The organism is Noviherbaspirillum album, assembly GCF_035916955.1.
Lineage (GTDB): Bacteria > Pseudomonadota > Gammaproteobacteria > Burkholderiales > Burkholderiaceae_D > Noviherbaspirillum > Noviherbaspirillum album.
The window spans coordinates 1-57,671 of sequence record NZ_JAWIIV010000024.1 but is presented as its reverse complement, the minus strand read 5'-3'; the positions used below and the strand labels follow the sequence as shown (position 1 = coordinate 57,671).

At 58.3% G+C, this 57,671-nt stretch carries 51 protein-coding genes and 1 pseudogene (1 of these 52 running past the window's edge); 23 read left to right on the top strand and 29 right to left on the bottom strand.

What is annotated here, in order from left to right:
• From RY831_RS22800 to RY831_RS22740, 13 genes are all read right to left on the bottom strand, one after another.
• A protein-coding gene (locus RY831_RS22800) for a DegQ family serine endoprotease (RefSeq protein WP_326508679.1) crosses the window boundary here: on the bottom strand, positions 1-210 show its beginning. The gene continues 1,284 nt to the left of window position 1, outside the view; the window shows 210 of its 1,494 coding nt (coding positions 1-210); it begins with the start codon at positions 208-210; the stop codon falls past the left edge of the window.
• Between the two features lie 18 nt (positions 211-228).
• On the bottom strand, positions 229-1,233 hold the full coding sequence (locus tag RY831_RS22795; protein ID WP_326508678.1) for a MucB/RseB C-terminal domain-containing protein: 1,005 nt from the start codon (positions 1,231-1,233) through the stop codon (positions 229-231).
• Positions 1,234-1,238: 5 nt separating this feature from the next.
• Positions 1,239-1,892 (bottom strand): sigma-E factor negative regulatory protein, encoded by a 654-nt coding sequence (locus RY831_RS22790; RefSeq protein ID WP_326508677.1) that lies wholly within the window; start codon positions 1,890-1,892, stop codon positions 1,239-1,241.
• A 65-nt stretch (positions 1,893-1,957) separates the two neighbouring features.
• Complete coding sequence (rpoE, locus tag RY831_RS22785; RefSeq protein ID WP_057293164.1) at positions 1,958-2,560, bottom strand: RNA polymerase sigma factor RpoE; 603 nt, start codon at positions 2,558-2,560, stop codon at positions 1,958-1,960.
• A gap of 106 nt (positions 2,561-2,666) precedes the next feature.
• Positions 2,667-3,203, bottom strand: a complete 537-nt coding sequence (locus RY831_RS22780) for a protein YgfX (protein WP_326508676.1) — start codon at positions 3,201-3,203, stop codon at positions 2,667-2,669.
• A 33-nt stretch (positions 3,204-3,236) separates the two neighbouring features.
• Entirely contained in the window at positions 3,237-4,484 is a 1,248-nt protein-coding gene (fabF, locus tag RY831_RS22775) for a beta-ketoacyl-ACP synthase II (RefSeq protein ID WP_326508675.1), read from the bottom strand.
• A 30-nt stretch (positions 4,485-4,514) separates the two neighbouring features.
• Positions 4,515-4,754: an acyl carrier protein gene (gene acpP, locus RY831_RS22770; RefSeq protein ID WP_040041346.1), complete on the bottom strand. Its 240-nt coding sequence runs from the start codon at positions 4,752-4,754 to the stop codon at positions 4,515-4,517.
• A 123-nt stretch (positions 4,755-4,877) separates the two neighbouring features.
• A complete protein-coding gene (fabG, locus tag RY831_RS22765) occupies positions 4,878-5,624 on the bottom strand; it encodes a 3-oxoacyl-ACP reductase FabG (RefSeq protein ID WP_326508674.1) in 747 nt (248 codons plus the stop codon).
• A complete protein-coding gene (fabD, locus tag RY831_RS22760) occupies positions 5,621-6,553 on the bottom strand; it encodes an ACP S-malonyltransferase (protein ID WP_326508673.1) in 933 nt (310 codons plus the stop codon). Before fabD ends, fabG begins: the two co-directional genes overlap by 4 nt.
• Before the next feature lie 18 nt (positions 6,554-6,571).
• Positions 6,572-7,558: a beta-ketoacyl-ACP synthase III gene (locus tag RY831_RS22755; RefSeq protein ID WP_326508672.1), complete on the bottom strand. Its 987-nt coding sequence runs from the start codon at positions 7,556-7,558 to the stop codon at positions 6,572-6,574.
• A 16-nt stretch (positions 7,559-7,574) separates the two neighbouring features.
• Positions 7,575-8,651 carry a phosphate acyltransferase PlsX gene (gene plsX / locus RY831_RS22750; protein WP_326508671.1) on the bottom strand — a complete coding sequence of 359 codons (1,077 nt, stop codon included), beginning with the start codon at positions 8,649-8,651 and terminating at the stop codon, positions 7,575-7,577.
• A 146-nt stretch (positions 8,652-8,797) separates the two neighbouring features.
• Positions 8,798-8,980, bottom strand: a complete 183-nt coding sequence (rpmF, locus tag RY831_RS22745; protein ID WP_057293158.1) for a 50S ribosomal protein L32 — start codon at positions 8,978-8,980, stop codon at positions 8,798-8,800.
• A gap of 118 nt (positions 8,981-9,098) precedes the next feature.
• Entirely contained in the window at positions 9,099-9,596 is a 498-nt protein-coding gene (locus tag RY831_RS22740; protein WP_326508670.1) for a YceD family protein, read from the bottom strand.
• 105 nt (positions 9,597-9,701) lie between these two features.
• Here RY831_RS22740 and RY831_RS22735 point away from each other — a divergent pair, with 105 nt between their 5' ends.
• Together RY831_RS22735 and RY831_RS22730 are read left to right on the top strand one after the other, a co-directional pair.
• Entirely contained in the window at positions 9,702-10,322 is a 621-nt protein-coding gene (locus RY831_RS22735; RefSeq protein WP_326508669.1) for a Maf-like protein, read from the top strand.
• Entirely contained in the window at positions 10,319-11,071 is a 753-nt protein-coding gene (locus RY831_RS22730; RefSeq protein WP_326508668.1) for an SAM-dependent methyltransferase, read from the top strand. The genes RY831_RS22735 and RY831_RS22730 overlap by 4 nt, the downstream gene beginning before the upstream one ends.
• Before the next feature lie 317 nt (positions 11,072-11,388).
• On the opposite strand, the gene RY831_RS22725 is transcribed toward RY831_RS22730, so the two are convergent.
• From RY831_RS22725 to rluC, 4 genes are all read right to left on the bottom strand, one after another.
• The gene (locus RY831_RS22725; protein WP_326508667.1) at positions 11,389-12,393 is read right to left on the bottom strand and encodes a S49 family peptidase; all 1,005 of its coding nucleotides are present in this window, start codon (positions 12,391-12,393) and stop codon (positions 11,389-11,391) included.
• Between the two features lie 29 nt (positions 12,394-12,422).
• Entirely contained in the window at positions 12,423-12,794 is a 372-nt protein-coding gene (locus RY831_RS22720) for a Rieske (2Fe-2S) protein (RefSeq protein WP_326508666.1), read from the bottom strand.
• 7 nt (positions 12,795-12,801) lie between these two features.
• Entirely contained in the window at positions 12,802-13,461 is a 660-nt protein-coding gene (locus tag RY831_RS22715) for an HAD-IIIA family hydrolase (protein WP_326508665.1), read from the bottom strand.
• A gap of 61 nt (positions 13,462-13,522) precedes the next feature.
• Positions 13,523-14,530 (bottom strand): 23S rRNA pseudouridine(955/2504/2580) synthase RluC, encoded by a 1,008-nt coding sequence (rluC, locus tag RY831_RS22710; RefSeq protein ID WP_326508664.1) that lies wholly within the window; start codon positions 14,528-14,530, stop codon positions 13,523-13,525.
• A 577-nt stretch (positions 14,531-15,107) separates the two neighbouring features.
• On the opposite strand from rluC, the gene RY831_RS22705 reads away from it, so the two are divergent.
• The 3 genes from RY831_RS22705 to moaA all read left to right on the top strand — a co-directional run bounded on the left by RY831_RS22705 (position 15,108) and on the right by moaA (position 20,846).
• On the top strand, positions 15,108-18,161 hold the full coding sequence (locus RY831_RS22705) for an Rne/Rng family ribonuclease (protein ID WP_326508663.1): 3,054 nt from the start codon (positions 15,108-15,110) through the stop codon (positions 18,159-18,161).
• Between the two features lie 176 nt (positions 18,162-18,337).
• Positions 18,338-19,681: a chromate efflux transporter gene (chrA, locus tag RY831_RS22700; protein ID WP_326508662.1), complete on the top strand. Its 1,344-nt coding sequence runs from the start codon at positions 18,338-18,340 to the stop codon at positions 19,679-19,681.
• A 49-nt stretch (positions 19,682-19,730) separates the two neighbouring features.
• Complete coding sequence (gene moaA / locus RY831_RS22695; RefSeq protein WP_326508661.1) at positions 19,731-20,846, top strand: GTP 3',8-cyclase MoaA; 1,116 nt, start codon at positions 19,731-19,733, stop codon at positions 20,844-20,846.
• Positions 20,847-20,917: 71 nt separating this feature from the next.
• On the opposite strand, the gene RY831_RS22690 is transcribed toward moaA, so the two are convergent.
• The 4 genes from RY831_RS22690 to RY831_RS22675 form a co-directional block, all read right to left on the bottom strand.
• Entirely contained in the window at positions 20,918-22,927 is a 2,010-nt protein-coding gene (locus RY831_RS22690; RefSeq protein ID WP_326508660.1) for an acyl CoA:acetate/3-ketoacid CoA transferase, read from the bottom strand.
• Between the two features lie 178 nt (positions 22,928-23,105).
• Complete coding sequence (locus tag RY831_RS22685; protein ID WP_326508659.1) at positions 23,106-24,428, bottom strand: hemolysin family protein; 1,323 nt, start codon at positions 24,426-24,428, stop codon at positions 23,106-23,108.
• Between the two features lie 302 nt (positions 24,429-24,730).
• Positions 24,731-26,194 carry a DNA recombination protein RmuC gene (locus RY831_RS22680; protein ID WP_326508658.1) on the bottom strand — a complete coding sequence of 488 codons (1,464 nt, stop codon included), beginning with the start codon at positions 26,192-26,194 and terminating at the stop codon, positions 24,731-24,733.
• Between the two features lie 58 nt (positions 26,195-26,252).
• Positions 26,253-26,657, bottom strand: a complete 405-nt coding sequence (locus RY831_RS22675; protein WP_326508657.1) for a group II truncated hemoglobin — start codon at positions 26,655-26,657, stop codon at positions 26,253-26,255.
• Between the two features lie 459 nt (positions 26,658-27,116).
• Here RY831_RS22675 and RY831_RS22670 point away from each other — a divergent pair, with 459 nt between their 5' ends.
• The 16 genes from RY831_RS22670 to RY831_RS22595 all read left to right on the top strand — a co-directional run bounded on the left by RY831_RS22670 (position 27,117) and on the right by RY831_RS22595 (position 45,372).
• Positions 27,117-28,478 (top strand): undecaprenyl-phosphate glucose phosphotransferase, encoded by a 1,362-nt coding sequence (locus tag RY831_RS22670; RefSeq protein ID WP_326508656.1) that lies wholly within the window; start codon positions 27,117-27,119, stop codon positions 28,476-28,478.
• A 125-nt stretch (positions 28,479-28,603) separates the two neighbouring features.
• The gene (locus tag RY831_RS22665) at positions 28,604-29,104 is read left to right on the top strand and encodes a VanZ family protein (RefSeq protein ID WP_326508655.1); all 501 of its coding nucleotides are present in this window, start codon (positions 28,604-28,606) and stop codon (positions 29,102-29,104) included.
• A gap of 28 nt (positions 29,105-29,132) precedes the next feature.
• Complete coding sequence (locus tag RY831_RS22660; RefSeq protein WP_326508654.1) at positions 29,133-30,002, top strand: UTP--glucose-1-phosphate uridylyltransferase; 870 nt, start codon at positions 29,133-29,135, stop codon at positions 30,000-30,002.
• Between the two features lie 26 nt (positions 30,003-30,028).
• The gene (gene gmd, locus RY831_RS22655; protein WP_326508653.1) at positions 30,029-31,192 is read left to right on the top strand and encodes a GDP-mannose 4,6-dehydratase; all 1,164 of its coding nucleotides are present in this window, start codon (positions 30,029-30,031) and stop codon (positions 31,190-31,192) included.
• A gap of 75 nt (positions 31,193-31,267) precedes the next feature.
• Positions 31,268-32,233: a GDP-L-fucose synthase gene (gene fcl, locus RY831_RS22650; RefSeq protein ID WP_326508652.1), complete on the top strand. Its 966-nt coding sequence runs from the start codon at positions 31,268-31,270 to the stop codon at positions 32,231-32,233.
• 254 nt (positions 32,234-32,487) lie between these two features.
• On the top strand, positions 32,488-33,930 hold the full coding sequence (locus tag RY831_RS22645; protein ID WP_326508651.1) for an O-antigen ligase family protein: 1,443 nt from the start codon (positions 32,488-32,490) through the stop codon (positions 33,928-33,930).
• Positions 33,917-35,410, top strand: coding sequence for an oligosaccharide flippase family protein (locus RY831_RS22640; protein ID WP_326508650.1), 1,494 nt, complete (start codon positions 33,917-33,919; stop codon positions 35,408-35,410). The genes RY831_RS22645 and RY831_RS22640 overlap by 14 nt, the downstream gene beginning before the upstream one ends.
• Positions 35,411-35,421: 11 nt before the next feature.
• Entirely contained in the window at positions 35,422-36,645 is a 1,224-nt protein-coding gene (locus tag RY831_RS22635) for a glycosyltransferase family 4 protein (RefSeq protein ID WP_326508649.1), read from the top strand.
• A gap of 25 nt (positions 36,646-36,670) precedes the next feature.
• Complete coding sequence (locus RY831_RS22630) at positions 36,671-37,432, top strand: glycosyltransferase family 2 protein (RefSeq protein ID WP_326508648.1); 762 nt, start codon at positions 36,671-36,673, stop codon at positions 37,430-37,432.
• Between the two features lie 5 nt (positions 37,433-37,437).
• On the top strand, positions 37,438-38,283 hold the full coding sequence (locus tag RY831_RS22625) for a glycosyltransferase family 2 protein (RefSeq protein ID WP_326508647.1): 846 nt from the start codon (positions 37,438-37,440) through the stop codon (positions 38,281-38,283).
• Positions 38,284-38,770: 487 nt separating this feature from the next.
• Entirely contained in the window at positions 38,771-39,997 is a 1,227-nt protein-coding gene (locus RY831_RS22620) for a glycosyltransferase (RefSeq protein ID WP_326508646.1), read from the top strand.
• Positions 39,998-40,069: 72 nt separating this feature from the next.
• The gene (locus RY831_RS22615; protein WP_326508645.1) at positions 40,070-41,239 is read left to right on the top strand and encodes a glycosyltransferase family 4 protein; all 1,170 of its coding nucleotides are present in this window, start codon (positions 40,070-40,072) and stop codon (positions 41,237-41,239) included.
• Positions 41,229-41,996 carry a WecB/TagA/CpsF family glycosyltransferase gene (locus RY831_RS22610; RefSeq protein WP_326508644.1) on the top strand — a complete coding sequence of 256 codons (768 nt, stop codon included), beginning with the start codon at positions 41,229-41,231 and terminating at the stop codon, positions 41,994-41,996. Before RY831_RS22615 ends, RY831_RS22610 begins: the two co-directional genes overlap by 11 nt.
• A 382-nt stretch (positions 41,997-42,378) precedes the next feature.
• Positions 42,379-44,382: an acyltransferase family protein gene (locus tag RY831_RS22605; RefSeq protein WP_326508643.1), complete on the top strand. Its 2,004-nt coding sequence runs from the start codon at positions 42,379-42,381 to the stop codon at positions 44,380-44,382.
• Positions 44,383-44,602: 220 nt separating this feature from the next.
• Positions 44,603-44,827, top strand: coding sequence for a helix-turn-helix domain-containing protein (locus RY831_RS22600; RefSeq protein ID WP_326508642.1), 225 nt, complete (start codon positions 44,603-44,605; stop codon positions 44,825-44,827).
• Between the two features lie 8 nt (positions 44,828-44,835).
• A complete protein-coding gene (locus RY831_RS22595; RefSeq protein ID WP_326508641.1) occupies positions 44,836-45,372 on the top strand; it encodes a Clp protease N-terminal domain-containing protein in 537 nt (178 codons plus the stop codon).
• Between the two features lie 250 nt (positions 45,373-45,622).
• Here the strand turns inward: RY831_RS22595 and RY831_RS22590 are convergent, their stop codons facing one another.
• The 4 genes from RY831_RS22590 to RY831_RS22575 all read right to left on the bottom strand — a co-directional run bounded on the left by RY831_RS22590 (position 45,623) and on the right by RY831_RS22575 (position 51,017).
• A complete protein-coding gene (locus RY831_RS22590; protein WP_326508640.1) occupies positions 45,623-46,381 on the bottom strand; it encodes a polysaccharide deacetylase family protein in 759 nt (252 codons plus the stop codon).
• Positions 46,382-46,559: 178 nt separating this feature from the next.
• Positions 46,560-47,690 carry a glycosyltransferase family 4 protein gene (locus tag RY831_RS22585; protein ID WP_326508639.1) on the bottom strand — a complete coding sequence of 377 codons (1,131 nt, stop codon included), beginning with the start codon at positions 47,688-47,690 and terminating at the stop codon, positions 46,560-46,562.
• Positions 47,691-48,018: 328 nt separating this feature from the next.
• A complete protein-coding gene (locus tag RY831_RS22580) occupies positions 48,019-49,050 on the bottom strand; it encodes a GNAT family N-acetyltransferase (protein ID WP_326508638.1) in 1,032 nt (343 codons plus the stop codon).
• Positions 49,051-49,889: 839 nt separating this feature from the next.
• Positions 49,890-51,017 carry a family 16 glycosylhydrolase gene (locus tag RY831_RS22575; RefSeq protein ID WP_326508637.1) on the bottom strand — a complete coding sequence of 376 codons (1,128 nt, stop codon included), beginning with the start codon at positions 51,015-51,017 and terminating at the stop codon, positions 49,890-49,892.
• Here RY831_RS22575 and RY831_RS22570 point away from each other — a divergent pair.
• Together RY831_RS22570 and RY831_RS22565 are read left to right on the top strand one after the other, a co-directional pair.
• Entirely contained in the window at positions 51,012-51,404 is a 393-nt protein-coding gene (locus RY831_RS22570; protein WP_326508636.1) for a hypothetical protein, read from the top strand. The genes RY831_RS22575 and RY831_RS22570 overlap by 6 nt on opposite strands.
• A gap of 833 nt (positions 51,405-52,237) precedes the next feature.
• A complete protein-coding gene (locus tag RY831_RS22565; protein WP_326508635.1) occupies positions 52,238-52,480 on the top strand; it encodes a hypothetical protein in 243 nt (80 codons plus the stop codon).
• Between the two features lie 837 nt (positions 52,481-53,317).
• On the opposite strand, the gene RY831_RS22560 is transcribed toward RY831_RS22565, so the two are convergent.
• The 4 genes and pseudogenes from RY831_RS22560 to RY831_RS22545 form a co-directional block, all read right to left on the bottom strand.
• The gene (locus RY831_RS22560) at positions 53,318-54,190 is read right to left on the bottom strand and encodes a glycoside hydrolase family 16 protein (protein WP_326508634.1); all 873 of its coding nucleotides are present in this window, start codon (positions 54,188-54,190) and stop codon (positions 53,318-53,320) included.
• Between the two features lie 52 nt (positions 54,191-54,242).
• The gene (gene galE, locus RY831_RS22555; RefSeq protein WP_326508633.1) at positions 54,243-55,289 is read right to left on the bottom strand and encodes a UDP-glucose 4-epimerase GalE; all 1,047 of its coding nucleotides are present in this window, start codon (positions 55,287-55,289) and stop codon (positions 54,243-54,245) included.
• Between the two features lie 167 nt (positions 55,290-55,456).
• Complete coding sequence (locus RY831_RS22550; RefSeq protein ID WP_326508632.1) at positions 55,457-57,103, bottom strand: FAD-dependent oxidoreductase; 1,647 nt, start codon at positions 57,101-57,103, stop codon at positions 55,457-55,459.
• 224 nt (positions 57,104-57,327) lie between these two features.
• A pseudogene (locus RY831_RS22545) lies at positions 57,328-57,671 on the bottom strand (phosphomannomutase/phosphoglucomutase); the annotation flags it as partial.

Sequence of the window (57,671 nt, the reverse complement as noted above, 5' to 3'; positions counted from 1 at the left end):
GCCCTGGCCCGGTTTGACGCGCTCGGTCGTCCTTATATTGACGACCGCAGGGCCTGTTTTTTCAGCGAGGTCGGCGAAGTCCGGCAAAGCTGTTGCCGTGACGGTCTGCGCCTGCGCCGGAGTCAAGCCCGACAAGGCGGGAATTGCCACGCCGGCAAGGCTTAACAACATGCTCAGCAGTGCAGTACGAGCAACGAACACTGTTTTCATGGAATCCTGTTTTTCTGGCTATTTCGGTTTGAACTCAATGGAATTGGCCACCTGCCTTATTGCCGCAGATGGCACTTCTCCCACAATAGTAAGCCAAAAGTCTCCCTGACGCTTTCCGACGATATTCGTCGCTCCCTGCTGGATAGATCCCTCCGTGCGGCTTTGCGATTCCGGCTCAATGAACACCGATATCGCCGCGAGCCCGTCGGAAAAAACAATCTGGGAGACTTCACGTTGGGTTGCGGGCCCCGAGCCGACCGCATTGTCGGAGACCAGCCGCTTCACTTCCCGAATTTTCCGGAAACCTTTGGGTAGGGCATTTACCGTCCAGCCGGACAGGTTTGCTTGACTCATGGCGGAATTTTCGATTTTCCATCCCTGAGTATTTGTGTAACTTGGCTTTACCCGGTTCCTCTCGACATTGCCTATCGATAGTTGAGTAAAGGAGATCTGTTCGACGACTTCATTCTTCTCGTTCAGCGTCTGTGCACGCAACAGCAAACCACTACCCTTTTCCGCCCACAACTTGTAGCCATAGCGCAAGCCGTCTTTCGGCTGAAGTAATATTGCCTGGCATTCATGTCCAGCGATGCGGCCACTCTCCTGTTTTCGAACATTGTAATGTTCAGTCAGCTCGGCAGCATTATTAGCAAGAATGGCTGGAAATATGTCATGGGTAACCCGCTTTTCCACGAAGAGTGTTTTTGCATCAGGAACATAGCAAATCACTTCATCGTTGTTGCGTATGTATTCACGGGGCTTGCCGTCAAGAATTTCAAGTTTTTCAAATTCGTTTCGTCCATCGAGTACATGTGTGATGCGTGAAGTCCGCATCTGGTTAGCCTGCTGGTAGACGAAGGTCCCGGAGTAATTGAGTGTTTGCGCTGCCGACTGGATTTTCCTCAACCAGGATTGAGCATCTCTTTTATCGGATAACGAATCAGCGTTTTCGGCAAATGCCGGAAACGTCAAGAGAATCGAAATAGCAACGACAAACTTGAGTAACGCGTGTGTTTGCCGCATACAGGTTATTTGTTGGATTCGGTTGCAAAGGTAGCTGAGCGCGCATATTGCGCAGTGCTATAGACGGATGGCGAGTAGCGCTGGTGGGCAAACAGATAATCGTCGATACGAGGATCCCGCACGACTACCTCACCGGACTCTGAAGTTGCCATGACGGCTTCCTGAGGAGTTGAGCCGCCGGCAATCTCTATTGGCGCGTTGCCAGCCACGGATACGGAAGCGACGGATGCCGGCGCGCCTTCCGGCGCACTCTTGAATGCGACCATGAGTTGAGGTGTGGCGACGAATGCCACGGCCGCCATTGCCGCAGCGGCAGCCATTCCCGGAACTGCCCAGCGTCTGGCTGAACCCCGTGCTGGACGGGAAACATCTTGCGCCTTGACGTCATGGGACGGCTTCAAGGCGCCTGTGATCGACGAAGGAGCAACGATGGTCGGCTCCGCGTCCAGCATGGCCGACATGCGTGAGGAAAAATCATCGCTCAATCGGACATTCATGTCTTCCGAGCGCAGCAAGTCGCCAATCTGATGATAGAGCTTCCAGTCTTCCTGTGCATTTTTGTCGCGCAGCGAAGCCAACAACCCGTCAAGCTGCTCAACAGGAATCTCCCCATCGGCCATCGCCGAAATCTGTTCCTGCGTCTTTATTTTGCTATCCATTCTTACCCCGTTCAGGCTGCGCCACACCTTCCATGTGTACCCAACTTTTTGTCTTATCCCTGCTACTACCAGCGCTTGTCGATCGCAGTTCCCAATAGCGGCCTTAACTTTTCTGCAATGGCTTCGCGAGCGCGGAAAATCCGGCTTCGAACAGTGCCTATGGGACACCCCATTGCCTCCGCTATTTCATCGTAGCTCAACCCCTCTATTTCACGCAATGTAATTGCTATGCGCAACTCATCTGGAAGAGCATCCATTGCAACATTCACGGTTTCCGCGATCTGTTTTGTTGCCAACATCGATTCGGGCGTATTGATGTCCCTAAGATGCTCTCCGTCATCAAAAGTTTCCGCTTCTTCAGCATCGGCTTCAGTTGATGTCGGAGCCCGCCTTCCCTGAGTTACAAGGTAATTTTTCGCAGTGTTGATTCCTATCCGATATAGCCATGTGTAAAACGCAGAGTCCCCCCTGAACTGGGGCAGCGCCCGGTATGCTTTTATAAAAGCTTCCTGAACGACATCCTCGGCTTCTGCCTGATCACGGACCAGGCGCGATACCAAGCGCATGAGTTTGCGCTGGTATTTGCTTACCAGAAGCTCGAATGCCTTCTTGTCGCCGCGCTGCACGCGCTCGACAAGCAGTTGATCAATATCGCGTTCTGTCGTCAATCCCCGTTCCCTTGTTTCATTGCAACATTCACGCGCCTGTGTAGTTGACTGGAAGAAATGTAATTCGTTCAATGTGGTGCACAGTAAATTTACCGCCATTTATCCATCAAGGATTTGCTTTGGATCGCACTTCATTTGCGGCAATCCACCTGAATGCCACCGAGAGCGACCGGAAAGCATCGCGCGAGACGCTATCGGGCAACACCGGCACGGTGAGCAACCCTCCATCCGCATCTTCGAGCCGCAGCAGAAGCAGCAGTGGCCAAAGTGTCGATTCAGGAAGAAGCCGGACTTCCTTGACGTTCATTCCTACATGCGTCCAGTTCGACTCTCTGCAAGGGGTCTCGCTGGACCACTTTGAAATTCGAATCTGGCCTATGCCGGAGATACTAAGTTGTATGGGTTTTCGACTCCGCATGCCATGATAAAACCCAAAAAATACGAGGATAAGAATCGATGCAGCGGTGGCTAAGCGAAATGAGCTCGCCAGTTCGCCAATCATGCCAAGGCCGATAAGAATTCCTACTGCTGAGGTCAGGGATGCCATGAGCAGCATCATCGCACCGAGAATCCGGGAAGGTTTGACGATTGCCGATACCGCGATTGACATGGCAATAGGTGGGGAGCAGTCGGTCTCTCGCATATCAGCATGCAAGAGACCGATGTAGAGGATACGTTAGACTTTACCGAACACCAAAGTGCCGTTCGTGCCGCCAAACCCGAACGAGTTTTTGACGGCGATATTGATCGGCATGCTGCGCGCCGTATTTGCGCAGTAATCAAGATCGCATGACGGATCCTGATTGAAGATATTGATGGTCGGCGGCGAGATCTGGTGATGAATGGCCAGTACCGTGAAGACGGATTCAAGGCCACCTGCACCGCCAAGCAAATGGCCCGTCATGGATTTGGTCGAATTGACGACGACGTCCTTGGCGTGATCCCCTAGGGCGCGCTTGATGGCAACCGTTTCTGCGAGGTCGCCCAGCGGCGTCGAAGTGCCATGCGCATTCACATAGTCGACCTGGTCGGGATTGACGCCGGCATTGGACAATGCGGCCACCATGCATCGGCGTGCACCGTCTCCGTCTTCCAGGGGCGCGGTCATGTGATGTGCATCGGCGCTCATGCCGAACCCTAGTACCTCGGCGTATATCTTTGCTCCGCGGGCCTTGGCATGCTCGTACTCTTCAAGAACCATGACACCGGCGCCCTCGCCCAGCACGAAGCCGTCGCGGTCCTTGTCCCATGGTCGCGATGCGGTTGCCGGATCATCATTGCGACCCGAAAGCGCACGTGCGGCCGCAAAGCCGCCGACGCCGAGTGGCGAAACGGTGGATTCGGCACCACCGGCAATCATGACATCGGCGTCGCCGTATTCAATCATGCGGGCGGCCGCGCCAATGCAGTGCAGACCGGTTGTACAGGCAGTGACGATCGCAATATTCGGCCCCTTGAAGCCATACTTGATCGACAGATGTCCCGAAATCATATTGATGATAGACGCAGGAACGAAGAACGGACTGATCCTTCGAGGTCCGCGATTTGTTAATTCGGCGTGCGTCTCTTCGATCATCGGCAAGCCACCGATACCCGATCCGACAATAACGCCTATCTTTTCGGCGTTCTCCTCGGTGACGGTCAGTCCACTATCCTGAATGGCTTGGATACCCGCGGCCATTCCATAGTGGATGAATGTATCCATGTGGCGCGCTTCCTTACCGGGAATGTAATCCTCGATATTGAAGCCCTTAACTTCACCCGCAAAGCGCGTTGAGAAAGGCGTGGCGTCGAATTTAGTAATGGTCGCAATACCTGATCTGCCTTCGGTAAGCGCTCCCCACGCATCGGCAATGCTATTGCCAACGGGGGAAACACAGCCGAGGCCGGTCACTACGACGCGACGTTCACGTGAGCGGCTCAAGCGGTTCTCCTGGAATCAAACTGAACGACATCAAGCCTTGACGTGTGCCTTGGCATAATCGATTGCTTGCTGCACGGTGGTGATCTTCTCGGCCTGCTCGTCCGGGATCTCCATTTCGAATTCGTCTTCGAGTGCCATCACAAGCTCAACGGTATCAAGGGAGTCGGCGCCGAGATCGTCGACGAAGGACGATTCGTTCTTGATGTCTGCTTCAGCGACGCCAAGTTGCTCAGCGACGATCTTCTTAACGCGTTGTTCGATATCGGACATATTATCCCTCCAGTGGGTTACAGAAAGTGCGCGCATTTTATCAGGTTTGCGCAACGAAAATTCATTTTTGGCTTTTGTTTCGATCAAGCTGCGAACGTCGGCCAATTGCTCTCAATACTCTTTTTAACTCATGTACATGCCGCCATTGACATGCAATGTGGTGCCGGTAATGTAGCCGGCTTGCGGCGAAGCAAGGAAGGCAACGGCTGCAGCGATATCCTCTGGCTGACCGAAACGAGCCAGGGGAATCTGCTGCATCAATGTCGCAACTTGCTGCTCCCCGAGCTCGCGCGTCATGTCGGTGTCGATGAATCCCGGAGCGATGCAATTGACCGTGATGTTGCGGCTGCCGATCTCACGGGCCAGTGCGCGGCTCATGCCTGCGACACCGGCCTTGGCGGCCGCATAATTCATCTGCCCCGCATTTCCGGCAGAGCCGACCACCGAAGTGATATTGATGATGCGGCCGCTGCGTGCCTTCATCATGCCGCGAAGCACCAGTCGCGAAAGCCGGCCAACCGCGGTCAGATTGGTCGAAATGACCGCATCCCATTCTTCATCCTTCATCCGCATCGCCAACTGGTCCTGCGTAATGCCGGCATTATTGACCAAGATGGAGAGGCTCCCGAATTCCTTCTGCACTTCATCGACGACGGCACTGCAGCGCTCGGCATCGGTCACATTGAGCACGACGCCCTTTCCCGAACCGGCTTGCGCGGCAGTCAGATACTCTGTGATCGCGGCTGCACCGGCTTCCGAGGTTGCCGTACCGATTACTTTCGCCCCTTGCCTGGCAAGCTCCAGTGCAATAGCACGTCCGATGCCGCGGGATGCACCGGTTACCAGCGCAACTTGATTGCTTAAATTCAATTGATCGCCTCCAGCACTTTTTCGAGAGTGGCCTGATCGATGATCGCGTCACCAATCAGATCGCCGTTGATACGTTTCGTCAGTCCGGCCAAGACCTTTCCAGGGCCGCATTCGACGACATGGGTTATACCTTCGGTTGCCATCTTCTGAATGCTTTCCACCCAGCGCACCGGACTCGCAGCCTGGCGCACGAGGGCGTCCTTGATCGCCGCCGGATCATTCACGATGGCCACATCCACATTGTTAACCAGTGGGATTTGCGGCGCCGAGAAGTTAAGCGCTTGCATATAGTCGCGCAAGCGGTCCGATGCGGGCTTTAACAGGGAGGAGTGGAATGGCGCGGACACCGGCAGTGGCAGCGCCCGCTTGGCGCCCTTGGCCTTGGCCGCTTCGCATGCGCGTTCGACCGCGCTCTTGTGTCCGGCGATGACGACTTGCGAGGGTGCGTTGAAGTTGACCGCTTCAACGACCTGCCCCTGCGCGGCCTCTTCGCAAGCGGCACGGACGTCGCTGTCGGACAAGCCCAGAATCGCCGCCATGCCGCCCTGACCGACCGGCACGGCCTCCTGCATGACCTGCGCGCGATAGCGCACGAGGGGAACGGCATCGCGGAAAGCGATCACGCCGGCGGCGACCAGCGCCGAGTATTCGCCGAGGCTATGACCTGCGACGATCGCCGGAACCTTTCCTCCGGCGGCAATCCAGGCGCGGTACATCGCCACCGCGGCGGTAAGCATGACGGGCTGCGTATTGGTCGTCAGATCGAGATCTTCCTTCGGGCCTTCGGCGATCAGCTTGCCTAGGTCGAACTGCAGGGCATCGGATGCTTCCGCAACGGTTTGTTCAACTACAGCATTGCCGGCGAAACCGTTCAGCATGCCGACAGCCTGAGAACCCTGGCCCGGAAAAACAAAAGCGAATTTGGTCATGCGAGTATTTGAAAGTGATTACATTCGTGCGAGAACCGCACCCCAGGTGAAGCCGCCGCCCACGCCTTCCATCATGACGTTGTGACCGGGCTTGACACGGCCGTCTCTCACCGCAGCGTCCAGCGCCAGCGGTATCGACGCTGCCGATGTATTGCCATGCTGGTCGACTGTGACCACCATTTTTTCCAGGGGCAGGCCGAGCTTCTTGGCCGTTCCCTGCATGATGCGGATATTGGCCTGATGGGGTATGAGCCAGTCTATTTGCCCGGCGGTCATGTCGGCTGCCTTCAAGGCCTCGTTGGCGACCTTTTCCAGCACGGAGACGGCAAGCTTGAAGACCGCCTGGCCATCCATGTGCAGGAACGCGCTGCCCACCACCGCGCCGTTGCTGACATTTCCCGGAATGCAGAGAATGTCGCCATGGCTGCCGTCCGCGTGCAACTTGGTCGCAAGCACGCCGGGTTCGGCCGACGGTGTCAGCACCACGGCACCGGCGCCGTCGCCGAACAGCACGCAGGTCGTTCTGTCCTTGAAATCGAGAATGCGCGAGAAGATCTCGGCACCGATGACGAGGACATTGCGGTGCGTTCCCGAGCGGATGAAACTGTCCGCCATGGACATTGCATAGACGAAGCCGCTGCAGACCGCCTGCACGTCGACGGCCGCGCAGGCATTGGCGATGCCCAGCTTGCGCTGGACGACGCACGCCGTGCTCGGGAAACCGCCGAAATGATCAGGCGTGGACGTGGCGAGAATGATGAGATCGATATCGTTGGGCGCCAGGCCAGCCATGTCGATTGCCTGACGCGAGGCCTCGACCGCCAGATCGCTGGCCATCACGCCCTTGTCAGCGTAATGCCTCGCAGAAATGCCACTGCGCGAGACGATCCATTCGTCCGAGGTTTCGATGCCCTGCTCGGCCAATTGGGCTGCAAGCTCCTGATTGGTCACGCGCCTGGGCGGCAGATAGCTGCCCGTACCTGCGATTTTGCTGTAGAGGGTCATGCGGTCTTTTATCCGGTTAGATCAGTGCATTGGATGCGCCTGCGGCATCGGATGCAGATGCGCCGCTCGGCTGAGGCATCAGTTCGGCAATTGTTGTCGAAATGCGAGACAGTACATCATGCCGGGCCGCTTCGTAAGCCCGCTTGATTGCCCATTCATAGCCATAGGCATCTTCGCCGCCGTGGCTCTTGAACACAAGACCGCGCAAGCCGAGCAGGCTTGCACCATTGTAGCGGGAAGGATTCATGCGCTGGGAAATCGACTTGAGCGCGCCTTGGGCTATCACGGCGCCGAGCATGTTGATGGCATTGCTCTTGAATTCGCTCTTGACGATATTTTTCAGGAAGCGGCCCAGTCCTTCCGATGCCTTGAGGACGACATTGCCGACAAATCCGTCGCATACGACGATGTCGGTCGTTCCTTCGAAAATATCGTTGCCTTCGACGTTGCCGTAAAAGTTGAGCGTGCCCTTTTCATGATCCGCGCGCAACAGGGCCGCAGTCTGCTTGACGACTTCGTTGCCCTTGATATCCTCTTCGCCGATATTCAACAGGCCTACCGTTGGCTTGGCCTTGCCCTCGAGCGCAGATACCAGTGCCGATCCCATCAATGCGAACTGGTGCAGGTGCTGCGGCTCGCAGTCGACGTTGGCCCCCAGGTCTAGCATGTAGGTTGGCGAATCCTTCTGGTTTGGCATCGGAAAGCAGATTGCCGGCCGATCGACCCCGGGTATGGTCTTGAGCACGTAACGGGACACGGCCATCAGGGCGCCGGTATTGCCGGCCGAGACGCATGCGTCTGCCTTGCCCTCCTTGATCAGGGTGACGGCAACGCGCATGGAGGAATCTTTCTTGCGGCGCAGCGCGACCTCGATGGGATCATCCATGCCGACGATTTCCGTGGCGTGGACAACAGTGAGGCGCGGGTGGGCGGAAGCATTGAGTTTTTTCAGCTCGGCCCTGATCACATCTTCAAGACCAACCAGAATGAGCTCTGCATCCTGCTCATGACTGACGAATGAAACCGCCGCGGGAATGGTGACCGATGGGCCATGATCACCGCCCATGCAATCGATGGAAATTTTTATTGTCATTGTTTTGACTCAGTACCGCGCTCTAACCGCCTAGCGGGCCAGGTCTGGCGTGATTCAAAATGACGCGAAGCGCTTGTTCAGCATATGAAAAAACGGCGCCAAGTCAAACTCTCTGCGCCGCCTTTAGCTTCGAAAAAAGAGCGAGATTACTCGTCGTTCTTGGTCTTGAGGACCTTGCGTCCACGATAGTAGCCGTTAGGGCTGATGTGGTGGCGCAGATGTGTTTCGCCAGTCGTCGGCTCAACAGCCAGCGGCGGAACGCTCAGGTGATCGTGCGAACGATGCATACCACGCTTCGAAGGGGATTTTTTGTTCTGTTGAACAGCCATGATGACTCCTAAACCTTAAGATCTGAAATTTTAACATATCCCGTTCAGCATCCTATTGCTTGCCGGGAAACTTTGCTGCACTTGTTAGGCGGCGTGCATCATGTACCGCTTTGCCACGTTATTTCTTCAAATTCCTGAGCACCGCGAACGGTGACTCCTTTACCACTTCCGCCGTCGCGTCAGGCATCTGCTGGCCCTCGCAGGCGTCGTGCTTTGGCGAGAGAGGTATGGTCAACAATGCCTCGTCCTCGACAAGCTGCTGAATGTCGAATGCATGGCTTCCGACTATCACTTCCACTTCTTCGTCGGACAGCAATGCGTCGATCTCGTCTGCACTGCCCTCGTCAGGCGCGAGCACCAGCACCGCACCGGACTCGATTGCAAAGTCCAGCGGAGTCAGGCATCGCTGGCAAAGCAGGCGAACCTTCCCGGACACAGACAGTATCATCTGGGGATGACCATGCAGATTGCTGCCGCCTTGCAATGACCATGCTACGGAACCAGAACGATCCACGGACTCTTCCGCCAGCCGCGGCAATGCACCGACCTGAAACTCGCCGTTGCGCTGCTCCTTGAGCCGGCAGAACTCGAACGCGTCTATTAACAAGGCATTCATATCAAGACGAACCCGGAAAACCTGCGATAATAACAGGCTTTTCCCTTATTCGTCAAAGCCTTAGACCGGTTTTATCCAGCCTGTTCTTGAATTCCCTGCGCACCCATGCTTGTTCATCATCATTTTCCGCGCCTCATCCTTGCCTCAAGCTCGCAGTATCGGCGCGAATTGTTATCCCGCCTGCATCTGGCCTTCGAGTGCATCTCGCCCGACATAGATGAGAGCCCGCTGCTCGCAGAAACGCCTGATGCGACAGCGCTTAGGCTGGCAGGCCTGAAGGCGGCTGCCGTAGCAAGGCAGGTTCCGGACGCACTGGTCATCGGGTCGGACCAGGTTGCGACTCTGGATGGCATGCAGATCGGAAAACCGGGCAGCCATGAGAACGCACTGGAGCAACTGCGCATGATGCGCGGGCGCGAAGTCGTATTCCATACTGCACTGTGCCTTTGGGACGGGCGCATACCGGATTCGCAGTCGGTGGTGCAAATCGAAAACGTTCGTACCGTCGTCAAGTTCCGGAATCTGCCCGATCACGAACTGGATAACTACCTGCGAATCGAGCAGCCCTATGATTGCGCGGGCAGTGCCAAGAACGAAGGTCTAGGGATTGCCCTGCTTGAAAAAATCGAAAGCACCGATCCGACGGCATTGACCGGCCTGCCGCTGATCGCGCTTTGCACCATGCTTCGCCACGCGGGAGTAAACTTCTTTACCGAATCGCCATGACCGGAACCCTCTACCTGATTCCCAATACGCTCGGCTTGAACGATGACGCTTCCGCCGATCCGCTGGCCGCCGTGATTCCCGAGCATGTCCGCGCCATTACCGCAGCACTGCCTTATTTCATTGCAGAAAATGCAAAGACTACCCGCGCGCATCTCAAGCTTGTGGGCCTTACACACCCGCTCGCACGCCCCTTGCAAGACATCCGCATCAAGGAGCTCAATGTCAACACCGAAGCAAGGGAGTTGCCGGAGCTGCTGGCTCCGCTCGCGGCGGGCGAAGATGCCGGGCTGATTTCCGAAGCCGGCGTGCCTGCAGTCGCGGATCCCGGCGCGAATCTCGTACGTCTTGCGCATGCGTCCGGCATCAGGGTCAAGCCACTTGTCGGACCGTCATCGCTGCTGCTGGCAGTCATGTCCAGTGGACTGAATGGACAGAGTTTTGCCTTCAATGGCTATCTTCCGACCGACGCGGGACAGCGGGCAAAGCGACTGAAGACGCTTGAGGACAGGTCGCGAAGCGAACGTCAAACCCAACTGTTCATCGAGACGCCCTATCGTAATGGAGCACTGCTTGATGCGATTGCCAGCATTTGTCATGCATCCACGCTCGTATGTGTTGCAACAGATCTTAGCCTCTCCTCGGAAACAATCAGGACGCAGACCGCCGGAAAATGGAAGAGCGAAATTGCAGCAGGCAGGACGCCCGACTTTCACAAGAAACCGACTGTCTTCCTGCTGCTTGCCGAATAGCGAAGATCAGCATGACGGGGATCGGCCGCACAGCGCGGTATCAATCCGGCCCGTACAAAGCCGGGCACACATGCGCAAAACGGCGGTATTGCGCCGCCGTTTTGCATGCCCATCGGGCAGTTCAGAGAGGAATCGACACCTCTCAAGCCGCGTCTCGGACGTGGCGGAGATTGTCCGACTCAAAAGTTTTTCCTTGCTGCGTACATCTTATGCATTCGAAGGATCGAAACGAGACCGGACAAGTGCAGTATAAACATCGAGCTTGAAGATTCAAGGGAAAAGTGCCCCTGACGGCGCCCCTTCTCCCCTGCACTTTCTCAACGCAGGCTGGGCTTGCCCGAACTGCTCGATATCGATGCCATGACCGCAGTACCAACTGCTCCACCAAATTTCTTCAGCAGCCGTTCGGACAGCCCTTCGTGCTGGGTATAGTCGATGATGTCCTCGGCCTTCAATTCGTCGCGGGCCACGGAATCAACGGTTCCGAATCCATCGGCGAGCCCCATTTCGACCGACTTCGATCCGCTCCAGAAAAGGCCCGAAAAGGTCTCCGGCGTTTCCTTCAGGCGATTGCCGCGACCCTGTCGAACCACGTCGATGAATTGCTGGTGTACTTCATTGAGCATGTCCTGGGCAAAGGTCTTTTGCTTGGTGGACTGCGGGCTGAATGGATCCATGAAGCCCTTATTTTCACCCGCCGTCATCAGGCGCCGCTCTACGCCGACCTTGTCCATCAGGCCGGTGAAGCCAAAGCCTTCCATCAGCACGCCGATTGAACCGACGATGCTTGCCTTGTTGACAAAGATCTTATCAGCCGCTGCCGCGATGTAATATCCGCCCGAAGCGCATATTTCATCAACGACCACGTACAGGGGCTTCTTCGGAAATTCCTTGCGCAAGCGCTGGATTTCGTCATTGATGATGCCGGCTTGAACCGGGCTTCCCCCGGGACTGTTGATGCGCAAGACTATGCCAACCGCATTGGCGTCGGAATAAGCACGGTTCAATGCGGGAATCACTGCATCCGCCGCACCGGGGGTACCTGATTCGATCGTGCCGTCGATCTCGATGAGCGCGGTATGCGGGCCGACGACTTGGTCTTCCTTGTTGGTCATGCCGAACGTCATCCATATTCCCAGCGCGATCACGCCCAGGGTCATGAAGCGAAAGAAGATGTTCCAGCGACGGCGCGACCGCTGTTCGGCCAGCGTAGCGAATGCCAGTTTTTCCAGCACTTCGCGCTCCCATCCTTCCCGGCGCGGGGCACCGCCCGACGCAATTGGGCCTTGCTGGCCATGCTGCTCGTAGTTGTTTTCACTCATTGTGGATGTTGTCCAGCGTTACGGCTTTTTCAAGCCGTGGTTGGTTTTACATAGTCATCGGGCTCCCAGTACACCTGCCCGTTTCTCTCATATACGGTGATGGCACGGAGTCGCCCACCACGGCACGGGCCGCCCGCGCAGCGTCCATCCTCCGGAGTGTAAAGCGCGCCATGGGTGGAACACATCAGGTACAAGCCGCCGGAATCGAAAAATTCACCTTCGTTCCAGTCGAGTTCGATCGGCACATGGGCGCACCGGTTGAGGTAGGCGTAGACCCGGCTGTCATAGCGGACCACGAAGCCGGTCCCCGCGCCGCCGCCAGCGATGACGGGAAATCTAATTCCTTTCCCCCCCTCTTCCAGCACCGATGATTCGCAGATCGGAATACTCGGATTATCCATGGTGCAATTATGCATTCTCGTTAAGCCATGCGTGAAGGTCAGCAACAGAACTCGCCGCAAAAATCTGTGACAACTCATCCAGCTCCGGCTCTTCATGGGCTCCGTAATGCACGGCGATTCCCGCCGCACCGGCATTGATCGCCATTTGCAAGTCATGCGTCGTGTCGCCGATCATTACGGTACGGGACATATCCTGCCCCAGTTCCCGCGTCAGTTCCTGCAGCATCGCGGGGTGAGGCTTGGAAAAAGTCTCGTCCGCGCAGCGGGTGGCATCGAATACCGATAGCAGGTTGGCCGCATCGAGTGCCCGATTCAGTCCAACCCGGCTCTTGCCGGTTGCAACCGCAAGGAAATAGCCCTGTTGGGACAGATCGGACAGCATTTCACGTACACCGTCAAACAGGGTCAATCCCTTGTCCTTGGTGAGGTAATGAAAGCGATAACGCTCGACCATGTGCGGATAGTGTTTTGCATCCAGTCCCGGCAGCACCGTCTGCATGGCCTCATGCAATCCCAGACCGATCACGTAAGCAGCTTGCTTATTGTCAGGCACGGGCAAGCCAAGGTCTTTCGCCGCCGCCTGTATGCACGTCACGATGGTGGCCGTGCTATCCATCAATGTGCCATCCCAATCAAAAACAATCAGATCAAATTTCTTTCTAGGCATGTTCCGGCGCAGCGCAAACTGCTCATTGTTAGACGTGGTTGATGGAAAGTTTTAAATTTTTTCAGGTGCCTGCCTGGCCAAGGCTTTTCAGAAATTGCTCGCACTCCCTTGCAAGCGGCGCATTGAGCGTGACCGGCTTCCCATGTTCGGGATGCCGGAATGTTATCTGGTAGGCATGGAGAAACATGCGCTTCAGCGCGATTCGCCCGCCGTCGGCCTTTTGCATGGCGCGATTGAGGGCAAAATCGCCATACTTGTCGTCGCCCACGATGGGAAATCCACTGGAGGCGAGATGCACCCGGATCTGGTGGGTCCGCCCCGTCTTCAACTCCGCCTCGAGCAGCGCAAACTCGCCGAACCTGCGCACCAGGTTGAACACGGTATGGGAGGCAAGTCCATCCGCCTGGACCCGAACCCTGCGTTCGCCGTCGGGGGTATTGTATTTATACAATGGCAACTTGATATGCTGGCGCGCATTCTGCCAATCTCCCTGCACGAGAGCGAGATAGCGCTTGTCGATCTCTCCCTCCCGAATCTGTTCATGCAAATTGGTCAGCGCCGACCTTTTCTTTGCTAGCAGCAGGATGCCGGATGTCTCGCGGTCCAGCCGGTGAACGAGCTCCAGGAATTTTGCCTGCGGTCTCGACGCGCGCAATTGCTCGATGACGCCATAGCTGACGCCAGAGCCGCCGTGCACCGCCACTCCAGCCGGCTTGTCGATGACAAGCAGATGGTTGTCTTCCAGCAGGATATTGAATTCCGCTGCCGGTACGGTGTTTTCCGGCTTCTCGGCAACCCGTACCGGCGGAATGCGGACCACGTCGCCTTCCTTCAGCCGATAGGTCTGGTCGATCCGTCCCTTGTTGACTCGCACTTCCCCGGAACGTAACACCCGGTAGATATGGCTTTTGGGTACGCCTTTGCAAACGCGCAATAGAAAATTATCAATACGCTGATCGGCTTCTTCGTCTGAAATAGTCACCAGACGGACTTGAGCGGCGGCCTGGGAATGCGGATGAGGCGGTTCGGAAACTGGACGCTCCCCAGAAAATCTCGCTAAGTCCTTCATTTTGAATATATAATTGTTTCGCACCGGTTACAGATCGGCGCGAGTGTAAGAATAAAAAGCACATTCTACACAGGGGCGTCTCCATCGGCCTCCGCGAGTTGCAAATTCGATGGAAAAGATGTGTATGCATCATCCTTGCGCGAGTCGGGGTCGCACCGCTGTTGTGACCGGACACCGCGCATCGATGCTGGACATGAATGCTTGAATATTAAGGATAAGTCTGGCGAGCATGCCCCTGTCGGGATGCTCGCTGGTTGGTGAAGTTGAACGCCGTTTTGCCGATACTGCTTGAACTCATGGTTTATTTGGTTCGATTAACATGCTCATTGCCTGACGCTGCGCTCGATGGATTCGATGCGCGCAGTGCGGATGAGGAGCGCGTCCGGCAGACGGATCAACTTCATTCGCGCCCCGCTGCGGCCCATTTGCGACCACGATCATCTGGATTGCATCCCGCACAATAAGGCAATTCCCTCCTCAAGCACTCCGTTCCCGCGTACATCCATGTACCACGCAGCATGGGCGACCTCGCCTATGCCGCATTAGAAAATGACCTGAGAGTCACGGAGCACAAATAATGAAACGCATGTTGTTCAACGCCACGCAGCAGGAAGAACTGCGCGTGGCGATTGTCGATGGGCAGAAACTCATCGACATTGATATCGAGACGACGGGCCGCGAACAGCGCAAATCGAATATCTACAAGGGTGTCATTACCCGCATCGAACCCTCTCTCGAAGCCTGCTTCGTCAATTACGGAGAAGAACGCCACGGTTTCCTGCCCTTCAAGGAAGTGGCGCGCAGCTACTTCAAGGACGGCGTCGACGTCCGCAACTGCTCCATCAAGGAAGCGTTGCGCGAAGGCCAGGAAATCATGGTCCAGGTCGAGAAGGAAGAGCGCGGCAACAAGGGCGCCGCCCTAACGTCCTTCATCTCCCTCGCCGGCCGCTATCTGGTCCTGATGCCCAACAATCCGCGCGGCGGCGGAGTCTCTCGCCGGGTCGAAGGCGAAGACCGGCAGGAACTGCGCGAAACCATGGACAAGCTTGACCTCCCCACTGGCATGTCCGTCATTGCCCGCACCGCCGGTATCGGCCGCAATGTCGAGGAACTGCAGTGGGACTTGAATTACCTGATGCAGCTGTGGCGAGCGATCGAAGGCGCCGGCCAGTCCGCCGCAGGCGCATTCCTGATCTACCAGGAATCCTCGCTGGTGATCCGCGCGATCCGCGACTATTTCCAGCCCGACATCGGTGAAATCCTGATCGACACCGACGAAATCTACGAGCAGGCCCAGCAGTTCATGTCCCATGTGATGCCCGACATGGTGCACCGGGTCAAGCGCTACCGCGACGACGTGCCGCTATTCTCGCGCTTCCAGATCGAACACCAGATCGAAACCGCGTATTCCCGCACCGTGCCCCTGCCCTCCGGCGGCGCCATCGTCATCGACCATACCGAAGCACTCGTCTCCATCGATGTCAACTCGGCACGCGCAACCCGCGGCGCCGACATCGAAACCACCGCTCTCCATACCAATCTCGAAGCCGCCGACGAAGTTGCGCGCCAATTGCGCCTGCGCGATCTCGGCGGCCTGATCGTGATCGATTTCATCGACATGGAGAATGCGAAGAACCAGCGCGAAGTCGAAACCCGGCTCAAGGATGCGCTGCGTTATGACCGCGCCCGCGTCCAGATGGGCAAGATTTCCCGCTTTGGCCTGATGGAACTGTCCCGCCAGCGCCTGCGCCCCTCCCTGTCCGAAGGCAGCCACGTCACCTGTCCGCGCTGCAACGGTACCGGCCATATCCGCGACACCGAATCTTCCGCGCTGCAGGTGCTGCGCATCATCCAGGAAGAGGCGATGAAGGAAAATTCGGCGGCCATCCATGTGCAGGCTCCGGTCGACGTTGCTGCATTCCTGTTGAATGAAAAGCGCGGCGAGATCCTGAAAATCGAGACGCGGCACCGTGTCTCGGTGGTTCTTATCCCGAACAAGCACCTCGAGACCCCGCATTACAAGCTTGAGCGCATCAAGCATGACGATCCGCGCCTGGAAGAGGCACATGCCAGCTACGATATGGCAGAGGAAGCCGATACCGACATCAGTTACGGCAAGCGCCAGAAGGAAGAAGTGCGGCCGCGCCAGGAAGCCGTGGTCAAGGGCATTACGCCGGACCAGCCAGCTCCCATCGTCGAGCGCAAGCCGGTCGCCGCTCCCATGCCGGCGCCTGCACCGGTGCTGCCGCCGTCGGAAGAAGGCTTTCTCAGCCGCATGTTCGGTTTCTTCCGCAAGAAGCCGGTTGCGCCCGCACCCGCGCCCGCACCCGTCGTTGAAGAAAAACCGCAGCAGAGCCGCGAACGCAGCGATCGCGGCAACCGCAATCGCAACCGCAGCGGCCGCAATGGCCGTCGCGAGCGCGGCGAAGAACGCGAAGTCAGTCGCAATGATGCGCCTGGCCGCGAAGAAACCGCCAAGGTTGCAGCAACTGTCGCAGAAGCCCCGGTTCCGCGCCAGCCGCGCCAGCCGAAGGAGCCCCGGGAGCAGCGCGAGCCGAGAGAGCAGCGTGAGCCACGCGAACCGCGTGAGCCCCGTGAGGCACGCGAAGGTGGTGAAGGCCAGGGCCGCCGTGAGCGCGGCGAACGCCAGCAGCGTCAGCGCGAGGAACGCAAGGAAGCGCCAGTCGATGAATTGCTGAACCCGTCGCAGGCGGCAAGTGACGTCAATTTCACAGCTGCCGCACCTGTAGCCGTAGCCGAATTTGCGGCAACCGAAACGGACATCGCACTCAATGGCGAGGGCACCGACGAAGGCACTGGCGAACAAGGCGAGGAGCGCCGCCGCCGCCGCCGCCGCGGAGGCCGCAATCGCAATCGCCGCGACCGTGAAACCGGCGAGTTGAGCGCGGTAGGCAGTGAAGCCGCTAACGGCGACATGGCTGCCGCTAATGACGGCATTCAACTGGAAATCACCGAAGTCGCATCGCAAGTCACGGTAACCACCATCAGGGAAGTTACCGAACCCGAAACAGGCTCGATGGTGAATTCCCAGGAACATCCGGACGCCCATGCCGCGACGGTATCGATGAGCGATGCCGCTCCTTCGTTATCGCAAGTCGCACCGGTGGCGGCTGGAGAGACCATCGAAGCAGCGCAGCCGAAGGAAACGGTTGAGGCTCCGGAATCCATGGCGCCGGCGGCTGTCGCCGCGCCGATGGCGCCGGAATCGGGTTCGGAAATGGCCCCGGCCGTCGAGACGCCGGCGACGCAGCAACCGGAATCCGAGGTGGCACCGCAGTCAGCGCCGGCCGAAAGCGCTCTGGTCGACACGGTTCCCGTGGAAACCATGGCCGAACCGCTGGCTGCACCTGCACCTGCACCTGCACCTGCACCTGCACCTGCACCTGCACCTGCACCTGCAACCACGGCGCCGGTTTCCATGGAAGTCGACCGCCTGCAGGAAGTATTGGCAAAGGCAGGACTGACCCTGGCCGTGACGGACCCGGAAAAGCTGCGTGCGGCCCAGGAAGCTTCGGCCGCGATCAGCGCCCCGCCCCGAGTACCGCGCGAGCGCAAACCGCTTCCGCCGGTTTCCCAGGAGCCGCTGACCCAGGTCGAAACCCGGCGCTAGGTTGATGGTCCGCATCTCGCTTGATGCGGCTCCGGAAACATGAAAAAGGGAGCGAAAGCTCCCTTTTTCATGTCCCGCGCTTCGGCGCGACAAAACAGGCATCGCGTACTTTTGTTTAGTCCCGCAAGCGCTCAAGCCGCCTGGCCCTGACCAACATGCCCGCCAACATATCCGACATGCACTCATCTTCTACCACGGCGCCGGCCGATATCAGCCTGAAGGAAGCCTTCTGGTACTGGCTCAAACTGGGTTTCATCAGTTTTGGCGGCCCTGCAGGTCAGATCGCCATCATGCACACCGACTTGGTGGAAAAGCGGCGCTGGATTTCCGAACGCCGCTTTCTGCACGCGTTGAACTATTGCATGCTGCTGCCCGGGCCGGAGGCGACCCAGCTTGCAATTTACATAGGCTGGCTGCTGCACCGCACGCCGGGCGGCATTCTTGCCGGTGCACTGTTCGTTTTGCCTTCGCTGCTGCTGCTCGGCCTGCTGTCATGGATCTATATCGCCTTCGGCGACATCCCGGTTGTCGCCGGCATTCTCTACGGTATCAAGCCAGCGATCGTTGCAGTGGTGCTTGCCGCAGCCTGGCGCATCGGCACACGGACGCTGCGCAATGCCATCCTGATTGCCATTGCAATCGCCGCATTCCTGGCGATCGCCATGTTCGATGTGCCGTTCCCGGCCATCGTGCTGGCAGCCGCATTGATCGGTGTCATCGGCGGCCGCACTGCGCCGCATAGATTTGACATGGGAGGCGGACATTCATCCGTCGGGAATACCTCCTACGGGCCTGCATTGATCGACGATGACGCGCCCACGCCGCCGCACGCCCGCTTTACATGGATCGGTCTGGCCGGGATCGCGCTGGCGGGAATCACTCTTGCACTCTCCGCAGGCGTCGCGCTGGCCACGACCTTCGGCGTACAGGGGACGCTGACGCAGATGGCCTGGTTTTTCACCAAGGCCGCCATGCTTACCTTCGGTGGTGCCTATGCCGTGCTGCCCTATGTTTACCAGGGCGCGGTCGATACTTTCGGATGGCTCACCGGCCCTCAGATGATCGACGGTCTTGCGCTCGGGGAAACCACGCCCGGCCCGCTGATCATGATCGTCGCATTCGTCGGCTTCATCGGCGGGTGGACGAAGGAGGTGTTCGGCCCCGGCCATGAACTTGCGTCTGCGGCCGCGGGTGCAGGCGTGGCTACGTTTTTCACGTTCCTGCCATCATTCATCTTCATCCTTGCCGGCGGACCGCTAGTGGAGTCGACCCGTAACAACCTGAAGCTGACCGCGCCACTGACTGCGATCTCCGCGTCGGTGGTCGGCGTCATCGTCAGCCTTGCGGTGTTCTTCGCGAATCATGTCTTCGGCTGGCAAAATCCTGCCGGCGAATGGGATCTCGCCGCGATGGCCATCGCATTGGCGGCGGGCATCGCGCTGTTCCGCTACAAGATCGGCACCATCCCGCTGATCGGGGCCTGTGCCGTGGCCGGGCTCGTGGTATCTTATCTGCACTAGCGCAATATCGCGCGTGCACCAGGCGAAATTCAGCGAAATCCACCGAGACATGGCAGAGCGAATCATTCCCCTTGCCGACCACCGCCTGCTCAATGCGGCGCCGGCCGTACCGACGTCCCTGGAAACCCCGACCGGACTGCTGTCGGATGCGCTTGCGCGGCCGCTGCAGGATCTGCGGATCTCCGTGACCGACCGCTGCAATTTCCGCTGCGTGTACTGCATGCCTAAAGACGTATTCGACAAGGATTACGCATTCCTGCCGCACTCATCCCTGCTGTCGTTCGAGGAAATCACGCGCGTCGCGAAGATCTTCGTCGCGCACGGCGTGCGCAAGATCCGCCTGACCGGCGGTGAGCCGCTGCTGCGCAAGAACGTGGAGAAGCTGATTGCGATGCTCGGCGACTTGCGGACGCCCGACGGGGAATCGCTTGACCTCACGCTGACCACTAATGCATCGCTGCTGGCGCGCAAAGCCCGCGCCCTGAAGGATGCGGGGCTGCGGCGCGTCACGGTATCGCTGGACGCGCTCGACGAAACCACCTTCCGCCGCATGAACGATGTCGACTTTCCCGTCGCCGACGTGCTTGCCGGAATCGATGCCGCGCACAAGGCCGGCCTCGGGCCCATCAAGATCAACATGGTGGTCAAGGGCGGCATGAACGATCAGGAAATCCTGCCGATGGCACGCCACTTCAAGGGCTCTCCTTTCATCCTCCGCTTCATCGAATACATGGATGTCGGCGCCAGCAATGGCTGGAGGATGGACGAAGTCGTACCCTCTTCGGAAGTGGTGCGGCGCATCAACGCCGAAATGCCGCTGGAGGAGATCGAGCCCAACTATACCGGCGAGACCGCCGAGCGCTGGCGCTACAAGGATGGCGGCGGCGAGATCGGCTTGATTTCCAGCGTGACCCGTGCGTTCTGCCAGGATTGTTCGCGCGCGCGGCTGTCGACCGAAGGCAAGCTGTACACCTGCCTGTTCGCCACCGCCGGACACGACTTACGTGCACTGCTGCGCGCGGGTCGCAGCGACGAGGAAATATCGACGGCGGTCGCGCATCTCTGGCGCGCCCGGAGCGACCGCTATTCCGAACTGCGCACCGCCAACACCGAGGGCCTGCAGCGGCCGGTCAAGAAGGTGGAAATGTCCTATATCGGGGGCTGAGCGACGGCCGGCCTCCCTTCCCATCCCAGATCATCGCCGCCCCGACGCCCTCAAAGCGTGGGCAAGGCAGATCAGGAAGGCTCCCTTGCCAAGCGTGAAAACGCTTCCTCGCTGCTCGCATAGAGCGAGGATTCGGCGCGATGCCGCCGGAATGCGCTGCCGAAATAACTGCGCATGAACGCACTGCTGGTATAACGCGTGACACAGCTGTAGTAGCGTTCCGCCAGGTCCTGCACCATGTCCACATAAATATCGAGCAGTTCCGGCGAAATCGCGAAGTTGTCGTAATTGACCACCGCGGGGACTTTCCTACCGAGGGGCTCGAGCATCGCCGCCACCTCGCTGCGGATTGCTTCGATGTCGCTGACGTTGCGCACTTCAAAGCCCTCGAAATTGACGAAGAAAACATTACGCTTGCGGTCATGAGTCAGGCGCTGCTGGAGCGGCAGGTAGAGAATGTCGTTGCGCAATCCCATCGACGCCGGCTGGAAGATGCGCGCATCCATCAGCTTGAGTTCGGGACTGACTACCGGCCGGAACCGCATCCGGGACAACACGTCGCGCTCGAGGTCGATTCCCGGCGCAATCTCAATCACTTCCAGGCCGGCCTCGACCAGGCGGAACACGCAGCGTTCAGTGATGTAGAGCACCGTCTGCCCGCGCAGCAGCGCATAGTCGCCGCTGAAGGTGCGATGCTCGACTTCCTCGACGAATTTCGCCGCGTCGCCTTCCCGCCGTATGCTCAGCCGGCCGTCGGCAAGCGCGACCTCCAGGCCGCCGGCGGTGAAGGTCCCGACGAATACCACCTTCTTTGCATTCTGGCTGATGTTGATGAAACCGCCGGCGCCGGCCAGGCGCGGTCCGAACTTGCTGACATTGAGATTGCCGCGCCGATCGGCCTGGGCCAGTCCGAGAAAGGCGACGTCGAGCCCGCCCCCGTCGTAGAAATCGAATTGATAAGGCTGGTCGATGATGGCTTGGGCATTGGTTGCGGCTCCAAAATTCAGGCCTCCCGCCGGTATGCCGCCAATCACGCCGGGCTCGGCGGTGAGCGTGACCAGGTCCAACACCTTTTCCTCCGCAGCGACGCTGGCCACACCCTCCGGCATGCCAATGCCGAGGTTGACCACGTCGTTCGGCCTGATTTCCAGCAGCGCCCGGCGCGCGATGATCTTGCGCTCGCTCATGTCCATCGGGCGGATGGATGACATCGGCACCCGGATCTCGCCGGCGAATGCCGGACTATAGGGTTCGACGAAGGTTTGCATCTGGTATTCGGCCTTTTCCGCGACCACCACGCAGTCAACCAGGATGCCGGGAATCTTGACCTGCCGCGGGTTGAGCGAACCGCTTTCGGCGATGCGCTCGACCTGCGCGATGACAATGCCGCCGGAGTTGTGGGCCGCCATGGCGATGGCCAGGGCCTCCAGCGTCAGCGCTTCTTTTTCCATCGTGATGTTGCCGTCGGGGTCCGCGGTCGTACCGCGGATGATGCCGACGTTGATGGGCATGGCCTTGTAGAACAGATACTCCTTGCCTCCCAGGGTCATCAGTTCCACCAGGTCTTCCGTGGTGGAAGCGTTGATCTTGCCGCCGCCGTGGCGCGGATCGACGAAGGTTCCCAGCCCGACTGTGGAAAGAAGACCGGGTTTACCGGCTGCGATATCACGAAACAGGTGGGTAATGACTCCCTGAGGCAGGTTATAGGCTTCGATGCGGTTGCCGATGGCAAGCTGCTGCAGCTTCGGCACCAGCCCCCAATGACCGCCGATCACCCGCTTGAGCAGGCCTTCATGCCCGAGGTGATTGAGACCCCGCTCCTTGCCGTCGCCCTGGCCGGCGGCATAAACCAGCGTGAGGTCGCGCGGAGAACCCATGGCCGGCGAGGCTTCCAGGCTTTCCAGGAAACGCTGTTCCAGCGCGACCGCGATATTCTCGGCGAAGCCGATGCCGACAAAGCCGCCGGTGGCGATGGTATCGCCGTCATGGATCAGGCGCACGGCTTCGGAAGCGCTGACAATCTTGTGACGGCTGGGCTGGCGTGATCCGCCCGACATCGGGTTGGAAATGCGATGTGCCATGGGATCCTTCGTGGTGAGGATGACAGAATGACCGCTGCGCCAGATTATGGCCCAAACAAGGCGGCCCCAGTCATTTCCCGGACACGATAGCAATCGTGCGCCTTGACGCGCGAAAGAAATTATGATTTACGCAATAAGGCAATACCAGCAAGACCGACTCGATCCGGTGCCTGCTGCCTTACATCGATGGCGTTGCTTCCTGCGAATCTTCCGCCTTGGGCATCGGCATCGGAATGGCGAGCACCTTGTCGATGCGCTTGCCATCCAGGTCTACGATCTCGAAGGTCCATTCTTCCCATTCGCAGCGGTCGCCGGTCATCGGCAGGCGGCCGAGCAGGAGCATGACCATGCCGCTCAAGGTGTTGTAGCGGCCCCGCTCTTCTTCCGGCACCACCTTCAAGCCAAGGCGATCCTTCAATTCCGGCACAGGGATCAGGCCGTCCAGCAGCCAGGAGCCATCCTCGCGCTGCACCGCCCACGCATCTTCGGCGCGGTGCGTCTTGAACTCGCCCGTGATCGCTTCCATGACATCCTGCAGGGTGACGATGCCCTGCACTTCGCCGTACTCGTCGATCACGAAGGCAAGCTGCACGCCCGAGTTCTTGAAATTTTCCAGCAACTCCATGCCGGTCAGCGATTCGGGCACGAATACCGCCGGCTGAAGGTTGTTAAGCAATGTCGGCTTTTCGCCGCGCAGCGTCTGCGCCAGCAGCTGGCGCGCATTGGCTACGCCGAGTACCTCGCCCCAGCCGCCGCGCACGACGGGAAAGCGCGAATGATCGCTGCTCTCGAAACGCCCCAGGTTCTCTTCCAGCGTGTCGTTGACATCGAAATACACGATGTCGCTGCGTGGCACCATGAGCGAAGCAATCTGCCTGTCGTCGAGGCGGAATACATTGCGCACCATCTGGTGTTCATGATGCTCGATGACGCCCGCGCTCGAACCTTCCGCCAGCATCAGGTTGATCTCCTCCTGGGTCACGCTGGGCTCGGTGCTTTCCTTTACGCCAAAGGTGCGCAGCACAAGCTGCGTGGAGCCGGACAGGAGCTTCACGAAAGGCTTGGTCAATGCGGCCAGCAGGAGCATTGGCCTTGCCACGAGCCGGGCAATCGCTTCGGGGCTTATCTGCCCGAGGCGCTTAGGCACGAGTTCGCCGAGCACGATGGTGAAATAAGTAATGCTGATGACGACTAGGCCGGTCGCCACGTACTGGTTGGCGGGTGCCTGCACTCCCATTCCGGCCAGCCATTCGCTGAACGGCTGGGCAAGAGTCGCCTCGCCGACGATACCGTTGAGCACGCCTATCGACGTAATGCCGATCTGCACCGTGGAAAGGAAGCGATTCGGATCGTCGCCAAGCTGGATCGCCGCCGAGGCTGCCGTATCGCCGGCTTCCGCCAGGCGTTGCAGACGCGCCCTGCGCGCGGTCACGAGCGCAATTTCAGACATGGCAAAGACGCCATTGAGAATAATCAGGCCTAGTAGTAGCGCTATTTCCATAGAGTGGATAACAAGATTCGAGTCGGAAAAGGGTGATGCCTGCTAACAATACGACCATTAACGCAGCGAAGTTATCACAAATTACAGACTTGACATGCTGGTCAGGGTTCGCTGCCCTGTTCCATGCCGGAAAAACGATACGTTGCACCTCGGCTGGTTGGGGCTTGTCGGGGCTTATTGCATTGAGCCTTGCCCTACTACTGGCCACCGAGAATGGATGACGGCGGCTCGCGTCGCAATGAAAATGCCCGGCGAAACGCCGGGCATTTTCGATTCAGCCACCTGCTTGTGTTATGACTCCGTTATTCCTCGACCGGATCCGCCGCCTCGGAGCGAAGAAGCAATTGCGCGGTTTCGCTGGGCAGGGCTTCCACCGACTTCAGCTTGCGTGTCATTTGCCGGGTCCGGGTTTCAGCTTGCTCGATGTTTTTGGCTGCGCGCTCCAGGCTGGTCTTGGTGGCGGCGAGTACATCGCCGAACTTGCCGAATTCGGTCTTGACGGCGCCGAGCACCTGCCAGACCTCCGAGGACCGCTTTTCGAGCGCCAGCGTGCGGAAACCCATCTGCAGGCTGTTGAGCAACGCGGAAAGCGTCGACGGTCCCGCAATACTGATGCGGCAGACCCGCTGCAGCTCGTCGGCGAGGCCGGGACGGCGGATGACTTCCGCATACAAGCCTTCGGTGGGAAGGAACATGATGGCGAAATCGGTGGTGAGCGGCGGCGACAGATATTTTTCCGCGATGGTCTTTGCCTCGATGCGCACGGCACGCTCCAGTTCGCGGCCTGCAGCCGCAACGCCTTCCGCATCGGCAAGCTCGGCCGCATGGGCAAGGCGTTCGTACTGTTCCTTCGGAAACTTCGCATCGATCGGCATCCACACCGGGCGCGTGCCTTCATCCTGGCCCGGCAGCCTGATTGCGAACTCCACCCGCTCGCCGCTGCCGGGAACGGTTTCCACGTTCTTTGCATACTGATCGGGCGTGAGCACCTGTTCGAGCAGCATTTCCAGCTGCACTTCGCCCCAGGTGCCGCGCGTCTTCACATTGGTGAGCACGCGCTTGAGGTCTCCCACACCGATGGCGAGCTGCTGCATCTCTCCCAGTCCCTGATGCACTTTCTCGAGGCGGTCCGATACCAGCTTGAAGGATTCGCCGAGCCGGTGTTCAAGCGTGGCGTGCAGCTTTTCATCAACGGTCTTGCGCATTTCCTCCAGGCGGGTGCCGTTGTCGTTCTGCAGGTCGCGAATCTTGGTTTCCAGCGTTCCGCGCACTTCCGCCATGCGCTGCGCGTTGGACTCCGTCAATTGCGCCAGTCCCTGCCCCAGCGTGTCGCCGAAGCGCTGGAGGGAAGCGGCCTGTTCCTCGCGCGCGGCCTGCGCGTGCTGCGCAATTGCCTGCCGCATGGAATCCAACTGTTGGGTGTTGGTTTCGGTAAGCTTGGATAACTGTTTGGAAAAACCGTCCATCTGCGCATTCTGCAAGCGGGCGACATTGGTGAACTGCGTCATCAGTGTCTGCTGGAATTGCGCGAAATTGCCGCCGAGTTCCTGGCGCGTTCCCTGCGCGGTCATCTGCACCTGATTGCGCAGTTCCCGTTCGATGCGCTCCCCCGTTTGCAGCTGGTGTTTCTGGAGTTCGTCCTGCAACTGAAAGAGCTGCGACGATATGTCGGTTCCGCGAGCGCGCAGAAGAATCAGGATCTGGAGCAAAACGACGATAGCAAGGGCAACAAGTGCAGCCGCCGTCAGGATGTCTGTGAGGGTCATGGCAATTCGAGCAAATGGTGACGAAGGTGCGGGATGGCGGGCCGCACCGCGAGGAAATTCAGCCTGCCTTGTTGCGCATCCAGTCGGCGGTCTGAAAGAACGAGTGCATCAGTCTTTCCTGCAGCGCCTCGTCGATGCCGACGTCCTGCATTGCCCACGCCATGCAACGCATCCACTGGTCTCGTTCGACCGATGCGATTGCATAAGGCAGATGGCGCGCCCGCAACCTCGGATGGCCAAAGCGTTCGATGTACATGTCCGGCCCGCCGAGCCACCCGCACAGAAACCAGTACAGCTTGTCGCGCGAGCCATCTAGCGGAGTGGGATGCAGGGCGCGAATGACGGCGAATTCGGGCTCGAGGTCCATCAGGTCATAGAAGCGGTCGACGAGTTCGCGCACTTTGTCGGCACCACCGATGTGCTCGAACACGGTCGTCTGCTGATTGGATTCTTCGGTAGTCATGCCGTGATCATAGCGCATCCGGCTGTCCGGACGAAATCATGCCGCAGGACATTTTTCATCGTCGCCATCGCTGTCGAAATCGAATTTTTCGACTTATTCCCCATGGAAATTTTGCTCATTTTTTAAGCAGCTCTGTGGTGTTTTTGAGACTGCGCAACAGCAATTTTGACCAATGGCAACCGTCTCTTTGAGCCCACGCAAGCAAAGATTACTTAACGGTTTTCACTCTACTTTAATGATTACTATTGCTTAAAAGGTAATACAACCCTACCGCTGAAACGAATCTTTCGAACGATTTTTTACCGAGAAGAAAGATCCTTAAAGCAAATCCGCGCTGCGGCCAGACCAGTTTAACGCAAGGCCCGGAACCTGCTTTGAGCTTCTTGCAACCGATGAACCTTTGACAGACATGCCATGCGAGACCTGATCATCACAAATTCTTCCCGGCTGGAGTTTTCCATGCGATTGATGGACATCCTTGTCCTCGAACTCGCGGGTGCCGTCGCGGCGCTGCTGCATTTTCATATTCCGCTCGCGGAGACGCCGCCCATCCATACCGTAATGCTGCATTTCTGCAGCGCGCTGGCCTTCCTGCTGTTCCCTCAATTCGAACTGTACGTCTCCTGGCGCGGGCGCTCACTGCCTGACATGTTCATCCGCCTCGGCGCCGCATGGGGAGTGGTGCTGCTGATCGGACTGTTCTTCAGCTTCCTGATCCACCACGTGGGCAATCTGTCCCGTCTGTGGATGTTCTACTGGTATGCCATCGGCGTCACCGCGCTCGTGCTGTTCCGCTTCGCCGTCTATTTCGTGTTGCGCTACATGCGTGCCAAGGGGCTCAACAACAAGCGAGTCGTGATCGTCGGTTATGGCAGCACCGGACGCGAAATGCACAAGCGCGCGCTGCAGCAGGACTGGACCGGTTATGACGTCAAGGCAGTCTGCGCGGATCCGGAAGATGCCGACAAGCTCATCGACCCGAGCGTAGTGCGGATCCAGAGCACGCAGGAAATTCACGATTACGTCGTGAGCAATCATATTCATGAAATCTGGATCACGCTGCCACTGATGGCGTCGCCGCGGCTGCAGGAACTGCAATACCAGCTGCGCAATACGCTGGTCGACATCCGCTGGGTTCCAGATATCCTCGGTCTGCAGATGCTGGGCAACAAGATGGGCAATTTCCTCGGACTGCCGGTGGTGGACCTTAACCAGCCCATCTCCAGCGGCGTCAACGGCATTGTCAAGGATATCTTCGACCGCACGTTTGCGCTGGTTGCGCTGATCCTGCTGCTGCCGCTGTTCATCGTCATCGCGGTCATGATCAAGCGCAGCTCGCCCGGCCCCATCCTGTTCCGGCAGCCGCGCCTGGGCCTGAATGGAAAACCATTCAACGTGTACAAGTTCCGGTCGATGAAAGTCCACCAGGAACACCACGTCGTGACCCAGGCGACCAAGAACGATTCGCGCATCACCCCGATCGGCGGTTTCCTGCGCCGCACCAGCCTGGATGAACTTCCGCAATTCATCAATGTGCTGCTGGGAGACATGTCGGTCGTTGGGCCACGGCCGCACGCCCTGCAGCACAACGAGATGTACAAGGACCTGCTCGAGACCTACATGCTTCGCCATCGCGTCAAGCCAGGAATCACCGGATGGGCGCAGATCCACGGGCATCGCGGCGAAACCGACACCGTCGACAAGATGGCAAGACGCGTGGAATACGACCTGCACTACATCCAGCACTGGTCGCTGTGGATGGACGTCCGCATCATCATCTGGACCGCATTCAAGGGTTGGACCGGAAAGAACGCCTACTAACGCACGCCCCGACCCAATGCCCGGCCCCTGGCTGCATGCACTCCTCGCGATGCAGCCAGCGCAAGACTTTACCGTCGCAACGGCAGGCCTGGCTGATTGCAGATACACGCTACAGAAAGGTGCACATGCGCAAACGCTCTCTTGCTGTCGGAAGCCGATATCCGACACAGCGCATTCTCAGGATGTCCGCGCAGCAACGCTGCCTGTTCTCCGCATCCATCGTGTTCACCACGCTGCTTGTCCTTGATGCGGCTCCGCAGGCAATGACGGCGCTCTCCTCCATTGCGGAAGACAAGCTGCTGCGCTTCATCGCCTATGCATTGCTCAGCACATTGATCTATGCAGGCCTCGCCGGCAGTCCGGCTTCCCGCGCAGTGAAGACGCTGGCTTTGGTCTTCGTCATGGGAGGTGTCGAAGAAGCAATCCAGTTGATGTTGCCTTATCACAGCGCAAATCTTCTTGGCTGGAAATTCGACATGCTGGCAGCACTGACCTGCGTCGGCATGCTGATGATGCTGCACCCCGTCTTCAGTGACTGGCATGCGTCACAGCGGCTACGTCCGGCAAGGCTGCGGACACGTCCGGAACCAATGATGCAAGTCCAGAGGCGCAGGAACGTGCAGTAACACAACGCCATTTTTAGAGAAGCAATACATGCAAACCAAGATCAACAAAGCAGTGTTTCCGCTGGCCGGTATCGGAGCCCTGGCTCCGTCCGCATCGGGCACGGGAAACATGCTGGCGATCGTCGACAAGCCGCTGCTCCAGTACGCCATCGAGGAAGCCCTTGCCGCCGGCGTCGCCGAAATGGTCTTCGTCGCCGGAAAGGATGATTCGGCGATGCAGGCAATGGTGACAAGCCTGCTGCCATCCGGCACCAAGATTCATTTCATCCGCATCGATTCGCGCGAACCTATCGATGCCCTGCTCTGCACCGAAGACATCATCGGCAACGATCCCTTCGCCGTGATCCACCCGGCCGATCTGGTCGACGCCGAGACGCCGGCACTGAAGCAGCTGCTCGGCGTGCATGCGTCATACGGCACAAGCGTTATCGGCGTCGAGACCATTGCCCGCGAGTACAGCGATGAACATGCGGTCATTGCCGGCAGCAGCGTGGCGGAGCGCACGATTGAAGTACGGCAGATCGTCACCAACCCGGCGCCAGTGCACGCGCCTTCCACGCTTGCCGCGATCGGGCGATATGTATTGATGCCTTCGATCTTCCAGCAACTGCGGATGCTCAAAGATGCGGGAAGGAACAAGGCCACGCTGAACGACGCGATCGACTTGCTGCTGAAGAACGAGCGCGTCATTGCATGCCAGTTCGAAGGCATTCGCTACGACTGCGCCAGCACGCTCGGCTTCCTGCAAGCCACGGTGCAGTTCGGATTGCGCCATCCGGGCGTTTCCAACGAATTTCGCGCATTCCTGCGCAATCTTCCTTTCATTCACTCCGCGCCGACGATTCAACTGGCTGCGGCACTGCCTCAGATCAACCAGGCGATTGCGATTGCGGGATAGCCATGACAACAACGAAGGACAACTCCATGACCACCAACCCACTATTGCCGGAGCACCTGGTGCCTTCCCGTCCCGGGCAGGTGCGAAAGGTGGCACTGATTACCGGCGTGAGCGGCCAGGACGGCGCTTATCTTGCCGAACTGCTGCTGAGCAAGGGTTATATCGTGCACGGCATCAAGCGCCGCACGTCGAAATTCAATACCGATCGCATCGATCACCTCTACCAGGGTCCGCAGGAAGGCGAACGCCGCTTCATCCTGTACCACGGCGACATGACCGATTCCTCCTCGCTGCTGCGCATCATCCAGGAAACCCAGCCTGACGAGATCTACAACCTGGCGGCGCAAAGCCACGTCGCCGTTTCGTTCGAAGAGCCGGAATACACCGCCAACTCGGATGCCCTGGGTCCGCTGCGCATCCTGGAAACCCTGCGCCGCCTCGGACTCGAAAAGAAGACCCGCTTCTACCAGGCATCGACTTCGGAAATGTATGGCGAAGCGGCGCACCCGGCCACGGAAGCCACGCCCTTCCAGCCCCGCAGCCCGTATGCCATCGCCAAGCTGTATGCACACTGGATCACCGTGAATTACCGCGAAGCCTACGGCATGTATGCATGCAGCGGCATCCTGTTCAATCACGAATCGCCGCTGCGGGGCGAAACCTTCGTCACCCGCAAGATCACCCGCGGCCTGGCCCGCATCGCCCTCGGCCACCAGGACTGCCTCTATCTCGGCAACCTGAACGCGGAACGCGACTGGGGCCATGCACGCGACTATGTCGAAATGCAATGGCGCATGCTGCAGCAGGACAAGCCTGAAGACTTCGTGATCGCCACCGGCATCCGTCACAGCGTGCGCGACTTCGTCAATGCCGCCGCCGCCGAGCTTGGCGTGACGCTGCGCTGGGATGGCAGTGGAATCGATGAGACGGCAACGGTGGTCGATCCGGGCCAGCATGCCGGACTGGCGAAGGACCAGGTCATCGTCCGCGTCGACTCGCGCTACTTCCGTCCGACCGAAGTGGAGTGCATGTTCGGCGATGCCGCCAAGGCGAGGGAGAAGCTTGGATGGAAGCCAAGCGTCAGCTTCGAGGAACTGGTCAGGGAAATGGTCAGGGCCGACATGGATGTGGCGGGAAAGGACCATTTCTTCCAGCAGCACGACCACGCATCTCACTTCTATAACGTTTGAATGCACGCAAGGCCGGTTGCGTCATTCATTGATTATCCCGGCAAGCGATCGCGAACAGCCATCAAGAGGAAGCACATGAAAAGCAATTTACAAAAACGTATTTATGTCGCAGGACATCGGGGCCTTGTCGGCTCAGCCATCGTGCGCACCTTGCGCAAACGCGATTATACGAACGTCATCACCCGCACCCATGCCGAACTCGAACTGACCGATCAGCAGGCGGTGCGCAGGTTCTTCGCGGAGAACCAGATCGACGAGGTGTACCTGGCAGCCGCGCGCGTCGGCGGCATTCATGCCAACAATACCTACCCGGCGGAATTCATCTATGACAATCTGATGGTGCAGTCGAATGTCATCAACGAAGCCTACCGCGCCGGCGTGAAGAAACTGCTGTTCCTCGGTTCGTCCTGCATCTACCCGCGCCTGTCCGAGCAGCCGATTCGCGAGGAATATCTGATGAGCGGCGCGCTGGAACCGACCAACGAGCCCTATGCAATTGCGAAAATCGCCGGCATCAAGATGTGCGAAAGCTACAACCGCCAGTACGGCACGGACTATCGCAGCGTCATGCCGACCAACCTTTACGGCCCTGGCGACAATTACCACCCGGAGAACAGCCATGTGATTCCCGCCCTCATCCGGCGCTTCCATGAAGCCAAGCTCAACGGCGCCGACAAGGTCACCATCTGGGGCACCGGCACGCCGCGCCGCGAGTTCCTCTACGTTGACGACATGGCCGACGCCTGCGTGCACGTGATGCAACTCGATCGTAGTACCTACGATCAACATACGACACCTATGTTGTCACACATCAATGTAGGCACAGGCGAGGACGTCACAATACGTGAAGTTGCAGAAATCATAAGAAAGGTGACCGGATTCCAGGGCGATATCGAATTCGATACCAGCAAGCCCGACGGCACGCCGCGCAAGTTGATGAACACGGCAAAGCTGACTTCCCTCGGCTGGCGTCCCGGTATGCGGCTCGGTGAAGGAATCAAGGAAACCTACGCGCAGTTCCAGGCGGAGTACAAGGCCTAAACCGTCGAAGGAAGCCTCGGTCCCGCCATGAACAACCATAGCAAAGTGCGGGATCGACTCCTGCGGCAGCATGCTGCCGCAGGCCTGATCTCCACGGCGAACAAACGGAGTATCGATAGCATCGATTTGAGTTGTACCTGATCCGGCGCCCGTTCTCCCGCCTGCCGGCACGAGCCTGAAGCCAAGGTGCCGAGCAAACGACGGGCATTCCAGTGCGGTGCCTCGCCTCAGCCTCAAATACATCCAGCATAGCCATGATTACACCATCAGTCACGTCACCCACCGAAGTCATGATCAACATGATAGCGGCCTTCCTTCTGATTCCGATCGTCTTCGGATTCGTGTTCAGGGCGCCAAAATATGTGGTGTTCGGCTTTCTCTCCGTGTTGTTCATATTCTCCGACTCGACCTGGGGCCAGCTGAATGCCGCCAGCGGGAACATCTACTCGCGGGGCGTCGGCCTGTTCTACTTCTCCCTGCTCAACATCGTGCTCATCATTGCCGGCATCGCCGTGCTGATCAGGAGGCTGGCCAATCCGCAGGGGCCGCAGCTGGCGCCGCAGATGACCAAGTACTTCCTGGCGTTCGTCTTCATGATGATCGGACACGTCCTGATCGGACTGATGGTCGGCATCGAACTCGACGTGATCCTCAGCCTGAACGGCATGTTCAATGTGATCAACATGTTCGCCTTCATGTACTTGGCGATCCTGGCTTTCGAGAACGACCGCGATACCACGACGCTGCTGTTCATGATCATCATCCTTGCGGTCGGCCGCGGTCTCTTCGGCGCAGTCCGCTACTTCCTGTTCGATGGAGATACCTCCAATCCCTACCGCAACTTCGAAGGCCTTGACATCAAGATCTTCTTCTTCGACATCGGCGACAACTTCGTTGCCGCGCTTGCGGCGTTCTGTGCAGCCTGGCTTCTGACCACCCCCGGCATCAAGCTCAACGTCTTCACGCGTATATTCCTGGTCGGCGTGATCGTGCTGGAAGTCGCAGCCGTCGCACTCTCCTTCCGCCGCTCGTCGCTGATCGGCATGGGCCTGATGTTTGCCTTCCTGTTCCTGCGCCTTCCCGGCAAGCGCAAGATCTTCTTCGCCGGCGCGGCCGCACTTGCCCTGTCACTTGTCGCCAGCACCTTCTTCGAACAGCGCCTGCAGTTCAACACGACCCAGGGCGGGGGCATCCTGTCGTCCCTGATCTACGACATTTCGCCGACCCGCGGCGGCGGCATCAAGAACAGCCGTTTCTATGAGCTGTATGCCGCAGCACAAAGCATGGAAGGCCACTGGCTGTTCGGGCGGGGCACCTGGGGCACCTTTACCGGCGACCGCGAGCGCCTTGCTTTCCACGAAGGAAACTGGGGTTTCGTTCACTCGGGATTCGGTCATCTGGTTCTCAAAGGCGGCATCGTTGGCCTGCTGATCTTCACCGGCATGCTGGCAGCTTATATTTCCTTCTATGCCCGATTCCGAAAGCACTTGTACGGCAAGGCCGCCCTGCTGGCCGACGCAGGATTCGCAGGTTTCCTGTTCTGGATTCCGACCTTGCTGATCGGCACTCCCATCATTGAATTCCGGACCATGCTGCTGTTCGGCCTGACCATGGCAATGCCGTTCATCGCCGTGGGCCTGCAGAACTACCAGGTTCGCACTTACATCATGCGTACACAACAATATGCTGCTGCGTAACTCTCTCTGGAACCTGAGCGGCTCCGCCATTCCCATGGTGGTGGCTCTGGCCACCGTGCCGCTCCTCATCCATTCGCTGGGCGTCGAGGGCTTCGGCATCGTGACTCTCGTCGGGTCCGTCATCGGCTACTTCGGCGTGCTCGACATTAACCTGAGCGCTGGATCGATCAAGTATCTTGCCGAGCATCACGCCGCGAACGACAGGGAGCGGTTTGCCGAAACCTTCTGGTTCGGCATCCTGTTCTACGGCGTGCTTGGACTGCTCGGCGCATTCGGCATCTATTTCGCCGCGGAGATGCTGGTGGCGCGCTTCTTCGAAGTCTCTCCGGAAATGAAGGCGGCAACAATCACCTCTTTCCAGCTTGCCGGACTCGGCTTTGCGCTGACCCAGGCGCAGAACTACCTTCTGGTGGTGCCCCAGGCCCTGCAGCGCTACGACCGCTCCGCACAGAGCGAAGCTTTCTTCGGCGTGCTCGTCAACCTGGCTTCCGTGGCGGCGGCCATGGGCGGCGCGGGAATCGTCGGCGTCATCATTGCACGCGTCAGCGTATCGGCCCTCAACGTGCTTTATCTGATCTGGCTGATCCGCAGCTTCGACATCAACATGGAAATGCGCTGGCCCCGGCCCGACGTGCGCAAGGCGCTCACTTCGTTCAGCGCCTATGCCTACCTGAGCAAGATCGCATCGACGTTGCACCAGCATGCCGACAAGGTCATAGTCGGCGCCATCGCAGGCCCGGTCGCCCTGACCTTCTATACCGTACCGGTCACGCTCGCCGGCCGCATCCTTGGCCTGACATACCGCCTGTCGAGCGTGATCTACCCGCGCGCCTCGGCGCTGGCAGGCGCCGGCAAGATCAATGAGCTGCGGCCGGTCTACCTTGGCGTGACCCGCTATGTCACGTACATCAATCTGGCGGCGCTCGGTGTGATCGTACTCGCCGGCGATGAATTCCTGCGCCGCTGGGTGGGCGAAGAATTCATTTCCCAGGGTTATCCGGTCCTGGTGCTCATGACGGTCGCCCTCCTGGTCGACTCCCTGACCAACGTGCCTTCAATGGTGAATGACGCGCTCGGCCACCCCCGGGTGACAGGCCGCTTCGCACTGGCAAACGGCTTGTGTGGCGTCGGCATGGTCTACATCGGCACCCATCTCGGCGGCATCATCGGCGCCGCTACCGGCCACCTGATTTCCTCGCTGGCGCTCGGTGTGGGCTTCCTGATCTTCGTCCATGGCCGCACCGTTCCCATCAGCTTCAAGGAAAGCCTGAGCAGCGGTTTCGGGCGCAGCCTCGCCATCGGCGCCCTGATCATCTGCGTGCTGGTGCCGATGAAATGGATGATTCCCGGCGGCTTGCTGAGCACCGTCGCCATCGTCTCCACCGCTCTGGTCACGCTGGCGCTGGCGGGCCTGTTCTTCATCGTCGGCGTTGACGAACGCGCAGCCATGCTGTCCATGGCACGCCGGTTCCGTTCTTGAGGAGAGACGGCATGCGCATCCTGCTAGTCAGTGAAGACATTCCCTATCCGAACATGGGCGGCCTTGCCAAGCATGTGCTGAACCTTGCGCGTGCGCTTGTTCGCGCCGGACATCAGGTCGACCTGCTGGGCAATGCGGACAATCCGATCGAAGTCTGCGGCGACGAAGGAATATTCGGCGGCCGCTTCTTCGGCGAGCTGACCGGACAGCACGCTGGCTGGAAGGAAACCTCGCTGGGAGTATTCATGCCGATGAAGCGCTCCTTCATCGCCAAGCGCTTCGCGAAAGTCATTCTCCGCAGGGCCAAGGACTATGACGTCATTCATTATCACGGTCATCTACCCAATGTCGCGCACTTCCTGCCGGCGAACGTCAACTTCGTTCAGACGCGCCATGATCAGGGCAGCGACTGCCTGACCCATACGCGCTTTCGCCGGGGAGAAATCTGCAACTCGGTCGATCCTGCGGAATGCGCGGAATGCATGCGTGACAAGCCAAATGCGGTGCAGCGCAGCGTATCGAAAATGGCTGTCGTGCAGTTCCGTCGCGAGGTGATGGACGGCTTCAAGCGGCACAAGACCGTCTTCGTATCGCAGAAGCTGATCAGCAATTTTTCGCGCACTGCGGGACCGGGCAACTGGGGAACGGCGATTCACAACTTCGTGGACCGGGACGCCATCGAGCGGTTTCGAATGAGTTCCGGCCATTCGCAGCAGGACGGCACTGTCAGCGTCTTCATTGCAGGCAAGATCTATGCGGCGAAAGGCGTGGAGGCCTTCCTGCGAGTAATGGCGAAACGGCTTCCCGCGCATATGCGGATCACGATCGCCGGCGACGGTCCGGACGAGCAGCGCCTAAGGAACGAATACGAATCGGATCGCATTCGCTTTCTGGGCTGGACTTCGCCGGAACGAACGCTCACTCTCGCATCGCAGGCCGACGCCGTCGTGGTTCCGTCCATCTGCGAGGAATCCTGTGCCACGACTGTCCTCGAAGGTCTTTTCCTGGGAAAGCCCGTTTTCGCGCTAGCCTTGGGCGGCACTCCGGAACTGGCCGCCTATGCCGCGGACGGGAGCCAGTTGCGGCTCCATCACACCATGGACGCGCTGGCGGATGACCTCCTGAATTTCCGGCAGCAGAAGCCATACGGCTTTGCCCCCGCGGGCCTGGGCAATGCCGATGCCGCTGCTGCCAGCCTGCTGAAACTTTATCAAGTGCCCAGCGGACACCAATAGCATTAACAGTTGAAAGGTTTGATCTATGCCACTGACGTTCTCTATCATCACCTGCACCTGGAACAGCGCAAATTATCTGCGCGAATCGATCGATTCGGTGCTTTCGCAGGATTATCCGCATATCGAATATATTTTCGTCGACGGCGGTTCCGATGATGGAACCCTCGACATCATACGCTCGCTCAAGCGCCCATATACCCTGCTGGAAAACGTGCGCGGCGGTGTCAGCCGCGCAATGAACGAAGGCGTGCGCGTCGCCACCGGAGACGTCATTGCCCACCTCCATTCGGACGACTACTATTTGAAGCCGACCGTCCTGTCGACCGTTGCCCGTCATCTGGAGACGAGCGGCAAAGGCTGGCTCTTCGGCAGGACCGAAGCGCTGATCAACGGCAAGCTCCATCCCGACAATTACGTGTCGCCGCGCTTTTCCTACTCCAGTCTGCTGCGAGGCAATTACGTGCCGCATCCGGCGACTTTCGTGCGCCGCGATCTCATGGTCCGCGCCGGCTGCTTCGATACCAAGCTCAAGTATGCGATGGACTACGACCTGTGGCTGCGCCTGGCGCGCATGGCGGAACCGGTACAGATCGACGAGGCGCTCGCGGCATTCCGCGAGCATGAAGGCAGCCTGTCGAGCTCAACGCAAACCCGCCTGGCTGCGATGGCCGAAGACATGCGCGTGCGAAACGCCTATGCCAGTAAAAATCCGATTGAAAAACTTGAGCACTACGCACGCTATTTCGTGAGACGTCAACGCGCCATCCGCGCAGGAGCAAGGGGATAACAGCCATGACAGCCGTATCACTCATCGTCGCCACGGTTGGACGCACAACCGAACTGAGGCCGCTGTTCGATTCGTTTGCGGCACAGACGTTTAAAGATTTTGAAGTGATCGTCGTCGACCAGAATGACGACGATCGGCTTGTTTCCTATATCCAGCGCGGACGCATGCTCGGGCTGCAGATCAAGCATATCAGGCACCATCCGGCCAATCTGTCGGCGGCGCGGAACGTCGGAATCGAAGCGGCGATCGGCGAATGGGTGGGGTTTCCGGACGACGACTGCTGGTACGAGAGCGATCTGCTCGAAAAACTGAAGCATCGCTTCGCCTGCCCGGACCCGCTCTCGGGTGCGGCGGTGCAATGGGTCGAGGAAGGACTGCCTCCGAACCTCATGCCAAATCTGTCATGGGAAAGATCCTGCCGTTTCCGCGACATGCCGACGGCGTCGTTCCAGCTGTTCTTTCATCGGAAGCTGTTCGACCAGATCGGCAATTTCGACTGCCGACTGGGCGTGGGCCTGTTCTTCGGCGCCGGGGAGGAAACAGACCTGGTGCTGCGCGCGCTGCGCGCCGGAGCATTGCTCACCTTCGAAAGCGAGGCGAAGGTACACCATCCCATCAAGATCCCCGCTCCCAATCCTCAGGCCCGCCATGCCGCCCGACTGCGGGCGCGCGGCGCCGGCGCCTTGTGGGCCAAGCATGACCTGCCCTCATGGGTCGTCATACGAGGCCTAGCGGCGCCTGTCGTCAGGCCCTTGATGTCGGGATCGTTCGGTTCCGACCTCGCTCTCGGCCTGGCCGTCGTTCGGGGACGAATCGACGGTCTGCTCAACTGGCGACGGCAACAGCCGTAAAGCCCCTTATCCTGACCTGCCAGGAATTGCGCCCGACCTCGATCCTATAGAGGTCGGGTGCGGGACTTCCTTAACCTGCGTACATCCCGTCGGTCTCCCGGAGTCGGCTCCAGCATGCCTCTGCCCGCCCTTGCATGCCCACGGAAATCGCTGTCCGGCATCACGACAGCGGTGCGCAGGGCATGCGTATGCTGCCCCCGGTACTGCAGCGAATGCGGCCACGCATGCAAGTTAAGGAAAGTTACAAAAGAGTCGTACGGAAATAGCTTTCCTTTGATTTAACACCGAACGGCAACAATGGCCCCATTCAGAATGAAGTTCAGCACTGCAGATATCTGTTTGAACGCAGCTAGATAACTGTCAAGCCGTACGGAAGAACTGAACTGCGGGTCAAATGCCGAACCATGCATTCCGCAGGCGGATTCTCTGCCGTGGCGGCCTGCGCCAAATGGCAGGCGAGCAGCCTTAATCACCACGACACTTGCTGATGGAACGAACGAACTACAACAACCACGTAGCACAAGTCAAGGTGCTCAAGCCGCATTCCGGGAGGAACGGCAAGAGCTCCGTGCTCAGAATTGCGCTCGTCACAAATCACCCGCCGCCTTTCCGCATTCCGATCTATGAACGCATTGCCCGCATGCCAGGCGTTGAGCTTCATGCCATCTTCTGCAGCGAACGCGAACCGAATCGCCAATGGAGCCTGCCGCCGCTGCACTTCAATCATGTCTTCCTGAAGGAACGCTTCGTTGAGCGCGGCAGCAACTACATTCATAACAACCCGGATGTACTCGCCGCACTCAACAGGATCGCGCCGGACGTCATCGTCACCACCGGCTTCAATCCCACCTTCCTGTATGCATTCGGCTACTCCGTCATTCGCAATGTGCCGCATGTGCCGATGACGGACGGGACGAATATCTCGGAAGCCGCATTGTCGCGCTGGCATCGCGCAGTGCGCCGCATCGTCTATTCCCGGTCTCGCGCCTTTATCGCCGCCAGCCTCGGCGGACTGCGACTGTATGCAGATTACGGAATCCCGCGCGAATCAGGCTTCCTTTCCTGCCTGTGCATCGACAACGACGCCTACGCCGCATACGCCGGCACGCAAGAGAAGCAGTACGACCTGATCTTCTGCGGACGCATCGTCGCCGACAAGAATCCCCTGTTCGCACTCCAGCTCGCCGATGGCCTCGCTACCCGGCTGGGTCGCAGGACAAGCATCCTGTTCGTCGGCAGCGGCGAACAGGAAGCGGAGCTCAATGCGATGGCTGACAAACTGGCCCTGCGCGTCGACGTGACCATCAATGGTCATGCGGAGCAGCATGAATTGCCGGCGCTCTACGGCTCGGCCCGACTATTCCTTTTCCCGACGGCACGCGACGTCTGGGGCGTGGTCGCCAATGAAGCCTGCGCAGCCGGACTGCCTGTCATCGTCACGCCAGACGCCGGAGTTGCCGGAGAACTCGTGCTTGACGGCGAGAACGGTTTCGTTTGCGGCCTTGATCTCGGCCAGTGGATAGACCGGGCCGAGTTGCTGCTGACCAATGACGCGCTTTACCGGCGCTTCGCCGCCCGCAGCCTCGACCTTGTCGCCGGCTATTCCTTCAACCACGCCGCCGACGGCATCGTGCAGGCCTGCCTGCATGCCACCGGAAGACGCCATGACGATGACGACGATGCATGCCAGTCACACGGAAGAAAGGTCGGCTAAAGCAATGCACCCCTTTGCAATGCACTCTTTTCCTATCGAGATGAATCCGGGAGCGGATCGCGGGAGAATGCGATGAAAATCCTGATCGCCCACAACGCCTATCAGCATCGCGGCGGCGAGGATGCCGTCGTCGACGCGGAGGTGGCGCTCCTGCGCGAGCACGGACATGAGGTGGAAGTCTATGCTCAGCACAATGACGCGCTCAATAACATGCCGCGCGCCACGGCGGCAATGACAGCCATCTGGTCGCATCGCTCCACCGGCGATATCGACAGCCTGTGCGAACGCTTTGCGCCGGATGTGATCCATGTGCACAACACCTTCCCCCTGATCTCTCCTTCACTCTACTGGGCAGCGGCAAGGCGCCATGTTCCCGTCGTGCAGACCTTGCATAACTTCAGGCTGCTCTGCCCGCAGGCCATCTTCCTGCGGGACGGAAAGGTATGCGAAGACTGCGTCGGCAAGCTTCCGTGGCGCGCGGTGACGAGAAAGTGCTATCGCGACTCCGCGGTCCAGTCGGCTGTCATCACCAGCATGCTGGCAACGCATCGCGCCATTGGCACCTATCGCGAGCGGATCACGCGCTACATCGCGCTCAACAGTTTCGCACGGGACAAATACATTGAAGGCGGCCTGCCTGCCAACCGCTTCCGCATCAAGCCAAATTTCGTGGCCTCGTCCGCCCATCCAACATGGGAACACCGCAGCGGCGGCATGTATGTAGGCCGTCTGTCGTCGGAAAAGGGACTCGATGTACTGGCGCAGGCGGTAAGGCTTGCTCCGTCCGCCGCGGTCGATGTGATCGGCAGCGGACCGCTGGAAGCGCTGGCACGGGATGCTTTCGGCGACCGCCTGCTCGGCTTCCGTCCGCTAGACGACATCATGGCACGCATGGGCACCGCGGAATTCATGGTGCTGCCCAGCATCTGTTACGAAAACTCTCCGCGCACGATTGTCGAAGCATTTTCCTGCGGGCTTCCGGTCATCGCGAGCAGGCTTGGCGCCCTGATCGATATCGTGCGCGACGGCGAGACAGGGCTGCTGTTCAATCCCGGCGATCCTGCCGATCTCGCAGCCAAGATGAGCTGGGCCGCCGCCAACCCGGAGCAGATGAAGCGCATGGGCCGGGCCGCCCGCACCGAATACGAGGCGAAGTACACGCCCGAACGCAATTATGACTTGTTGATCGACATATATGAAGATGCAATTTCCACACTCACAAGAGAAGCCCGTGCAGCGTAAGGGCCAGGCAGTCCTGGAAGCATTCATCGACGCCGTCACCTGGGATGAGGCAGTCGGGCAGATCACTCGCTGGGGCGCCGACCACCAGTCGCGCTACGTCTGTATTTGCAATGTTCATTCCGTAGTCACGACCACCAGCGACGTCGAGTTCAAGATTGCAGTGAACAATGCTGATATGGCCACCCCCGACGGCGCTCCCATCGCCTGGGCGCTCCGCAGGCTGGGCCATTCGACGCAGGAGCGTATCAATGGCCCCGACCTGATGATGAAATACCTGCAGGAAGCGGAACGGCTAGACCAGGTGGTGTTCTTCTACGGCAGCACGGAATCGACCCTAGCCAAGCTGCGGGTCACGCTGGCCAAGCAGTTTCCGCGTTTGCGCATAGGTGGCACCTATTCCCCACCCTTCCGGGCCCTGTCCCTGGAAGAAGACGAGCAGATCATCGAGATGATCAACGGCTCCGGCGCCAATGTGGTGTTCGTCGGCCTCGGTTGTCCGAAGCAGGAAAAGTGGATGGCTGATCATCGAGGTCGCATCAACGCGGTCATGATCGGGGTCGGCGCGGCTTTCGACTATCACGCCGGCGTGATCAAGCGCGCACCGATATGGTGGCAGCGCAATGGCCTCGAATGGCTGTATCGTCTCGGGTCCGAACCGCGGCGCCTGTTCAAGCGCTACATGGTGACCAATACACTGTTCGTCTTCGGGTTTCTCCGACAATGCGTCGTTGCGAAACTGCCGGCGGGCGATGCCTGATGGACTCCGCTGCGGGATCCTCGGCCATGCGGTCTGACACGCATCATTCCGGTCGCAGGAAGCCGCCTGAACGAGCGGCTCCATTGCTACAGCGAACTTTCAGCTAGTCTTATCGACCCTGGCGATTTCGCTGCTTGCGCCCATGCAGGCAGCGAGCGACGCCGCTCGCCTTGCCTCGTTTCATGTCCCGCTCTCGCCACCAGACATGCCCCCTTCGCTGCGCGCTTAGGCACGATTCAAGCACAACAGTTGCACTGATTAAGCAATCAGTCTTACGAGATATCAAATTGGTAATATCCGCCGATGCAATCATAATGCCTGATTGATATCGCTTCGCATTTCCCACTACCAAAGCAGTTACCCATAGCAACAGGAGAGTTTGATGACCCCAGCCGCCCATCTCGCCTACCGTCCTGATATCGATGGCCTGCGCGCTATCGCGGTGCTGGCGGTGATTGCCTTCCATGCGAGCTCGGTGATTGTGACCGGGGGCTTCGTCGGAGTCGATATCTTCTTCGTCATTTCCGGCTTCCTGATCACCGGGCTGATTGCAAAGGGCATCGAAGGAGGCACATTCACCTTCACCGACTTTTACACGCGACGGATCAAGCGCATCTTCCCTGCGTATATCGTGGTGGCGCTGGTGACACTGGTTATTTCCTCCTATCTGCTGATCCCCAACGACTACATTTTCTATACGACTTCGCTCGCCGCATCCTGGGCCTTCCTGTCGAACGTGTTTTTTTCCATGCTGAGCTGGGGATATTTCGGACAGAGAACCGAGGAATTCCCGCTTCTGCATACGTGGTCGCTGTCGGTCGAGGAACAATTCTATTTTCTGTTTCCCATCATCCTGATCCTGCTGTACCGCTACTGCCGCAGGCAGATCATTCCCATCCTGCTGGTGGCGGGAGCGGGTTTCGCAGTACTGTCCGAAATGAAGACCGATGAAATCAAGGCCTACTTCCTCCTGACATCGCGCGCGCATGAATTGATTATCGGCGCGCTGACTTACTTCATTTCACAGAAATATCCGCTGCGCTCGGCGGTCGCATCCAACTCGCTGGTCACGCTCGGCACGGGACTGATGCTGGGCTCCATGTTCCTGATCGAGAAAGGCACGCCGTTCCCTGGTGTCAATTCCCTGTATCCATGCATAGGCACGGCACTCGTGATCTACGCCGGCACCCGCGAAAACTTGCTCAGGCCCCTGCTGGCAAGTCGGCCGATGGTCTCGATCGGCCTGATTTCGTATTCGCTCTATCTGTGGCACTGGCCCATTTTTTCCTTCCTGCGCTACCGGCGCATCGAGATCTCGCTCGGTGTCGGCATCGCCGCCGTCGCCCTGGCCTTCCTGCTGTCATGGCTGACCTGGAAGTTCGTTGAAACGCCAGTCCGCAAGAACAACAAGCTGGACTTCAAGAAGGCGTTCACCCGTATTTATGCCTTGCCGGCAGCCGCCTTCATGTCGATCGGGCTGGTGTCCTACGTGACCGAGGGAGCCCCTTACCGTTTTTCCAATGACATGCGCGAGCTGATTTCGAGCTACTCCTTCGAGCGCGACCTGACCCGGTCCTGTTCCATCCGGGCGGAAGATTATCGCAAGGTGACGATGGACTACCTGATGGAAAACTGCGCGTTCGGAGACACCAGCCAAGCCAAGGCGCAAGTGCTGCTGATGGGCGATTCTCATGCCCACCACTTCAAGCCCTTTGTCGATGCGCTGGCAAAGACTGCGGGCTTGAAGGCGGTCTACCATGTGCAGGGCACGTGCTTTCCGACCGCCCTGCAGATCACCGACAAGCATCCCGAGAAGGGGCCGGACACATGCCAGCAGCGCAATCTCGATCTGCTGGCGCTCGCTCCGAGCGTCAAGTACGTCGTGATGGCGGGTTTCTGGGCTTCCGAACCATGGCGCGATCTTGAAAAGGAAATGATGTATATGACCGGCAAAGTGGTGGAGGCTGGTGCAATACCGGTAATCTTCAAGGACAATCCGTATTTCGAACCCGACCTCTCGCAATGCATCCTGCACCGCACCCGCGGATGGATGCCGGCAGACCGAAATTGCAACATTCCCTATCGCTTCGTTGCCGATACCCAAACGCCGGTCGATCAGATCATCGACAAGGTACAGGCGCGCTATCCGTCCGTGCGCATCATCGACCCCAAGAAGATCATGTGCACCACGCAGGAGTGCATGACTTACATGGGTAATGTGGCGCTGTACAAGGATGCCAACCATATCAACACCAAGGCATCCAAGCTTCTTGGCGAGCAGTATGCCGCAAGGGTAGACAATCCTCTTGGCGGTTCATCAGCCGGCATGCCGAACGCAAAGCACCCGGTCGATCTCGCTCAAGGTCCGGCAAACAGCGTGAAGTAATGCCAATTTCAAGCCATTCCATGACTTGGGATTGGCATATATTCTCCGCGCCGGCTTCATGCCGGTGCGGCAGTCTTGTTTCCACCGGGCTCACCGACCCGCGCCTCCCTCTTGTTTGATCACTGCCTCTTTCGCTAGTCCATTAAACCGACGACGCCGAATCCCCGCCTCATCGTCAACCATCATTGACGAATCCGGCACCGTCAACTAACATTGACGAATGCCCACCCCAACCTCTCTCCCATCGCCCGACGACCCAGAAGCGGCGCTCGCGGCAGTCGTCGCGCTTCGCCGAATGGCGGACAAGCTGGAACGGGCTGCCGTTGCCAACGCCATCCGGCAAGGATGGTCATGGACACAGGTTGCCGATGCCCTTGGTGTTTCCAAGCAGGCCGCACACAAGCGCCTCTCGGGAACACTTCAGTCAACAGATTTATCCGAATAGGAGCGGCCATGCTACGCATGCTGAAACAGCGATTCAACGACATTCGCGTCATCAAGAAGCTTTGCATGAATGCGGAAAGGCATGCAAACGCGGAAGGCCAGGAAGCGCCAGGGCTCGAGCACTTTGTCCTGGCGGCGCTCGACCTCCCCGACGGTACGGCGCGCAAGGCGTTTCAACGCCTGGGGGCGGATCCGGACATCTTCCGGTCAGCCATCGCTGAACAATACAATATTGCGCTTGGAAACATCGGAATCGATGCAACGCAGCTGGCGGCGATGCAAGGCAATGCGGACGGCATTTCGCCGAGCGGGAAAATTTTCCGAAGCCAGCCCCAGGTGCAGGCATTCATGCAGCAGCTGGCAAGCCGGCAAAGAGAAGGAAGCGAAGGTTCGTTACTGGGCGCACATGTTATTGAAGCGATCGCGGACTTTCAGCACGGCGTTGCTTCCCGCGCGTTTGCCGCAATGGGCATCGACAGGAAAGCATTGAAGGAGGCGGCGCGAAAGGAATCGGGCAGAACGCGCGCCGGTGTGGATGCAGCTTGATCTCATACCAATCCCAAGCCATTTTATGACATGAGATCGCGTCTTTTCCCGCCTGGCGGCGTTGCGCTCCTCATCCATAGCCCCGCTATGGATTCCTCACGCGCGTTGCCAGACGAAAAAATCCATCGATCTCGCCTGTCATGTCATGACTTGGGATTGGTATTAACCATGGAGCCATTGCAGCCAGGCTGAACCGTCGACACCCGGCGCCGCCCTGCCAGCGCCACGTGGCATGGCGGCTCCTTGATTCTTAAACGGATTCCGCGACTGGCGTCCGGGTTTCGGGCATCCACAATGAACGTATCGCGAGCTCTTCGTTGCTGAGGCGATCGCGTACGGCCACATGCTGCGCAACATGGGCAAAGAAGTCGTCCAACTGCTTCCAGGCATTGAGCTCGTCGAACTGTTTCGAATGCCCCCACAGGTGGAAGACGCCCCGGTTGCGAACTGCGTAGTCGAACATCGCGTAAAGACGCTTGATCCAGTCACCATGCTGCAGGGCCATTTGCAATCCGGCGGCGCGTTCGATCCAGTTTCCGGAGCCGCCGAAATTGCGGATATAGACGGAACGGTCATGCGGATAGAACTGCAGCGTGGTCGGCATTTCATAAGGACGCTTGCCAGCGCTGAAGCAGAGATTCATCGTGGTGCGGGCATAGGTGAACCGGCAGGCATGCACCAGTTCCACGTCGCGCTGGCGGTACCGGCCGCCCGGATAGCAGAAGCCATTGACCGGACGGCCAAGCAAATCTTCAAGATATTTCTTGCCGTCCATGATCTGGTGGTAGGCATGCCAGATATCGACCATTTTCAGGTAGCGGTGGTCCATCGTATGCGACCCGATTTCAAACCGGCGACCCAATTCACGGATCTCCTCGTCCGGCAGCACCGCATCGCCCTCACAATTGCGAATAGGCACGAAGAACGTACCGCTCAAACCATGTTTGCTGAGTAGTTCCGCTGTCTTCAGATCGGACGGATGGCCGTCATCGATTGAACAGGTAAACATAGGGCCCATCATTGACTCCGCTCATTTTTACGCTCGCTTCCGGTGGCACTTGCAATCATTCGCCATCCATCCTCATTCCTTTTCACCGAAAGCTCCTCCCTGCAAACCCATCACCGGCCATTTCACTGCCTGTGCGAGCCTGTTCTCTTGTTCTCTGATTCTCTAATGTTTTATTCCGTCATGAACTGATGGCACGGCTCGCCCTGCGCGAGGCCCCGGAAGATAATGCATAGCGGCAGGCATCCACGACGCCAATCGCTGCATTGTCGAAGCTGTATTCTCTGACAAGGTTAAGACTACGACGTGAAAATCTTTCCCACAGTTCCGTGTCAGTCAGCAATTTCGATGCCTTGTCTGCCCATGCTTCGACGTCGAGATCAAGCACGTAGCCGTTCTCGCCATCCAGCACCAACTCACCGGCGGCACCGGCATACGGTGTAACAATCACGGGCAGCCCGGCAGCACAGGCTTCGTTGGCCACCACTCCCCATACGTCCGCATGCGTTGGAAAGAGGAACATGCGCGCGGAACGGTAGAGCCCCGGCAATTCGCCCTGCTTCGCAAAACCGTGAAAGTGAGCCTGCACCAGCGCTTGCTTGCCTAGCGCTACCGCCTTCAGGCGCTCCTCTTCACTGCCCGACCCGACAAACAATATGCTGGCACGGCGGCCAAGCCTGCGCGCCAGCGCTTCCGCGACTTCCAGTGCGAATACCGGCCCCTTTTCAGGCACCATGCGCCCGCAGAAAACCAGGTCGTATTTTTCCGCACTGTCCTCGTGCGCATTCTGGTACGCGTCGTTGTCGATGCAGAGATAGGATTTGAAACATTGCTCGGGCGCCACGCCGTAGCTCTCGAACAAGCGCTGACCGCCCATGCTTGCGGAGAGGAAGGCTTTCGACTTTCCATAGACAATGCGGCGGATGGCCTTGTGCACCTTGCTCAAGCCCAGTTCCGACTCATAAGTGCCATCGGTGAGCGGCACATGAGGGATGCCTTTGAACATCGCATACGCAAAGCCGTACAGCTGCGTGGGATTGAGTCCATCGGAAACGATGACGTCCGGCCCGAAGCGCTTGAGTGCAAGGACGACATCCGGGTTGTTATGAATATAGCGGCCCTTGACGGTCGTTATGCGTTCCTTAAGGAAACAATGGTCGAACTCGAAGGCCGGCAGATCCCAGTGCCTGTTCGGTTCCCTGCGTGCGCAGAAAATGACCTGTAATGTAATGCCCGGGATACGTGCGATGCGATTGAAAACAGGTATCCGATACGGGGGCGGCTCGTTCGTGATGAGTGCAAGTTTTGTCATGGGCTAATGGTAGTGTCTGCGGCGTAGCGGCAAATGACGTAAATCATGAAATCAGGCAAAATTCGGCGCCTTTTGCAGGCTGGCATCTCTTGAGTTTTAAGCCGGCGCACGCCGATGCCGATTTACTTAAAATCGCGATGGGAAATATCCGACGCCATTCAAGCCGCCATATCCCATGCGCGAACCAGCGGAACAAGGGCAAACTTTTCTCTCGTTTCTCTCAGGGGCAGTCGGACATGGCAAGACGATACGGCCCGATCCCCGCACCAGTGTCGTGCCGGAACCGGGCCGCATGTCACCCGCCCGTGGTGAGCCAGACTGCAGGCGTTCAGGTCACGGTTCTTCCATGAACGAGACTCTCCGCTGCCCGCTTCATGTCCCGCACGCGCTTTATCGTCAGGCGCGCATGGTGCGCCAGATCGGTTTCGCCGTATTTGATCCAGACCTTGGTTTGTCGGAGGTAACCGTTCTTGGCCTGGGTCCATGCCAGCCCGGGATGCAATATCTGCCTCATACGCGAGCGATAAACCGTCACATTATCCAAGTCTCGCTGGACGGCGCCGAGCGTGAACTTGTAATCGTATCGCCCCCACAGGAAATGGAATTCCTTGCCGGAGCGCTTGATGCATTCACAGACGGTCTGGTAACAGCACAAGAATCCGGCCCAGTAATCATCGTAGTACGGATCATGCGCAAGCACGTTCAGGAAGTAATTGCGCCCTGCGCGGAAGCTCAGCGCCCCGGCGGCGATACGTCCGTCGATCGTTGCGATCCCAAGCAGTCCGCATGCCTTCGCTAGCGCAACGATGCGACGAGTTTCGTTTTCATCGATGATCGATTCGATGTTCTTACCCGCCATCCGCCGCCGGTTAAATTCGATCATTGCGCGCAGGTCATCCTCGCGAATCTCGCCGGCCTCATAGACCCGAAACTCATAAGAGGGAAAGGTCTTCTTCAATCGGTCCATGTACCGCTTGATATTGCGGCGCGTGTTCTTTCCCAGGCTCGCCAGATAAGCTTCCGCATTTTCGGGAAGCTGGAGCGTAATGTCTTCAAGGTGATTGAAACGCTGATGTGGATACGAAAGCCTCTTCAGATCGGTTTCGATTGCCCTGAATGAAATGGCATCCACGTCGTGGTACTTCGCAAAAATGAAATTGGAGAAGCGGTGCATTTCTTCTTCCTGCAGGCGGATGCCCTCATTGAGCACCTGCACCTTACGCTGCTGCTTCTTGAACAGCAGCAGCGTCCTGATTTCACCGTTCTCGCTGACGACATAGGTACTGGTTGTTCCGGCCACCCAGCCATACACCCGGAATTCCAGCAATGAAGAAAAGATGTTTCCATACAAGCGTTCCATCGCTGACTCGACAAAGGATGGAACCTCGTTCTCATAACAAGCAACACTGAGTTCATTGAACATTATTTTTTACCTGACAGCGTTATTGAACAAGATGCTTCGCAAGCCGTACCGACATCTGGCGCCATACAATCCTCTGCCCTTCAGGCTCCCAGTTGCTGATTACAGAAGAAATTACATGACACCGGCACGAATTTACGAATGTCTCCTTACTGCTACCTCACCGTTGAATGCAATCCAAAACCGCATTCCTTCATACCTCAACGCCTGTCTACTGCATGTCGGTACTTTTCGGATGGGCTGCTTCATCGCCAAGTGCTTTATCAGAAGCAAAAGCCAGACCATCACCCACCCTACAGTTTCAATCTCATGCTGCGCTCGCAGCACAAAGCACAGGGTGAGTTGCGATGCAAGCGGAGCTTGCACCATACCCTGTCTACTTGGTTCGACACGTCGCGGATACCTAATATTCCCCGCGACGGAGGCCCTTGTTTGAGTAAGACCAAGCTTGCATATTCTCGTCAGTGATTGAGTGAAATAAGCAGTAACAGCAGGATATGTTCGTGGGTGCGATCCATTCCTGGCCGCATCCAATGACGTAGCCGCGTCGCTATACATTCTCGTCACGAGACATGTTCTAGTTGTTCTGGTTTCTACCGATTTTTCGAACGCATAAAAAAAGCCGGCTATAAAGCCGGCCCGAAGAAAGCGAAAATTAGTAAAGGAATCGCGAGAGACACGCTTCATCCTTGCCCCCTCTCTGTATGAAGCAGGCGGGAGGGCAAATGGAGTCAAGAGCGCATAGTCACGAGCTTCATTCTTTACTGTGTACGCAATTTTTACTGGAACTGCCAGGCGCGCACATAGTTGACTTCGAACGAATTGCCCTTGCCCTGCGGGGTCGAATCGTCAGGTGTGCCCGACGCGCTGCCGTACCAGAGGTCGAGGATGATGTACATGCGATGGTTCATGCTTGCATCGACGCTGTACATCTCCTTGCCGTCAAAGTAGAACGTGATCTTGTTCGGTTCCCACTTCACACCATACTTGTGGAAGCCGGCAGACAGATCACCCAGGTTGGCGAAGGTCTTGGAACCGGCATGAGGACCGCCTTCGATACCGTTGGGCCAGACCGTTGCTGCATACGCGGTCGGACGCAATGCCGAGTCGGACCAACCGCTGTTGGGGCCGCCGCCTGCATAGGCTTCGAGAATGTCGATTTCCGGACGATACGGATGGGCGCCGGCTTCATGGTTGAACAGCCAGAACGCGGGCCAGGTGCCTTTACCGTATGGCAGCTTGGCTTCCATTTCGAAATAGCCGTAGGTCTGGTAGAACTTGCCGTCGGTATCGATGGTGCGGTTGAAGAAGTTGCCCGAAGCATCGCGCTGCGGCCAGATCTTGAGCTTGCCGTCTTCGACGGTGTAGTTCTTGGTGGCGTTGGACGCTTCGTACCAGATGTGGTCGTTCCAGACATTGGTGTCATAGGACGAATTGAATTCGTCGGAGAAGGTCAGCGTATAAGCGGTCGACGACTGGCCGTAAGGCATGACTGCCGCAGGTGCAGGTGCCGGTGCCGGCGTGGTTGCAGGCGCGGGTGTCGATGCAGGCGTCGATACCGGTGTGGTCGCCGGCTTGGAAGTATCTTCAGTGACGGGGCTAGGGGTAGGAGCAGGAGCCGTATCGGTACCCGTGCCTGCATCCGCCAGATTAGCCGATGGTTGGGGAGCTGTAACGCTATCTGCCGTGCCGCCTGTTTCAGTAGGCTGCACAGTCACGCTTGACGTGCTGTTGCTTGAAGGAGTGCTCGCTGCTGCGACGACTTGAGTCTGATCCGCATTGACGGTTGTCTGTGCCGCGGTAGTCGATTCGGCAGAGCCTCCACCGCCGCAGGCCGTGAGCAGTACAACGGCACAGGCCGACGCGAGCGAAGAAATCGAGAAGCGGAAAGAGTTCGAGTTTTGCATGGTAAGTCCCCAGTTCGTTTGAAAGAGTGCGCTTTATTCCAAGCGGCAACGTTTCATCTGAGCATTGCTTACCGGAATTGGTTCCTGGAAATTGTCAAGAAACTGCATTTATTTTTGGCGTACCGGCTTTCTTTTGTAGTTAACTCACAACAATTTGAATCTCAGGACGCATTCATCCCTGTCGTCCTGTCTGAATCGCTATCAAAATGCTCAGCAGCGAACGTCGGCTTGCGCATGCAATGGCGTCCGGATGCATGGCCTGTGCGGCAGCCCTGTGGCTTGGTGGAGAAAGGCTTGCCAGCGTACTGCTGCGCCTGCACGGTAGGCTCATTGGACTTGGAGAACCGGAACCCTGAAGATGGAAAATTCCGGATCCGGCTGGTGTGATACCTGCGAACGGTTTGCTCGCAAAATGGAATGGTTACGCAGTCAGATCCTTTTGACGTAGCGACGGGAAAGACACAGATACATTTCAGCGCCGATTCGAATTCAAGGCCGGCACGAATAGAGCAAAACCTGAGAAGCGGATATCAGGCTTCTTTTGGCTGAACCAAAAAAAAAGCTGGCGATTCTCTATCGCCAGCCTTGAAAACGCGAGCAACCAGTTCGCGTCACATGCTACTTATAAGTGCACTGCGTACAGCGCAAGTGTTCGGTTTCCGAGTTTGTATTTATTTGAACTGCCAGGCACGCACGTAGTTGACTTCGAACGAATTGCCCTTGCCCTGCGGGGTCGAATCATTCGGTGTGCCCGACGCGCTGCCGTACCAGAGATCGAGAATGATGTACATGCGANGTGCGGTTGAAGAAGTTGCCCGAAGCATCGCGCTGCGGCCAGATCTTGAGCTTGCCGTCTTCGACGGTGTAGTTCTTGGTAGGGTTAGACGCTTCGTACCAGATGTGGTCGTTCCAAACATTGGTGTTATAGGACGAATTGAATTCGTCGGAGAAGGTCAGCGTATAAGCGGTCGACGACTGGCCGTAAGGCATGACTGCCCCAGTTGCAGGTGCGGGTGCCGGTGCGGGCGCCGGTGCAGGTGCCGGTGCAGGCGCGGGAGCCGGTGAAGTTGTCGTCGTTGATGCAACTTCGCAAACCTTGTCGGCGCCCGGGTACGGATCACCGAACACATCATTATTACAGGCAATCGAACCGGATGCAGTGCGTGTGGCCCAGCGACCGCTCAAACCATAACGTACCGATTTTGTACCGGAGAAGTTACATGTGCCCCATTCACTCGCGCAACGCGTCCAGCTTGTTGTGGGTGCGGGTGCGGGTGCGGGTGCGGGTGCGGGTGCGGGTGCCGGTGCCGGTGCCGGTGCCGGTGCCGGTGCAGGTGCAGGTGCAGGTGCAGGTGCAGGTGCAGTGGTTGTGGTGGCAACTTCGCAGATTTTGTCAGCACCCGGGTACGGATCACCGAAAACGTTGTTATTGCAGGCGATCGAACCGGTTGCCGTACGTGTAGCCCAGCGTCCGTTCAAGCCATAACGTACCGACTTTGTGCCGGAGAAGTTACATGTGTTCCATTCAGTCGCACAGCGCGTCCAGGTTGTAGTGGTAACCGGTGCTGGTGCTGGTGCTGGTGCTGGTGCTGGTGCAGCTGTCGTTGATGCAACTTCGCAAACCTTGTCGGCGCCCGGATACGGATCGCCGAATACGCTGTTGCTGCAGGCAACGGGGCCGGTGACAGTGCGTGTCGCCCACCTGTCGCCCAGACCGTAGCGTACTGACTTGCTGCCGGTGAAATTGCAGGTAGCATTTTCGACAGCACAGCGGGTCCAGCTCGTCGAACTGACCGTGACCTCAGGCAGCATCATGCTGCTTTGTGCGGAACTGCCTTCAGCAGTGCTGTCGTTGGAGCCGCCACCGCAGGCAGCCAGGAGGACGGCAGCAGCGCAGGAAAGTGCAGATGCCGAAAAGCGGTTGAATGATGTATGTGTCAAGGTAGTCCCCGTCTGAAATAGATAACGCTCGTGCTTGTAAGCAACAAGAGTTTCTTCAGAGCATTTCCATGAGGAAATGGTTCCGGGGGCTTTGAAAATTCTTTAAAGGATGTGTAACAAAATGTTTGATCCGTATAAATATTACATAAGCAACCTTAACACTAATGCCAGCGGAACTCTCTCATGCACGAGGTTCACGGCAGCTCCTGCGACGACCTGAGATTAAAGAAAATACGCAAATTAGAAAGTATTCACCACGGCTTCTTATTCATTTTGCTTTCGCATGCTCGGCGCGTTCAATTAATGAAGTCGGTAAGTCATACGCATTGCCAAGGCAAATGACTTCAGATGAAATCGTCCTACTGATTCATGAACCGTTTCATCTGCCAGGCGCGCACATAATTGACTTCGAACGAATTCGACTTTCCCTGCGGCGTACTTTCATCGGGATCGCCGCTGGAGCTTCCAAACCAGAGATCCAAGATAATGTACATACTGTCCGTCATCTTGGCTTCCACCGTATGGACCGGCTTGCCATCGAAGTAGAAGGTCTGCCGGTCCGGCTCCCACTTGACGGCGTAGCGATGAAAGCCCGCAGACAGGTCTTTGGCGGCATCATACTGAAGATGCCCCGCACGAACACCTTCGTCTTGCCACACCGTTACACCATATGCGGTTGGCCGTGATACGCCATCCGCATCGGTATATCCCCAAGGAGCCTCGCCGCCCGGATAGGCTTCCATGACATCGATTTCAGGACGGCGCTTGTCGGGATGAGCGAATAGCCAGAACGCCGGCCAAGTCCCCTTGCCGCGCGTCAGCTTGGCTTCGATCTCGAAGTAACCATAGCGCTGCTCAAACCTGCCGTCCGTATCGAGAGTGCGATTGAAGAATTTGCCCGAGGCGTCGCGTTGCGGCCAGATTTTCAGCTTGCCGCCCTCTACCGCATAGTTCTTGATCGGATGGGACCGTTCATACCAGATGTGGTCGTTCCAGATCTTGCGATCAAGAGTATCGAACTCGTCGGCGAAGGTCAGCACGTATTCATCCGGGTTCTGGCCGAAGGGACTGCGAGTGTTGCTTTTCTTGGCAGTCTTGCTCCCCTTGGCCAACTTGTCCGCGGCGGCGAGAGTTTCCTTGCTGAAGCTGGGCTCTTCTCCGCAAGCGGAGAACCCGAAGGTGGAAAATGCAGCCACCAGGACTCCGCGTACCAGGAATCGCTTTATCTGCATGACACTCGCCCTCCGCCATATTCAATCAAGCCAGTCGACCGGAAATGCATTGTCAAGCCGCCTTGATGGTTGGTTCTACCTGGAATCCGTTCGGATTCAGGCTTTGCCAGCGCCAGTGATCCGTACACATCTCTTCCAATCCCTTGCGTGCGCGCCAGTCAAGCACGTTCCACGCGGTCATTGGATCCGCGTAGCAGGTGGCGATGTCGCCGGGACGGCGCGCAGTGATTTCATAAGGCACGCGGCGGCCGCTCGCGAGTTCGAACGCGCGAATCATTTCCAGCACGCTGTAGCCCTGCCCTGTACCGAGATTGACCGTGAAACTGCGGCCATTGCGGAAAATCTCCCGCAGCGCCGCGACATGGCCCTGCGCCAGGTCGACCACATGGATATAGTCACGCACGCCGGTACCGTCCGGCGTCGGGTAATCGTTACCGAAGACGGAGAGCTTCTCGCGGCGTCCGACTGCGACTTGCGCAATATAGGGCATCAGGTTGTTTGGAATGCCGCGCGGATCTTCACCGATCATGCCGCTGGAGTGAGCGCCAACCGGATTGAAATAGCGCAGCACGCCGATCGACCAGGAAGGGTCCGACTTGCCGAGGTCTTCCAGGACCTGCTCGACCATGAGCTTGGAGCGGCCATAAGGATTGGTGGTCGACAGGCGGGCATCTTCGCGGATCGGCACCAACTCGGGATCGCCGTAGACGGTAGCCGACGAACTGAAGACGAAGTTCTTTACCCCTGCTTCGCCCAGTGCCTGGAGCAAGGTCACCGTACCGCCGACGTTGTTCTCGAAATAGGACAAGGGCTGGCTCACGGATTCGCCGACCGCCTTCAATCCGGCAAAGTGAATGACCGCGTCGACGCGATGCGTTTTCAGAAGGGCATTCAATGCGAGACGGTCGCGAATGTCCGCTTCATAGAATGGAATGAGCTGCCCGGTGATTTTCTCCACGCGCCTGAGCGACTCGGGCGAGCTGTTGCACAGATTATCCAGTGCGATGACGGAATGCCCTGCGGCGAGAAGCTCGACGCAGGTGTGCGAGCCGATGTAGCCGGCGGCGCCGGTAACGAGGATGGTTTTATGTGTCGACATGATCGGAGTCCCGATAGTTACAGTTGATCGGCATGTCAGACGATGGCGAAGGCAAGGCCCATGCAAACCGGAAGGATGAGAGTCTCCCTGGAGGGCACTCCTCTCACGAGGAGATGCCTTCCATTCGCGGATTCCGTCTGGCTGTTCGGTTTAGAAGTTCACTGTGGCTACGCGGCCTCCATCGCCAGGTCGGCGGTCGGACGCTTCACTTCGCGCACCAGGTGCTCGGAGAGCCTGAATGCGAGAGCGGCCAGCGTGATGGTCGGGAAGTTCGCACCGCAGGTCGGGAATACCGAGCTGCCGGCGACGAAAAGGTTGCTCATGCCATGCACCTTGCAGTTGCGATCGACCACGCCCTGCTTCGGCGAATCGTGCATGCGCGTCGTGCCCATGTGATGCCAGGTGCCTTCGAGATCCGAAGGCCACTTCTTGCCTTCGATCGCCGGATCGAGTTCGACCTGCGCCACGCCGCTGCGGCGCATGTCGTCGGCGAGAATCTGCAAGGTACGATCGAAGGTACGCTGCACCTTCGATGTGAGCCTCCAGTCCACGCGGACACGGTTCATGCCGAGCTGGTCCTTCTGCGACGGCGACAGCATGACGCGGCTGTTCGGATCCGGTTCCGGCTCGACGATGAGCTGGAACTTGACGCCCTGAATCAGCCAGCGCGGCTGGAACAGGCGGGTATAGCCATAGCCCAGCGTATCGAGCGGATGACCGACCATGGTGAGGAGATCTTTGGTCAGGCTCCAGTCTTGCTGGTCCTTCTGCAGCAAGGCCTGCTTGATGCGGAACAGTGCCAGCGCGCCCTCGCTGCCTTCGCCCGGGAAGATGGAATTGAACCAGACACGGGCATTGAGGATGCCTTCTTCCTTCAGCGTCTCCGGCGTCAGTGCAAACTGATGGGCGACGTGCGTGCCGTGCGCGGCCACCGCGGCATTCATGTAGTGATACTTGACGTCGGAAAGCTTGTTGCGCGACCAGTCCTTGCTGAATCGGATATTGCCCGTCAACAGCCGCGGATGGTCCATGAAGAAGCGTCCGACCAGGTCATTGCCGTTACCAAGGCCTGCCGCCTGCACCTTGTTCGAGGCCAGCAGCAGGCGCGCATTTTCAATGCCGCCGGTTGCCAATACATAGAAGCGCGCCTTGACTTCCATGCGCCTGCCCGTCAACGTTGCGACCTGGATGCGGGAAACGTTCTGCGCCGAGCCGTCGGTATCTATGTTGGTGGCGTTTGCATACAGGTAGACACGGATGCGCTTGGAGTTCTGCAGCGTTTCGCGATACATCTTGCCGAAGCGTGCCGGCGGACTGAATTGCGAAATCGTGTCGCGCACCTTGCCGGATACCAGCGGCATGCGGCGCACATCGGCACGGCCGATCGAACGTTCCCAGAAATCCGGATCGAAATTGTTCGGACCGAGTTTCAGCAGCGCATGGGTGCGATCGTAGTACGGCATCAACTCCTTCAGACCGAACGGCCAGCCGCTGTGGTCAACCCAGTCGCGCTTCTCGAAATCCCAAGGATCCAGCGGACGGCACCAACCGCCCCAGCAGTTGCTGCTGCCGCCGAGGAAGCGGCTGCGGCTGCCGTCTGCGAAGTTGTAGCGCCATTCGCCGACATCCTCGCCGCGATACAGATCACGCGTGCCGTCGTCAGGCTTGAAGCCGCCGCTTTCCAGCAGTACGACATCTATCCCCTGTTTGTCCAATTCCATTGCCAGTGTGATACCGGCAACGCCGCCGCCGATGATACAGACCGTGCTTTCCGCCACGGTGCCTTGTTCAACTTGTCGGGTATCGATAAACATTGTTGTTTTTCTTCCGTCAAATAATTAATGTCCCTGAATCCCGCCGCATGCCCAGTCATGCAGGCGCGCAGCTCCCTTACCGATTCTCCAGCCTGAGCGCCCTCTTTCTCGGGCACCCTTGTTGTCTCACCATGTATTGGTGTGCTGTGTTCAAGATAGATTGCCTTTCGTTACTTCACTTTGACGTAAGTTAGAAAATCTTCATCGGTGCCATAGAGACGGCATTAAAACGACAGTACTGCGTCTGCCTTGGCTGCCAGGATGGCGCGCTTGAAGTCGTTCTGGATGCGTTCCAGCGCCTGCTGCGACTCGCCCTCGAAGCGCATCACCACCACCGGCGTGGTGTTCGACGAGCGCGCCAGCCCGAATCCGTCCGCATATTCCACCCGCAGGCCGTCGATCGTCACGATTTGCTCGGCGTCCGGAAACTTCGCGTCCCGCTGCAGCTTCGCAATCAGCGCCACGTTCTCGCCCTCCTCCAGGTGCAGATGCAGCTCCGGCGTGCTGCTCGACTGCGGCAAGGCATTGAGCACCGCCGACGGGTCCTCCAGCCGCGACAGCAGCTCCA

What these genes read in the sequence shown, in the direction of transcription:
- rpmF (WP_057293158.1), bottom strand. Translation starts at nt 8,980, where the DNA reads ATGGCTGTTCAACAGAACAAAAAATCCCCTTCGAAGCGTGGTATGCAT.
- RY831_RS22620 (WP_326508646.1), top strand. Translation starts at nt 38,771, where the DNA reads ATGGAACGAACGAACTACAACAACCACGTAGCACAAGTCAAGGTGCTC.
- galE (WP_326508633.1), bottom strand. Translation starts at nt 55,289, where the DNA reads ATGTCGACACATAAAACCATCCTCGTTACCGGCGCCGCCGGCTACATC.
- RY831_RS22795 (WP_326508678.1), bottom strand. Translation starts at nt 1,233, where the DNA reads ATGCGGCAAACACACGCGTTACTCAAGTTTGTCGTTGCTATTTCGATT.
- RY831_RS22605 (WP_326508643.1), top strand. Translation starts at nt 42,379, where the DNA reads ATGACCCCAGCCGCCCATCTCGCCTACCGTCCTGATATCGATGGCCTG.
- RY831_RS22625 (WP_326508647.1), top strand. Translation starts at nt 37,438, where the DNA reads ATGACAGCCGTATCACTCATCGTCGCCACGGTTGGACGCACAACCGAA.
- plsX (WP_326508671.1), bottom strand. Translation starts at nt 8,651, where the DNA reads ATGACAATAAAAATTTCCATCGATTGCATGGGCGGTGATCATGGCCCA.
- RY831_RS22550 (WP_326508632.1), bottom strand. Translation starts at nt 57,103, where the DNA reads ATGTTTATCGATACCCGACAAGTTGAACAAGGCACCGTGGCGGAAAGC.
- RY831_RS22730 (WP_326508668.1), top strand. Translation starts at nt 10,319, where the DNA reads ATGACCGGAACCCTCTACCTGATTCCCAATACGCTCGGCTTGAACGAT.
- RY831_RS22575 (WP_326508637.1), bottom strand. Translation starts at nt 51,017, where the DNA reads ATGCAAAACTCGAACTCTTTCCGCTTCTCGATTTCTTCGCTCGCGTCG.
- RY831_RS22755 (WP_326508672.1), bottom strand. Translation starts at nt 7,558, where the DNA reads ATGACCCTCTACAGCAAAATCGCAGGTACGGGCAGCTATCTGCCGCCC.
- gmd (WP_326508653.1), top strand. Translation starts at nt 30,029, where the DNA reads ATGACCACCAACCCACTATTGCCGGAGCACCTGGTGCCTTCCCGTCCC.
- RY831_RS22595 (WP_326508641.1), top strand. Translation starts at nt 44,836, where the DNA reads ATGCTACGCATGCTGAAACAGCGATTCAACGACATTCGCGTCATCAAG.
- RY831_RS22670 (WP_326508656.1), top strand. Translation starts at nt 27,117, where the DNA reads ATGCGATTGATGGACATCCTTGTCCTCGAACTCGCGGGTGCCGTCGCG.
- RY831_RS22685 (WP_326508659.1), bottom strand. Translation starts at nt 24,428, where the DNA reads ATGGAAATAGCGCTACTACTAGGCCTGATTATTCTCAATGGCGTCTTT.
- RY831_RS22630 (WP_326508648.1), top strand. Translation starts at nt 36,671, where the DNA reads ATGCCACTGACGTTCTCTATCATCACCTGCACCTGGAACAGCGCAAAT.
- RY831_RS22600 (WP_326508642.1), top strand. Translation starts at nt 44,603, where the DNA reads ATGCCCACCCCAACCTCTCTCCCATCGCCCGACGACCCAGAAGCGGCG.
- RY831_RS22740 (WP_326508670.1), bottom strand. Translation starts at nt 9,596, where the DNA reads ATGAATGCCTTGTTAATAGACGCGTTCGAGTTCTGCCGGCTCAAGGAG.
- RY831_RS22780 (WP_326508676.1), bottom strand. Translation starts at nt 3,203, where the DNA reads ATGCGAGAGACCGACTGCTCCCCACCTATTGCCATGTCAATCGCGGTA.
- RY831_RS22565 (WP_326508635.1), top strand. Translation starts at nt 52,238, where the DNA reads ATGTGCCCCATTCACTCGCGCAACGCGTCCAGCTTGTTGTGGGTGCGG.
- moaA (WP_326508661.1), top strand. Translation starts at nt 19,731, where the DNA reads ATGGCAGAGCGAATCATTCCCCTTGCCGACCACCGCCTGCTCAATGCG.
- RY831_RS22715 (WP_326508665.1), bottom strand. Translation starts at nt 13,461, where the DNA reads ATGCCTAGAAAGAAATTTGATCTGATTGTTTTTGATTGGGATGGCACA.
- RY831_RS22635 (WP_326508649.1), top strand. Translation starts at nt 35,422, where the DNA reads ATGCGCATCCTGCTAGTCAGTGAAGACATTCCCTATCCGAACATGGGC.
- RY831_RS22705 (WP_326508663.1), top strand. Translation starts at nt 15,108, where the DNA reads ATGAAACGCATGTTGTTCAACGCCACGCAGCAGGAAGAACTGCGCGTG.
- RY831_RS22665 (WP_326508655.1), top strand. Translation starts at nt 28,604, where the DNA reads ATGCGCAAACGCTCTCTTGCTGTCGGAAGCCGATATCCGACACAGCGC.
- RY831_RS22725 (WP_326508667.1), bottom strand. Translation starts at nt 12,393, where the DNA reads ATGAGTGAAAACAACTACGAGCAGCATGGCCAGCAAGGCCCAATTGCG.
- RY831_RS22690 (WP_326508660.1), bottom strand. Translation starts at nt 22,927, where the DNA reads ATGGCACATCGCATTTCCAACCCGATGTCGGGCGGATCACGCCAGCCC.
- fabD (WP_326508673.1), bottom strand. Translation starts at nt 6,553, where the DNA reads ATGACCAAATTCGCTTTTGTTTTTCCGGGCCAGGGTTCTCAGGCTGTC.
- RY831_RS22585 (WP_326508639.1), bottom strand. Translation starts at nt 47,690, where the DNA reads ATGACAAAACTTGCACTCATCACGAACGAGCCGCCCCCGTATCGGATA.
- RY831_RS22675 (WP_326508657.1), bottom strand. Translation starts at nt 26,657, where the DNA reads ATGACTACCGAAGAATCCAATCAGCAGACGACCGTGTTCGAGCACATC.
- RY831_RS22640 (WP_326508650.1), top strand. Translation starts at nt 33,917, where the DNA reads ATGCTGCTGCGTAACTCTCTCTGGAACCTGAGCGGCTCCGCCATTCCC.
- rluC (WP_326508664.1), bottom strand. Translation starts at nt 14,530, where the DNA reads ATGAAGGACTTAGCGAGATTTTCTGGGGAGCGTCCAGTTTCCGAACCG.
- RY831_RS22615 (WP_326508645.1), top strand. Translation starts at nt 40,070, where the DNA reads ATGAAAATCCTGATCGCCCACAACGCCTATCAGCATCGCGGCGGCGAG.
- acpP (WP_040041346.1), bottom strand. Translation starts at nt 4,754, where the DNA reads ATGTCCGATATCGAACAACGCGTTAAGAAGATCGTCGCTGAGCAACTT.
- RY831_RS22590 (WP_326508640.1), bottom strand. Translation starts at nt 46,381, where the DNA reads ATGTTTACCTGTTCAATCGATGACGGCCATCCGTCCGATCTGAAGACA.
- chrA (WP_326508662.1), top strand. Translation starts at nt 18,338, where the DNA reads ATGCACTCATCTTCTACCACGGCGCCGGCCGATATCAGCCTGAAGGAA.
- RY831_RS22680 (WP_326508658.1), bottom strand. Translation starts at nt 26,194, where the DNA reads ATGACCCTCACAGACATCCTGACGGCGGCTGCACTTGTTGCCCTTGCT.
- RY831_RS22720 (WP_326508666.1), bottom strand. Translation starts at nt 12,794, where the DNA reads ATGGATAATCCGAGTATTCCGATCTGCGAATCATCGGTGCTGGAAGAG.
- RY831_RS22735 (WP_326508669.1), top strand. Translation starts at nt 9,702, where the DNA reads ATGCTTGTTCATCATCATTTTCCGCGCCTCATCCTTGCCTCAAGCTCG.
- fcl (WP_326508652.1), top strand. Translation starts at nt 31,268, where the DNA reads ATGAAAAGCAATTTACAAAAACGTATTTATGTCGCAGGACATCGGGGC.
- RY831_RS22560 (WP_326508634.1), bottom strand. Translation starts at nt 54,190, where the DNA reads ATGCAGATAAAGCGATTCCTGGTACGCGGAGTCCTGGTGGCTGCATTT.
- RY831_RS22580 (WP_326508638.1), bottom strand. Translation starts at nt 49,050, where the DNA reads ATGGAACGCTTGTATGGAAACATCTTTTCTTCATTGCTGGAATTCCGG.
- RY831_RS22790 (WP_326508677.1), bottom strand. Translation starts at nt 1,892, where the DNA reads ATGGATAGCAAAATAAAGACGCAGGAACAGATTTCGGCGATGGCCGAT.
- RY831_RS22645 (WP_326508651.1), top strand. Translation starts at nt 32,488, where the DNA reads ATGATTACACCATCAGTCACGTCACCCACCGAAGTCATGATCAACATG.
- RY831_RS22660 (WP_326508654.1), top strand. Translation starts at nt 29,133, where the DNA reads ATGCAAACCAAGATCAACAAAGCAGTGTTTCCGCTGGCCGGTATCGGA.